At 57.3% G+C, this 56,759-nt stretch carries 54 protein-coding genes (2 of these 54 running past the window's edge); 38 read left to right on the top strand and 16 right to left on the bottom strand.

Annotated elements, in window-relative coordinates; all coding sequences use genetic code 11:
* A protein-coding gene (locus tag DHN55_RS12460; RefSeq protein ID WP_108881579.1) for a creatininase family protein crosses the window boundary here: on the top strand, positions 1-632 show its 3' portion. The gene continues 106 nt to the left of window position 1, outside the view; the window shows 632 of its 738 coding nt (coding positions 107-738); its start codon lies beyond the left edge, outside the window; its stop codon occupies positions 630-632.
* Between the two features lie 5 nt (positions 633-637).
* On the opposite strand, the gene DHN55_RS12455 is transcribed toward DHN55_RS12460, so the two are convergent.
* From DHN55_RS12455 to DHN55_RS12440, 4 genes are read right to left on the bottom strand one after another with little or no spacing between them, the layout of a single operon-like run.
* Positions 638-1,138, bottom strand: coding sequence for a hypothetical protein (locus DHN55_RS12455; RefSeq protein WP_108881578.1), 501 nt, complete (start codon positions 1,136-1,138; stop codon positions 638-640).
* A 33-nt stretch (positions 1,139-1,171) separates the two neighbouring features.
* Positions 1,172-1,789, bottom strand: coding sequence for a hypothetical protein (locus DHN55_RS12450; protein WP_108881577.1), 618 nt, complete (start codon positions 1,787-1,789; stop codon positions 1,172-1,174).
* Positions 1,786-2,493: a MotA/TolQ/ExbB proton channel family protein gene (locus tag DHN55_RS12445; protein WP_108881576.1), complete on the bottom strand. Its 708-nt coding sequence runs from the start codon at positions 2,491-2,493 to the stop codon at positions 1,786-1,788. The genes DHN55_RS12450 and DHN55_RS12445 overlap by 4 nt, the downstream gene beginning before the upstream one ends.
* Before the next feature lie 3 nt (positions 2,494-2,496).
* A complete protein-coding gene (locus DHN55_RS12440) occupies positions 2,497-3,042 on the bottom strand; it encodes an SEL1-like repeat protein (protein ID WP_108881575.1) in 546 nt (181 codons plus the stop codon).
* Between the two features lie 173 nt (positions 3,043-3,215).
* On the opposite strand from DHN55_RS12440, the gene DHN55_RS12435 reads away from it, so the two are divergent.
* Positions 3,216-4,007: a pentapeptide repeat-containing protein gene (locus tag DHN55_RS12435; protein WP_108881574.1), complete on the top strand. Its 792-nt coding sequence runs from the start codon at positions 3,216-3,218 to the stop codon at positions 4,005-4,007.
* Positions 4,008-4,222: 215 nt separating this feature from the next.
* Positions 4,223-4,660 (top strand): GFA family protein, encoded by a 438-nt coding sequence (locus tag DHN55_RS12430; protein WP_108881573.1) that lies wholly within the window; start codon positions 4,223-4,225, stop codon positions 4,658-4,660.
* A 91-nt stretch (positions 4,661-4,751) separates the two neighbouring features.
* Here the strand turns inward: DHN55_RS12430 and DHN55_RS12425 are convergent, their stop codons facing one another.
* Positions 4,752-5,543, bottom strand: a complete 792-nt coding sequence (locus DHN55_RS12425) for a DeoR family transcriptional regulator (RefSeq protein WP_108881572.1) — start codon at positions 5,541-5,543, stop codon at positions 4,752-4,754.
* 222 nt (positions 5,544-5,765) lie between these two features.
* Between DHN55_RS12425 and DHN55_RS12420 the strand changes: the two genes are divergently transcribed.
* From DHN55_RS12420 to DHN55_RS12390, 7 genes are read left to right on the top strand one after another with little or no spacing between them, the layout of a single operon-like run.
* Positions 5,766-7,034: a class-III pyridoxal-phosphate-dependent aminotransferase gene (locus DHN55_RS12420; protein ID WP_337660218.1), complete on the top strand. Its 1,269-nt coding sequence runs from the start codon at positions 5,766-5,768 to the stop codon at positions 7,032-7,034.
* Positions 7,034-8,614 carry an aldehyde dehydrogenase family protein gene (locus tag DHN55_RS12415; RefSeq protein ID WP_108881570.1) on the top strand — a complete coding sequence of 527 codons (1,581 nt, stop codon included), beginning with the start codon at positions 7,034-7,036 and terminating at the stop codon, positions 8,612-8,614. Before DHN55_RS12420 ends, DHN55_RS12415 begins: the two co-directional genes overlap by 1 nt.
* A 3-nt stretch (positions 8,615-8,617) precedes the next feature.
* Complete coding sequence (locus tag DHN55_RS12410) at positions 8,618-9,229, top strand: BMC domain-containing protein (protein ID WP_108881569.1); 612 nt, start codon at positions 8,618-8,620, stop codon at positions 9,227-9,229.
* Positions 9,229-9,666: a hypothetical protein gene (locus DHN55_RS12405; RefSeq protein WP_108881568.1), complete on the top strand. Its 438-nt coding sequence runs from the start codon at positions 9,229-9,231 to the stop codon at positions 9,664-9,666. Before DHN55_RS12410 ends, DHN55_RS12405 begins: the two co-directional genes overlap by 1 nt.
* The gene (locus DHN55_RS12400; RefSeq protein WP_108881567.1) at positions 9,663-9,914 is read left to right on the top strand and encodes a EutN/CcmL family microcompartment protein; all 252 of its coding nucleotides are present in this window, start codon (positions 9,663-9,665) and stop codon (positions 9,912-9,914) included. The genes DHN55_RS12405 and DHN55_RS12400 overlap by 4 nt, the downstream gene beginning before the upstream one ends.
* Before the next feature lie 49 nt (positions 9,915-9,963).
* The gene (locus tag DHN55_RS12395) at positions 9,964-10,248 is read left to right on the top strand and encodes a BMC domain-containing protein (protein ID WP_108881566.1); all 285 of its coding nucleotides are present in this window, start codon (positions 9,964-9,966) and stop codon (positions 10,246-10,248) included.
* Between the two features lie 22 nt (positions 10,249-10,270).
* Positions 10,271-10,900 carry a microcompartment protein gene (locus DHN55_RS12390; protein ID WP_108881565.1) on the top strand — a complete coding sequence of 210 codons (630 nt, stop codon included), beginning with the start codon at positions 10,271-10,273 and terminating at the stop codon, positions 10,898-10,900.
* Positions 10,901-10,924: 24 nt separating this feature from the next.
* Here DHN55_RS12390 and qhpR read toward each other — a convergent pair whose 3' ends face one another.
* Positions 10,925-11,971 (bottom strand): AraC-like transcriptional regulator QhpR, encoded by a 1,047-nt coding sequence (gene qhpR / locus DHN55_RS12385; RefSeq protein WP_337660217.1) that lies wholly within the window; start codon positions 11,969-11,971, stop codon positions 10,925-10,927.
* A 287-nt stretch (positions 11,972-12,258) separates the two neighbouring features.
* On the opposite strand from qhpR, the gene DHN55_RS12380 reads away from it, so the two are divergent.
* From DHN55_RS12380 to DHN55_RS12335, 10 genes are all read left to right on the top strand, one after another.
* The gene (locus tag DHN55_RS12380) at positions 12,259-13,332 is read left to right on the top strand and encodes an ABC transporter substrate-binding protein (protein WP_337660216.1); all 1,074 of its coding nucleotides are present in this window, start codon (positions 12,259-12,261) and stop codon (positions 13,330-13,332) included.
* Positions 13,333-13,438: 106 nt separating this feature from the next.
* Positions 13,439-14,524, top strand: coding sequence for an ATP-binding cassette domain-containing protein (locus DHN55_RS12375; protein WP_108881562.1), 1,086 nt, complete (start codon positions 13,439-13,441; stop codon positions 14,522-14,524).
* Positions 14,521-15,378: an ABC transporter permease gene (locus DHN55_RS12370; protein ID WP_337660215.1), complete on the top strand. Its 858-nt coding sequence runs from the start codon at positions 14,521-14,523 to the stop codon at positions 15,376-15,378. The genes DHN55_RS12375 and DHN55_RS12370 overlap by 4 nt, the downstream gene beginning before the upstream one ends.
* The gene (locus DHN55_RS12365) at positions 15,378-16,184 is read left to right on the top strand and encodes an ABC transporter permease subunit (protein ID WP_108881561.1); all 807 of its coding nucleotides are present in this window, start codon (positions 15,378-15,380) and stop codon (positions 16,182-16,184) included. Before DHN55_RS12370 ends, DHN55_RS12365 begins: the two co-directional genes overlap by 1 nt.
* A 62-nt stretch (positions 16,185-16,246) precedes the next feature.
* Positions 16,247-17,026, top strand: coding sequence for a 3-oxoacyl-ACP reductase FabG (fabG, locus tag DHN55_RS12360; RefSeq protein WP_108881560.1), 780 nt, complete (start codon positions 16,247-16,249; stop codon positions 17,024-17,026).
* Positions 17,027-17,063: 37 nt separating this feature from the next.
* Positions 17,064-18,071 carry a phosphotransferase enzyme family protein gene (locus DHN55_RS12355; RefSeq protein WP_337660214.1) on the top strand — a complete coding sequence of 336 codons (1,008 nt, stop codon included), beginning with the start codon at positions 17,064-17,066 and terminating at the stop codon, positions 18,069-18,071.
* A 28-nt stretch (positions 18,072-18,099) separates the two neighbouring features.
* A complete protein-coding gene (locus tag DHN55_RS12350; RefSeq protein ID WP_337660250.1) occupies positions 18,100-18,777 on the top strand; it encodes a cysteine hydrolase family protein in 678 nt (225 codons plus the stop codon).
* A 52-nt stretch (positions 18,778-18,829) separates the two neighbouring features.
* On the top strand, positions 18,830-21,115 hold the full coding sequence (locus DHN55_RS12345; RefSeq protein ID WP_108881558.1) for a propanediol/glycerol family dehydratase large subunit: 2,286 nt from the start codon (positions 18,830-18,832) through the stop codon (positions 21,113-21,115).
* Positions 21,115-21,537, top strand: coding sequence for a diol dehydratase small subunit (locus tag DHN55_RS12340; RefSeq protein ID WP_108881557.1), 423 nt, complete (start codon positions 21,115-21,117; stop codon positions 21,535-21,537). Before DHN55_RS12345 ends, DHN55_RS12340 begins: the two co-directional genes overlap by 1 nt.
* 162 nt (positions 21,538-21,699) lie before the next feature.
* Positions 21,700-22,941: a threonine synthase gene (locus tag DHN55_RS12335; RefSeq protein WP_108881556.1), complete on the top strand. Its 1,242-nt coding sequence runs from the start codon at positions 21,700-21,702 to the stop codon at positions 22,939-22,941.
* Between the two features lie 60 nt (positions 22,942-23,001).
* Here the strand turns inward: DHN55_RS12335 and DHN55_RS12330 are convergent, their stop codons facing one another.
* Positions 23,002-23,691: a Crp/Fnr family transcriptional regulator gene (locus tag DHN55_RS12330; RefSeq protein ID WP_337660213.1), complete on the bottom strand. Its 690-nt coding sequence runs from the start codon at positions 23,689-23,691 to the stop codon at positions 23,002-23,004.
* A gap of 118 nt (positions 23,692-23,809) precedes the next feature.
* Here DHN55_RS12330 and DHN55_RS12325 point away from each other — a divergent pair, with 118 nt between their 5' ends.
* The 8 genes from DHN55_RS12325 (at position 23,810) to DHN55_RS12290 (ending at position 33,893) form a co-directional block, all read left to right on the top strand.
* Positions 23,810-24,994, top strand: a complete 1,185-nt coding sequence (locus DHN55_RS12325) for an NnrS family protein (protein ID WP_108881555.1) — start codon at positions 23,810-23,812, stop codon at positions 24,992-24,994.
* A gap of 232 nt (positions 24,995-25,226) precedes the next feature.
* Positions 25,227-27,434 carry a 4Fe-4S binding protein gene (locus DHN55_RS12320; RefSeq protein WP_108881554.1) on the top strand — a complete coding sequence of 736 codons (2,208 nt, stop codon included), beginning with the start codon at positions 25,227-25,229 and terminating at the stop codon, positions 27,432-27,434.
* A 35-nt stretch (positions 27,435-27,469) separates the two neighbouring features.
* Complete coding sequence (gene nosZ / locus DHN55_RS12315) at positions 27,470-29,389, top strand: TAT-dependent nitrous-oxide reductase (protein ID WP_108881553.1); 1,920 nt, start codon at positions 27,470-27,472, stop codon at positions 29,387-29,389.
* 11 nt (positions 29,390-29,400) lie between these two features.
* Positions 29,401-30,669, top strand: coding sequence for a nitrous oxide reductase family maturation protein NosD (locus DHN55_RS12310; RefSeq protein WP_108881552.1), 1,269 nt, complete (start codon positions 29,401-29,403; stop codon positions 30,667-30,669).
* Positions 30,666-31,577 carry an ATP-binding cassette domain-containing protein gene (locus DHN55_RS12305; protein WP_108881551.1) on the top strand — a complete coding sequence of 304 codons (912 nt, stop codon included), beginning with the start codon at positions 30,666-30,668 and terminating at the stop codon, positions 31,575-31,577. Before DHN55_RS12310 ends, DHN55_RS12305 begins: the two co-directional genes overlap by 4 nt.
* The gene (locus tag DHN55_RS12300) at positions 31,574-32,404 is read left to right on the top strand and encodes an ABC transporter permease subunit (RefSeq protein WP_108881550.1); all 831 of its coding nucleotides are present in this window, start codon (positions 31,574-31,576) and stop codon (positions 32,402-32,404) included. The genes DHN55_RS12305 and DHN55_RS12300 overlap by 4 nt, the downstream gene beginning before the upstream one ends.
* Positions 32,401-32,952: a nitrous oxide reductase accessory protein NosL gene (locus tag DHN55_RS12295; RefSeq protein WP_108881549.1), complete on the top strand. Its 552-nt coding sequence runs from the start codon at positions 32,401-32,403 to the stop codon at positions 32,950-32,952. Before DHN55_RS12300 ends, DHN55_RS12295 begins: the two co-directional genes overlap by 4 nt.
* Complete coding sequence (locus DHN55_RS12290) at positions 32,949-33,893, top strand: FAD:protein FMN transferase (RefSeq protein ID WP_108881548.1); 945 nt, start codon at positions 32,949-32,951, stop codon at positions 33,891-33,893. Before DHN55_RS12295 ends, DHN55_RS12290 begins: the two co-directional genes overlap by 4 nt.
* A gap of 161 nt (positions 33,894-34,054) precedes the next feature.
* Here the strand turns inward: DHN55_RS12290 and DHN55_RS12285 are convergent, their stop codons facing one another.
* Positions 34,055-34,819, bottom strand: coding sequence for an NYN domain-containing protein (locus tag DHN55_RS12285; protein WP_108881853.1), 765 nt, complete (start codon positions 34,817-34,819; stop codon positions 34,055-34,057).
* A 96-nt stretch (positions 34,820-34,915) separates the two neighbouring features.
* The gene (locus tag DHN55_RS12280; RefSeq protein WP_108881547.1) at positions 34,916-35,638 is read right to left on the bottom strand and encodes a VIT1/CCC1 transporter family protein; all 723 of its coding nucleotides are present in this window, start codon (positions 35,636-35,638) and stop codon (positions 34,916-34,918) included.
* A 284-nt stretch (positions 35,639-35,922) separates the two neighbouring features.
* Here DHN55_RS12280 and DHN55_RS12275 point away from each other — a divergent pair, with 284 nt between their 5' ends.
* From DHN55_RS12275 to DHN55_RS12260, 4 genes are all read left to right on the top strand, one after another.
* Entirely contained in the window at positions 35,923-36,960 is a 1,038-nt protein-coding gene (locus DHN55_RS12275; RefSeq protein WP_108881546.1) for a multiheme c-type cytochrome, read from the top strand.
* 227 nt (positions 36,961-37,187) lie between these two features.
* Positions 37,188-38,789 carry a 4Fe-4S dicluster domain-containing protein gene (locus tag DHN55_RS12270; RefSeq protein WP_108881545.1) on the top strand — a complete coding sequence of 534 codons (1,602 nt, stop codon included), beginning with the start codon at positions 37,188-37,190 and terminating at the stop codon, positions 38,787-38,789.
* A gap of 5 nt (positions 38,790-38,794) precedes the next feature.
* Positions 38,795-39,610, top strand: coding sequence for a hypothetical protein (locus DHN55_RS12265; RefSeq protein ID WP_108881544.1), 816 nt, complete (start codon positions 38,795-38,797; stop codon positions 39,608-39,610).
* Between the two features lies 1 nt (position 39,611).
* The gene (locus DHN55_RS12260) at positions 39,612-41,900 is read left to right on the top strand and encodes a hypothetical protein (RefSeq protein WP_108881543.1); all 2,289 of its coding nucleotides are present in this window, start codon (positions 39,612-39,614) and stop codon (positions 41,898-41,900) included.
* A 125-nt stretch (positions 41,901-42,025) separates the two neighbouring features.
* Here DHN55_RS12260 and DHN55_RS12255 read toward each other — a convergent pair whose 3' ends face one another.
* The 5 genes from DHN55_RS12255 to DHN55_RS12235 all read right to left on the bottom strand — a co-directional run bounded on the left by DHN55_RS12255 (position 42,026) and on the right by DHN55_RS12235 (position 49,523).
* Entirely contained in the window at positions 42,026-43,315 is a 1,290-nt protein-coding gene (locus tag DHN55_RS12255; RefSeq protein ID WP_337660212.1) for a 2Fe-2S iron-sulfur cluster-binding protein, read from the bottom strand.
* A 45-nt stretch (positions 43,316-43,360) separates the two neighbouring features.
* Positions 43,361-44,938, bottom strand: a complete 1,578-nt coding sequence (locus tag DHN55_RS12250; RefSeq protein ID WP_108881541.1) for a hypothetical protein — start codon at positions 44,936-44,938, stop codon at positions 43,361-43,363.
* Between the two features lie 81 nt (positions 44,939-45,019).
* Entirely contained in the window at positions 45,020-47,179 is a 2,160-nt protein-coding gene (locus DHN55_RS12245) for a multiheme c-type cytochrome (RefSeq protein WP_108881540.1), read from the bottom strand.
* Positions 47,180-47,792: 613 nt separating this feature from the next.
* Entirely contained in the window at positions 47,793-48,590 is a 798-nt protein-coding gene (locus DHN55_RS12240; RefSeq protein ID WP_108881539.1) for a fumarylacetoacetate hydrolase family protein, read from the bottom strand.
* 108 nt (positions 48,591-48,698) lie between these two features.
* Entirely contained in the window at positions 48,699-49,523 is an 825-nt protein-coding gene (locus tag DHN55_RS12235) for a class II glutamine amidotransferase (RefSeq protein WP_108881538.1), read from the bottom strand.
* 180 nt (positions 49,524-49,703) lie between these two features.
* Here DHN55_RS12235 and DHN55_RS12230 point away from each other — a divergent pair, with 180 nt between their 5' ends.
* Complete coding sequence (locus tag DHN55_RS12230) at positions 49,704-50,330, top strand: glutaredoxin domain-containing protein (protein ID WP_108881537.1); 627 nt, start codon at positions 49,704-49,706, stop codon at positions 50,328-50,330.
* Positions 50,331-50,392: 62 nt separating this feature from the next.
* On the opposite strand, the gene DHN55_RS12225 is transcribed toward DHN55_RS12230, so the two are convergent.
* Positions 50,393-51,313, bottom strand: a complete 921-nt coding sequence (locus DHN55_RS12225) for a LysR substrate-binding domain-containing protein (RefSeq protein ID WP_108881536.1) — start codon at positions 51,311-51,313, stop codon at positions 50,393-50,395.
* Positions 51,314-51,586: 273 nt separating this feature from the next.
* Here DHN55_RS12225 and DHN55_RS12220 point away from each other — a divergent pair, with 273 nt between their 5' ends.
* From DHN55_RS12220 to DHN55_RS12205, 4 genes are all read left to right on the top strand, one after another.
* Positions 51,587-52,603 (top strand): TRAP transporter substrate-binding protein DctP, encoded by a 1,017-nt coding sequence (locus tag DHN55_RS12220; RefSeq protein WP_108881535.1) that lies wholly within the window; start codon positions 51,587-51,589, stop codon positions 52,601-52,603.
* Positions 52,604-52,666: 63 nt separating this feature from the next.
* The gene (locus DHN55_RS12215; protein ID WP_108881534.1) at positions 52,667-53,212 is read left to right on the top strand and encodes a TRAP transporter small permease subunit; all 546 of its coding nucleotides are present in this window, start codon (positions 52,667-52,669) and stop codon (positions 53,210-53,212) included.
* A 14-nt stretch (positions 53,213-53,226) separates the two neighbouring features.
* The gene (locus DHN55_RS12210) at positions 53,227-54,567 is read left to right on the top strand and encodes a TRAP transporter large permease subunit (protein WP_108881533.1); all 1,341 of its coding nucleotides are present in this window, start codon (positions 53,227-53,229) and stop codon (positions 54,565-54,567) included.
* Between the two features lie 28 nt (positions 54,568-54,595).
* Entirely contained in the window at positions 54,596-55,090 is a 495-nt protein-coding gene (locus tag DHN55_RS12205; RefSeq protein WP_108881532.1) for a universal stress protein, read from the top strand.
* A 30-nt stretch (positions 55,091-55,120) separates the two neighbouring features.
* Here DHN55_RS12205 and DHN55_RS12200 read toward each other — a convergent pair whose 3' ends face one another.
* Positions 55,121-55,633, bottom strand: a complete 513-nt coding sequence (locus DHN55_RS12200; RefSeq protein WP_108881531.1) for a hypothetical protein — start codon at positions 55,631-55,633, stop codon at positions 55,121-55,123.
* Positions 55,634-55,880: 247 nt separating this feature from the next.
* Between DHN55_RS12200 and DHN55_RS12195 the strand changes: the two genes are divergently transcribed.
* A protein-coding gene (locus tag DHN55_RS12195; protein ID WP_108881852.1) for a choline dehydrogenase crosses the window boundary here: on the top strand, positions 55,881-56,759 show its 5' portion. It continues 753 nt past the right edge of the window; 879 of the gene's 1,632 nt are visible here — the first part of the coding sequence; the start codon lies at positions 55,881-55,883; the stop codon falls past the right edge of the window.

Below are 56,759 nucleotides of genomic sequence, written 5' to 3'. Positions count from 1 at the left end.
TGCTGGGGACCGATGCCATGTGCGCTGAAATCATCGCCCGGCGCGCAGGCGAACTTGGAGACTTTCTGGTCGGCCCCACATTGTCGTTGGGGATGGCTCAGTCGCACCTGGCTTTTCCCGGCACGATTTCATTGAAACCATCAACTCTCATGGCGGTCGTGCAGGACGTTGTGGCATCCCTGTCGAATTCAGGCTTCCGGCACATCGTTTTTCTGAATGGCCATGGCGGCAACATCGCCACCGTGACCACGGCTTTCGGCGAAATCCATGCACACCGTTCCCTGCAGCAGGACCCGGAGAATCTGAACCTGGTCCTGAAGAGCTGGTTTGACCTGCCCGGAATTCGCAAACTGCTGGCCGAGATTTATCCCAGTGGTCACGGCTCTCATGCCACACCATCGGAAATCGCGATCACCCAGCACGCGTTTCCTCATGCGGTGAAGCAGGTTGCGCTGGATCCGCAGACAGCGCCTGACGGCGGTTTCAGTGATGCGCATGATTTTCGCAGGCGATATCCGGACGGGCGCAAAGGGGCGAATTCCAGCCTCGCCAAGCCTGAAGACGGCGCCAGGCTGACGGAAGCTGCAGCGCAGGCGCTTGTCCAAGAAATGGCAAAATACGCCAAGGCCTGATCCGGTTACTCCTTGGGTGGCAGCAAGCCCTGTGGCGCATCAAGAAACCGGATGATGTTCTGTTTCACCGGTATGTCGGATGATCCCGGCACCTTCACCGTCTTGCCGGCCGGATCGATCTCGACGATCTGTGCAATGTTGCGCCGAAGCTTTCGTCCTGAGCCAACGGCCTGCTGATGCAGCTTGGACGAATACGGCAACTCATAAGCCCGCGGCCTCTGCAATTCGGTTCCCACATCCAGGTCCCGCGCCCACAGGTAAATATTGTCAGGCTCGGAAATTTCGATCGCCAGCAGGTATAACCGGGATGGCAGCTTGTCTGTCGTCAACGGCCAGCCCTGCAGGCCCGGCAGCGATTTGTAGGTAACCAGCATGAACACGGTGGCCAGTACGGTCACCATAATCTTGATCCAGTGACTCCAGCGCGAGTACAGATGCAGGCTCAACAATATAACGCCGAGCATGACATAGGCTGCCGCGAGCCCGCCCGTACCTAGTTCGAACATATGTCATCCTCCAAAACCGGTGGCCACGGGGCGTTAGAACGTGACCAGTTTCTTTTCCAGCCGGTTTATCCGGCCGATCTTGCCGTCCCGCAAAATGGTGAAACGGACAGCGGTCCGTTCCTCCCCCTTGCGTCTCATGTCGACGGTATCGTTGAAATAAATCTTGTAGACCGGATTGACCTTGGCGACCCTGACGGTCACCGGCACGGTGATCTGTTCGACACTTTCATAGTAATGCAGGTTGACCGTGTACTCGCCCGGTACGGTACCGCGCACGGCAGCGACCTCCTGATTGAGCACGTTCTCGATAACCTTGCCCTCGACCTCAATCTTGTCGTTCAGCATCCCCCGGTCGTCCCGGTCGAGATGAACCAGGCCGGCTGAGCGGTTGCGAAACCAGGTCACGTTGCCTTGAGGATCCTCGATCCAGGTATCGATGTCTTCCTGGCTGCCATCCGGCCAGGTGACGGTCACCAGATACTGCGCATCAAGCACCACTTTGCCGGCGTCCTTGGCCGGGCTGATGAAGATGACCGCAATGAAGAACAGGAACACAAAGCCGATAAGGGTATTGAACAACAGGTCGGTAAAGGCATCGGCCGGTTGGCGACCGTATCCTGAAGATGATGATCCCTTGAGCTGGATTGTCATGATAGGCTTGCCTGATCGCGAATGCGTACCAGCTTTCCGATCAATTCTTCGGTGCCACGGGCAAGCACCATGTATTGCGCGCCCAGCACCATTGCTGTCACCAGGCCGGCAAGGGTTGTGTAAAGCGCGGTCCCCATACCGCCGCTCATGGAGATGAGCAGGGTCTGGATGTTCTCGGGCGTTGGTGAGGGACCCGACGACAGCGCGCCGAGTATCAGGATGAAACCGATGATGGTACCGATAAGTCCAAGCCGGATCAGGATATCGACAAGGTACCAGCCAATCTCCACCGCGGCCCGCAACCGGTCCGCATAAATCTCAAACACCAGTCCGCCGTCCTTGTCTTCGGAGGCGGACAGTTTGCGTGCTTCGATAACCTGGAATACGTAACCGGACACGAACTGCTCCGGTGTCTGGAACGGTGACATTTCCTCGTTGTCCCGATCGCCTGCGATCTCCTGGCTTCCTGCCAACCAGGCATAGGCGGCATCAATTTGCCGGGTCACCCGCATGATGTGCCAGACGGCATGAAAGGTTGCCCCCAGAAACAGCCCGGCTATGAGGATGGATAGCCTGCTCTGGTCTGCTTCGATGATCCGGGCGAAGTAGCCCAGATCGTAGGCCACGTAACAGGCGAAAACCGCGATGCCTGCCAACAACACCCAGATCTGCAGGAAGATGTAACTTCGGTTGTTTTTCGTCATGGTCTATTTGAAGCCCTCGGGCCGGAGAGATTCAAGCGTGCCGTATTTACGTTTTGCCACCTGCATTTGCGACGGCGTCTGTTCCAGGCTTCCGGCGATCCAGGCCAGATAGGGTTCGGCTATTTCCTTGCCGTTGGAACGGGCATGACGCAGCCACGCAAAACCGCGAGCAGGTTCATGCGGCAGCCCGCGGCCATAACGGTACATCAGGGATACATTTATCTGGGCGTCCGGCCAGTCGGCCAAAGCAGACCGCAAGTACCATTCGCTGGCCTTTTTAAGGTCAACAGGGGTTCCCAGTCCCAGGTAGTAAAGATTGCCCAACTGGTTCTGTGACCAGGGGTCACCGGCTGCGGCCTTTTCCTGCAGGCGTTCAAAGGCAACTGCATAGTCACCGTTGCGCAGGTCTGTCGCGATATCGGTTTCCGGTTTGGCAATTTGCCAGATCAACGCAACAACAATGGCGGCCGCCACTGCGACCAGTGCAGCCCGGCGCGAGCCGGCCGGCATGCTGATGGCGTTTTTTGCAGCCTTGGTGGCCTGCTTCATGGGTGGCACTCCATCGGACGCGACTTACGAGCCAGATTATGCGATGGTTTTTTGCGACGTGGCAACAACCCTGACGCAGCTAATTCTCGATTGCGGGCAGTACTGATTGCCGTATTCAAGTCATATCGGCAGTAAATGATATCAACATTGTTTGGATTACGCGGGATAGGGCGATGAAACACCTTGTACTGATTTTCGTTTTACTTTTGGGCTGGCCCGTCCCGGGACTGGCCCAGAGCCCATTGCAGCATGTGGACCTGACCTCGCCGGACATGACGCAGGCCGAGATGACCCGCGAAGACGTCATGGCGGCGCTGGCTAAAGCAAGCCCTGACCAGCCTGCCGACTTCACCAGCCGCAAGCTTTCGGGACTTGATTTGTCCGGGCTTGATTTCAAGCGGGCGGTCCTGCGTTCAGCGCGGCTCAACAAGACCGACCTGAGCAACGCAAACCTGGCCGGAGCGGTTCTGGACCAGGCCTGGATGCTGGAAGCCAACCTGAGCAATGCGAACCTCAAGGACGCCAACCTGTTCCAGGCGCAACTGTTGAAGGCGACGCTTGATGGTGCGGACCTGTCGGGTGCTCTGATTGCCAGTGACCTGACCGGGGCCAGTGTGAAGAACGCGAAATTTATCGGCGCAAACCTGAGTGCTGACATGCGCAATCAGTCCATGGGGCTGATGCGCGGGGTGCTGGTATCCGCCAATCTTGAAGGCGCCGACTTCAGCAATGCCAACCTGTCCAGAACCAAGTTTGAGTTTGCGTCGATGAAGGGCGTCAATCTGGAAGGCGCCAATCTGATGCGCGCCGAACTGGGCGGGGCAGATCTCACCGGCGCCCGCGTCAAGGGTGCGAACTTCACCGATGCCGATGTGGCGTCGGCGAAGCTCAAAGACCTTGTCGATGTCGCAGAGAGCAACCTGGAAGAAGCGGCCAGCAACCTCAACCAGGCCTTTCGCAAATAGGATGCACGCCCTGCCGGGTTAAATCGCCGACCGCAGCAAATGGCGTCCGATATTGCGCAAAACTGCCGAAAACCTTGCAGCTACGTCGTCACGCGTCGGGCCTGAATGATATTATTTCGCCTGAACGCGGATTTTCGGGCTATCGTAACGGTACTTGCCGAAGGCAAGTTTCGAGCCTCGACGGTGGAAGGAAAAAATCAAGCAAGGAGGAAGACATGTCTCATAAGTATGCTGGAGGGTGCGATCATGTACACACCCACTCGGACAAAGATCCGATCGACAACCACACCTGTCATTGTTCGGTCTGCAAAAGTGTCACCGGTCAGGACACGACACACGTGGTATTTTTCAAGCATGGCGACCTGAGCGTTGATGAATCCAACAGCCTGAATCGCCAACCGTTTAATGCACAAAACCCTGACGGTCCGCTGGAGCTGTGCACGTGTGCGACCTGCGGCACACCGATCATGCTGGACGACAAGGAAAGCCGCATACGGGCGATCGTGCCAAATCTCATGGGGTATCAGCCGGACAGTCTGCCGGCGACCTATCATGCCTTCTATGACCCGGCCACCGGTGTTCCGAAACCGGATGATGGCCGTCCCGTATACGAAGGTCTGCGCCCGGAATTTGTCTGGCCGACACCAGGCTGAGGACAAGGCGCCAGTCTCCACATTCAGCGAGACGCCCGACACCCTTCAAAGGGGTGCCGGGCAGTACGGCTGGAAATGTAGGCGGGCCGGGCTATCGCGGCATTGCCGACCCGGTCACTCTTGTCCTTGTGGCAAGCGCGTCCGCGAGCGCACCCGCCGGGCCCTCATCGCTGACCAGTGTGCCAATGCGGTCAATCGGGCAGATGAGCTGGAGTGCCTGTTTGTCAAAACGGTTGTGGTCCATCAACAGCATGTTGGCGTTGCTGTGAGCGATCATTGACCGCACAACTGCGGCTGTGCGCGGGTCCGATTCAAAAACACCGTTCACATTCAGGGCGTCGGCAAAGAATACGGCCAGGTCAGCAGAGTAGCCGCTGAGGAAGGTCGTCGTGTCGTGCCCCCACACAAACCCTTCGCGGCCATCCACGTCGCCCGGAGCCATGATGACCCGGATACTTTCTGCTTCGCTCAGGGTGTGAGCCTCGCGCAGACCATTGGTTATAACCGTAAGCGGTTTATCAGCGGCGGCCAGGGTTTCGGCAAAGATCAGGGCTGTCGTGCCGGGGGCCAGCATGATCACTTGCCCGGCTTCAACCATGTCCACGGTCGCGCGCGCAATCCGTCGCCGTTCAGGAACATGCTGCTGCTGACGCAAGTCAAAGCTTAATGCATTGCCCGGACCGATTGCATTGGCGCCGCCATAGCGTCGTTCCAGAACGCCGGCGTCACACAATTCGTCAAAGTCCCGGCGAATGGTCTCACGCGATACGGCGAGCTGCTTTGCCAGATCCCTGATCAATATGCCGGGGTTTTGCCTGATCACGCTCAACAGTAGTTGCTGGCGATCAAATTTCTTGCCCTGGCCGGAAGCTGTGTTTTCCATATTGGGTCCATTCCTTAGGCGGGCAGCCACGTGGCGTCAACCTTCATGAAAATGTCGTATATAGCATATTCATGATGCCGTTCATAATCTCAGAAATTCAATGATTCACCAAATCTCACAAAGCCATATTGCTAAAAGCCTCATAAAATGTTGCATATACAACATTATACTGATACGGTTTTTTGAATTGCGTGATGTATGGCTTTGAACGGGAAATTTGAAGTGTCACAGGAAAAGCTTCACGTTCTGGAGGCGGCGAAGCGCCACTGGAACCCGAACAAGACCCAATTCTGGCAGGATGCCGGGGTCGACCTCATCATTGATCGGCGCGAGGGCTACTGTTTGTATGACATGGATGGTGCCCGGCTGATTGACGCGCATCTGAACGGGGGCACCTACAATCTGGGCCACCGGAATCCGGAACTCATCGAAGTCCTCAACGCGGGCGCGCGTCGCTTCGATATGGGCAATCACCATTTCCCGGCACTGGCGCGCACCGCATTGGCGGAAGCGCTTGCCGAGTGCACGCCTGAAGGCCTGCAATATACAGCTTACGGGGCAGGCGGGGCCGAGGCGGTCGAACTGGCCATCAAGTCGGCGCGCAACGCCATGCAGAAGCGCAAGATCGTGTCGATCGTCAAAGCCTATCACGGACATTCCGGACTGTCGGTGAAGACCGGTGATGAGCGGTTTTCAAAAACCTTCCTGTCCGAGGATACGCTCGGCGAATTCGTCCAGGTTCCGTTCAACGACCTGGATGCCATGGAGGGCGCGCTGAAAGGCCGTGATGTGGCTGCGGTGATCATGGAAACCATCCCGGCAACCTACGGCTTCCCGATGCCGCATGAAGGCTACCTGCCGGCGGTCAAGCAATTGTGCGAACGCTATGATGCGCTGTACATCGCCGATGAAGTACAGACCGGGTTCATGCGCACCGGCTCGATGTGGGGGATCACCCGGTATGGTGTCACGCCCGACATCATGGTCATCGGCAAGGGGGTCACGGGGGGGATGTATCCGATCTCTTGCTGCGTGCTGAACGAGCAGGCTGCGCAATGGCTGAAGCAGGACGGCTTCGCCCACATGTCGACCGCAGGTGGTGCCGAACTCGGGTGTATTGTGGCGCTGAAAGTTCTGGAAATCACCCAGCGGCCCGAAGTGGCCTCAACGGTGAAGTACGTGTCCGACTATATACGCGCCGGCCTTGAAGACATCCAGGCACTGTATCCGGACTTCTTCATTGGCATTCGCCAGCACGGTGTTGTCATGGGGCTCGAGTTCAATGATCCCGAAGGTGCGAAGCCGGTCATGCGCCACCTGTACGAAAATGGCGTCTGGGCGATCTTCTCAACCCTTGATCCGAGTGTGCTGCAGTTCAAGCCCGGAATTCTGATGAGCCAGGCGCTGTCCGAGGACCTTTTGCGGCGCGTGGAAACCGCCATTGGACTTGCCCGTGATGATGTCATGGGCAGTTCAAGGAGGGCCGGCTGATGGATCCGCAGATCAGGAACCTGGTCGACATTTCGCAAACGCCCGTTGCGCTGCGCGCGCATGCCGACATCGTACTTGAACGCGCCAAGTGGGCAGCGCAGGTGTTTTCGCGTTTTGATCGCGGGCAGACACAAGACATTGCAGATGCAGTTGCCCGGGCGGCGTTTGACAAGGCACGGGACTATGCAGAGTGGGCCGTACGCGAAACCGGATTTGGTGTCGTTGAGCACAAGGTGATCAAGAACGAAAGCACCAGCGTTCCGCTGGTCGAGCATTATCGTGACTGGAACTTTGTCGATCCGCGCCTGGATGAACGTACCGGGCTTGTGGAGATTCCCAGGCCGGCCGGTGTCGTGTTCGCGCTGATACCTTCGACCAATCCGGTGGCAACCGTCTATTTCAAGGTTTTGTCCTGCCTTCTCACTCGCAATGCGATTGTTGTCAGCCCGCATCCCGCTGCGAAGGAATGCTGTATAGACGCGGTAAAGATGATGGCGCAGGCAGCGGTTGAAGCCGGTGCTCCGGACGGCATCATCCAGGTTGTTGAAGAGATCAGCCTGCCGCTGGTCGATGAATTCATGAAATCCGACAAAACCGCAGTGATCCTGGCGACGGGTGGAACCGCAATGGTGCGGGCAGCTTATTCCTCGGCAAACCCTGCAATTGGTGTGGGGCCGGGCAATGCACCTGTGTTTGTAGATGAAACGGCGGACATCAGGCAGGCGGCCGGGCACATTGTGGACAGCAAGTCTTTCGACAACTCGATCCTGTGTACAAACGAGTCCGTCCTGGTTGCCATGTCGGGCATTGCCAGCCGGCTGGAGAGCGAGCTCAAGCGGCACGGCGCTCATGTGTGCAACGAAGAGCAAACAAATGCTGTTCGCAAATACCTGTTTCATGAGCGCGGATTCAATGTTGAAGCAATCGGCCGGGATGCAGTGTGGATCGCTGCCCAGGCCGGTTTCAAGGTTCCGGCAAAAACACGGATTCTGGTTACGCCGATTTCGCAAATCGGTATCGGCGAACGGCTGTCGAGAGAAAAGCTGTGTCCCGTACTGGCAATGTACACCGCACGCTCGCTCGAACAGGCCATCGCCCAGTCGCGTGCCATGTTGCGGTTGAGCGGCGCCGGGCATTCAGCAGCGATACATTCCGACGACACCCAGACCATTACCGATTTTGCTGCGGCGGTGGAGTGCTACCGTGTCGTTGTGAACGGACCCTGCAGCCAGGGGGCAGCGGGCATGGGTACAGGACTTGCTCCGACTTTCACCATAGGCACCGGCTTTTTCGGGCGTTCGTCAATCGGCGAGAATATCGGCCCCCAGCACCTGGTGAACTGGACCCGGATCGCCTGGAACCAGTCCGACGGCAAACCGGACCTGGAGCGGCTCGGTAATCTTCATCACCGCGGGCCGCTTCCTGCCGCGCCTTCTGACGGGGTGCCGGGCAAGAGCCGGGCAATGGCAGGAAATAACGTCCGTGCCGCGAGAAACGACGACACCGGCTCGCCCGACGCCATGCGCAATGAGATTCGCCGGATCATTGCAGAAGAACTCCGCGACCTCCTGAAAGGATAACCCGTGGCAGAATTGCGTTCTTTCATTTTCATCGACCAGTTGCAGCCGCAGACGCTTGCCTACATTGCAACCTGGATGCGCGGGGCATTGCCTCGTCGCAACATGGCCGCGCAGATCATTGAGATAGCGCCCGGCCTCGACATTGAGGCGCTGACCGATGTCGCACTGAAAGGTGCCGACGTGAAATGCGGCCTGCTGGTTGTCGAGCGTCAGTTCGGAACGCTTGAGTTTCATTCGAAGTCGACTTCGGAAGTCAAAGCCGGTGCCGAGGCTGTACTTGATGCGCTTGGAGTTGGTGAGGACGCAGCCGCGCCACCCAAGATCCTGGCATCCAAGATAGTCACCCGGATCGACCCGCAACACGCGTTCCTGATCAACCGCAACAAGCTGGGTTCCATGATCATCGGCGGTGAAAGCCTGTACCTTCTGGAGTGCCAGTCTGCGTCTTATGCCATTCTCGCCTGCAACGAGGCGGAAAAGGCAGCCAACGTCAAGGTGATCGACTATCGCATGATCGGTGCCAATGGGCGTCTATATCTGGCCGGTGACGAGGCGGAAGTGCGCAATGCACGCGATGCCGCTGAACGTGCGCTTCGTTCACTGGGGGCACGCTGATGTCTGACATGAGGGCCATGATAAGGCAGATACTGCGTGAAGAACTGGCGCACCTGCGCGGCCCCGGCGGCCATCAGCCGGTGAGCCAGAAAACCGAAACAGTTTCGATCACCAGTGATGCAGAACTGAACCGGTTTGCACACAGGATGCTGCAGTTGGCGCAAAACCCCGAAACCGGAGCGGCGATCAGGGACGGTCAGCATGTTTTCCGGCTCGCTTCCGGCAGCAGCCGTGCCGGACATGCTGACCCAGCCGCGCCGACCGGTCAGCGGCAGGCGGGCGCTGATGTTGAAAAGGGACTGCTTACCGAAAAGCACGTAACAGCGCTTGCGGATGGCACGAAGGTTCTGCGTCTGGGCAAGTCTGTATGTCTGACACCGCTTGCCAAAGACGAACTGCGTCGCAAGGGCATAAAGATTGAAAGGATCTCGACATGATTTCCGGTCGCGTTACAGGGCGAATATGGTCGTCCAGGCGGGTTGATACCCTGCCCACCGGTGCCCTTCTAAAGGTCACGCTTGATGACGGTGGCAGCCTTATCGCACTTGATCCGCTGGGCTGCGCGGAAGGAGAGGCCGTGCTGATCGTGCAGGGATCCGTGGCGGCGGCATATTTCCCAGACATTCGCGCACCGGTGGATGCGCTTATCATCGGCTCCATCGATGAACAAAGCAGGGCGGACTGAACCGTTTCGAAACAACTATCCATTCATGCATCAGTAAAGGAGATGTCTCATGAGTAACCAGGCAATAGGAATGATTGAAACCCGTGGATACGTGCCGGCACTGGCCGGGGCAGATGCCATGGTCAAGGCAGCCAATGTTGAAATCGTCGCACGCACGGAGGTAGGCGGTGGCCTGGTTTCCGTGGTGGTTCGCGGCGATGTCGGCGCGGTCAAGGCCGCCACCGAAGCCGGTGCGGAAGCTGCATCGGGCGTCGGTGAAGTTGTGGCAACCCATGTAATTCCGCGCCCACATGTGGAGCTGGACAAACACTTCTCGGTTCCGGGTTCCAAGTAACGGCGATCGAAGGGTTTATCCGATGACTGAACTGAGAGTCTATCTGCCAATTCGCGATCTGCAGCCGCAGTTCGCGGCCTGGCTGTCGACGCCGACACGGGCACGTGGTTATCCGCCGCTGGCGGGTCAGCACAGCCTGATAATCGAAGTGGCGCCGGCCCTGTCCATTCATCGGATTGCAGATCTGGCGCTCAAGGTGGCGCCTGACCTGGAGCCCGGGTTGCTGTTCACAGAGCGGCAGTTCGGGTTGCTGGAACTTCATTCAGACGACATGGACGAGGTTGAAAGCGCCGGCAAAGCCATCCTGGACGGCATCAGTGCCAAGGCCGGCGACCAGCTCGCTCCCGCCATTCTCTACCAGGACATCATTGATGACCTGAGTGACCAGCATGCGATCATTCTCAACCGGACCCGTGATGCCTCAATTCTGGTGCCGGGGGTGTCCTTGCTGATCCTTGAAATGGCGCCGGCGCTGTTTGCCTGTGTCGCGGCTAACGAAGCTGAACGAGCCGCACCCGGCGCCACCATCAATGATGTGCAGATGATGGGGGCGTCAGGCCGGATTTTCATGTCCGGCAGCCGTTCAGACATGGAAAAGGCGCAAGCTGCTATCGTGAAGACACTCGGTGCCGTGAAGGGGCGCAAGAGCTGATCGGATCAGGTCAGACCAGATGTCTCACTGCAGGTGCGGGTTGGTCCGGCGGTAGCGTTGCGGGCTCATGCCCGTCCAGGATCTGAAAGCTCTCGAGAAAGCTGACAGTTCCGAATACCCCAGCAGGAATGCAATCTCGGTAAGCTGTACATTCGGGCCGTTCAGATAGTGCAGGGCAAGTTCCTTGCGCGCTGCGGTTACGAGTTCCTGGAACGTCACATTGTTCTCGCGCAACTTGCGTTGCATGTGCTGGTCCGACATGCCGAATATGCGGGCGATCTCATTGAGTGTTGGCGGTGTATCGCCCAGGTTCAACTTGATCTGGTTCCTGATCGCGGTTGCGAAAACTTCCGGGTTGCGCTGGATTTCACAGCGCGATTTCAGGAACGGTTCAATGATGGAATAGAGGTAGGGGTCCTGGCTCGGCATGCGCGCGTCCAGGTCACTGCGCCGGAACGCGAATGCATTTGTGCGACGCCCGAAACGGATCGGCGCGCCAAAAACATTTTCGTGCTTGTAGCTGTCGCCATGCGCTTCGTGCTCGAACCGGACCTCAAGCGGTGACCAGTTCTGGCCAAGCGCATGCCGGAATATGTTGAGAAACATGCCCATGGACAGCTCCGCATCCTGGCGGCGATGGGCAATTCGCGGATCGGATATCTGGTAACTCAGCCACAGCACTTCGCTGTCGTGAAACAATCCGAATGACGAGTGACCCTGATGCGCCGGAAAATAGGTTTCCATGTTCTTGAGCGCGGCGGCAAGTGTGGGGGAACTGATCGCTGCATAGCCAATTGCGCCGAGCTGGCACGGCTGGAAGTCCTTGCCGAATGTCAGTCCGAACCGGTCATTGCCGGTCTGGTGCGCTGCTTCTTCAAACAGATTGCAGAAATCACCAAGCAGCAGTTCACGATAGGGGTCATCCAGATCAGTGGGCCGCAGGCAGGCATTGCCCAGAATACTATCCGGGTCACCCTTCATCTGCTCGATCAAACCAACGACACCCGTTGCGGCAGATGCCAGAACGGTTGGCGGCGGGCTGATCATGTCGGCGTGTGATGCATCACCCATTCCGATAAGAGCCCAATTCAACATGACGTGCCCATCCGGTCATGCGTTCAATCGCTGGCCGTGGACGCTGTCTGGCAGGAATGCTTGCATGAAATACGCCATGAATCAAATGGCTTGACCGATGCGATGTCAAATTCTTGTCGCCTGATGTCAAGCGCCAGACGACCTCCGTTCTAACCTGCTGGACACGATCAAGACTTTGATCTCAGCCAGGGAGGACGAAAATAATGAGACTTTCACGCAGACAATTTTCCATTGGGGCAGCCAGCGCAGCAGGCCTTGCGTCAATGACAACAATGAACCCGGCATATGCGGCCCGCGACAAGGAAATGAATATTCTTTGCTGGGAAGGCTACAACTCGGACGAGGTGCTGCAGCCGTTCCGCAAGGCGAATGCGGGGGCATCGGTCAAGGCGGAGAGCGGCACGTCCGATCCCGACATGATCAACAAGCTGCGCGCCGGCGAGGTCAATGTCTGGGATCTGATAAACGTCAACCAGCCGTGGGCTCGCGAGCAGCTGTATCCGGAAAAGCTGATCAAGGCGCTCAATAAAGAACGCTTCATGCCGTACTTTGAAAAAATGCTGCCGGAATTCAAGAAACCATACCCTCTTGCATTTGCGGAAGACGGCAACCTGATCGGCATGCCGCAACGCTATGGCCCGTTCTCCTTCGTTGTGAACACGGACAAGATCAGCCGCAAGACGGCCGAAGACGAGGGTTGGAAACTGTTCCTGGATCCGAAGATGAACCAGCGTTACGGCGTCCTGACGTATGACAACTGGAACATCATGCATATGTGCCTGACGGGAGACATAAACCCGTTCAAACCGATTGACGGTGCCGGTGAAGCCACATTCAAGAAAACCGCAGAGACCATTTTTGGCGGCGCAAAGCTGCTTACCGATGACCTGGTCGCGATGAACCTTGCCCTGATCAACGGCGAAATCGACGCCTATTTCACAGGCGGAACCTATACCGCTTCTCCGGCCCGTTTCGACGGTGCCAAGAATGTCCGGGGCATCACGCCGAATTCCGGTCCGGTTGACGGAAAGGGCGGAGTGGTCTGGATTGAATTGACCTCTGCCGTCAACAATCCCAACCCGTCCGGTCTTGCAGAGGACTTCCTTGAGTTTGTCCAGGGTCCGGATATCTCCAAGGCTGTGGCTTTTGCCGAGGGTACTTACAATCCAGTGAGCCAGATGGGCGACAAGGCCGTCATGAGCAAGTTCAACAAGGAAGAACTTGATGCCATCCAGTGGGACTCTGTCGATGCTGAAATGGCCCGCTCGCTCGATTACCAGGTTGTCGCCTCCTACGACAAGCTGAGCGAGATCTACAACGCCGCAAAACGGAGCTAGTCTCTGTCCAGGAGCGCCCCCCGGGCGCTCCGACTCCCGCCCGGTGCGAATGTTATCCAAGGTGACATTCGCACCGACCCGGTGCCTTAAATTGCAAAGTGGCGTTATGCAATCAGAACCCATCCTGCACCTGTCCGGTGTTACCAAGCAGTTCGGAACCTTTACCGCTCTCCACAGCATTGACATGGAGATCACCGAAGGCGAGTTCCTGACCATTGTCGGCCCGTCAGGAAGCGGGAAGACAACTCTCATCCGCCTGCTTGTGGGCATGGATTCTCCGACTTCGGGGGAGATATGGCTGCGCGACAGCCGTATCGACATGATGCCGGCCAATGAACGCCCGACCTGCATGGTGTTTCAGTCGCTGGCGTTGTTTCCCCATCGCTCAGTGGGCGAGAATATCGAATTTCCGCTCAAGATACGCGGCGAGCCTGCGGACAAGCGCCGCCAGCGTGCGCTTGAACTGCTGGACCTGCTGCAACTGCCGCAGGACTATTATGACAAACGCATTCATCAGTGTTCAGGTGGCGAGCGCCAGAGAGTTGCACTGGCTCGCGCACTGGCCTTCGATCCGGAGATTCTGTTTTTCGACGAGCCTTTGTCGGCGCTCGATTACCGGTTGCGCAAGACACTGGAGAAGGAACTGAAGGATCTTCATACCCGCACGGGGAAGACATTCGTTTACATTACGCACTCACTTGAAGAGGCGATGGTCATGTCTGACCGGATTGCGATTATGCGGGCCGGTCGAATAGAACAGGTGGCAGATGCCGATGGCATTTATGCCAGGCCGATCAGTCGTTTTGTCGCGGAGTTCATGGGCGAGGTAAACCTGTTCAGCGTTGAAGGCACCACCAAGGGTGGCCTGCACGGCCGGGGTGTCGAGATACACGTGAACGGACAGGTCGAAAATGTCGGTGTCGGACTGGACAAGGGCGAGCTTGGCACGTTGATGGTGCGGCCCGAATTCGTCAAATTTCTCAATGGCTCCCAGACAAACGATTTCATTGTGAAGGGGATACTGCGTGGCGAATACGCCCTGGGGTCGCGCATCCAGTATGAGGTTGAAGCGTCCGACGGATCCAATCTCACAGTCGAGAAGTTGCGCGAGGATCGCTATACGGGCGAGATCGGCGATGAGGTGATCCTGGGCTGGGACATTGACCACACACATCTGATCCGGGGGGAATGATGGAGCGCCTGGACCGAAAGCTCGGGTTCTTGTGTGCGTTGCCGATTCTTGTCGTGCTGGTGTTGAGTTTTGTTGCGCCGCTTATCGTCGTCGCGGCATTTTCGATCATGCCGCAAAAAGTATTTTCCCTGTTCAATGTGCCCGATTTTTCTTCTTACGCGACCGTGCTGACCCACGGATACTGGAAGTCACTGGCCTGGTCGCTTGGAATGGCGCTGATTTCCACCTTGCTGCTCATCGTCCTGTGCTGGCCGCTGGCGTATGCGATGGCCAAGGTGTTCGGACGTTTCACCCTCGTGCTCACGATCGCTGTTGTCGTAAGTCTGTTTGTGTCGGAGAACATCCGTTTGTTCGGCTGGATACTGACATTGATGAAAGGCGGACTGATCACCGGCTACGCACAAGCCTGGTTTGGCCTGGAGCTGGGGGGAAGCCTCTACAATGTACCGGTGATCGTGTTCGGACTGATCTATGTCTACTTCCCGTTCATGCTGTTCCCGCTTGCCCAGGGCATATCCATGGTGCCCGACGATGCGCGCCAGGCGGCGGCCGATCTTGGCGCATCGCGGTGGCGCATACTCTGGGAGATTGACCTGCCATTGGCAGCGCCGGGGATTGTTGTCGGCTCGCTTTTGAGCTTCGTGCTCGCAGCCGGCGCACTGGCGGAATCGAAATTGCTCGGCGGGCAAACGGTTGTCGTCATGGCGGACGAGGTTGAGACCGCGTTCACCTATGGGCAGAACTGGCCACTGGGATCAGCGCTGTCCATGGTGCTTATCGCCATCATCGGGTCGCTGGCGATCTTTGGCGTCAACAAGGTTGACCTGGATGCGATCATGGGACGGAAGCGCTGATGGAACCAAGCCGTTCAACGCGTCTCGTTCTTTATGCATATGGCATTTTTGTCATTGCAATCCTGTATCTGCCCTTGCTGTCGGTGGGGTTTGCATCGGTTGCCAGGGCGCGCTATCTGCGGTTTCCGATCAGGACATATTCGTCGAAATGGTATGAAAAGGTTATGGACAGTTCGACGGTGGCTGACCTTCTGACCACCTCGCTGTACATCGCAATCATCGTGACGGTCGTCTCCATGGTTGTCGGCTTCTTCGGCGCGCTGGCTTTTGCCCGTTACCAATGGCGCTACCGCACCTTGTTTCAGAAATTCATCCTGATCCCGATTTTCTTTCCGCAAACGGTTCTGGGCCTGGCGCTGCTCATGTGGTTCAACGCCATAGGCATCATCCCGACGTGGAAGACGGCGGTGGTGGCCCACCTGGTCTGGATCTCGCCAATTGCAACACTGGTGATCGCCATTCGCGCCTATTCATTTGATCCCGCACTTGAAGAAGCCGCCAGAGACATGGGGGCGTCCACCTGGGTTATCCTGAAGGAAGTGACGTTCCCGCTGCTGCTGCCGGGCGTCATTTCGGCAGGCCTGTTTTCGTTCCTGCTGAGTTGGGGGAATTTCCCGTTATCGCTGTTTACGACCGGTGCGGACCTGACGTTGCCGGAGTGGCTCTATGCCAAAATGGTGTCGGGATACTCGCCGCTTGTGCCGGCACTCGGCATGCTGTCGGTGTTCGGTTCGGCAACCATATTATTGACGGCTCTGGCCCTGCCACACCTGTGGCGGGCCCTGCGTTCATCCGGTGAGAATTGACATGGCACAGGCCGGACACCGCACAGACAGGAAAATGACATCTAAACTTTGGAGGTTTCACAATGCTCACATCAATCAAAGGTAAAAGCGTGATCGTCACCGGCGGTTCCAAGGGGATCGGCCGCGGTATTGCCAGTGTGTTCGCGAAGCAGGGGGCCAATGTGATGATCGCCGCACGTGGCGCTGAAGCTGCTGAAGCCGCCTGCGATGCAATGAATGCCGAAGGATGCTCGACCAAGTGGACCAGTTGCGATGTGTCCGACTGGGGGTCGGTTCAGGCCATGGTGCAGGCGACAGCAGATGCATTCGGCGGCGTTGATATCATGTGCGCCAATGCAGGCGCCTTTCCGCAAACCAAGATTGCGGAGATGGATCCTGAAGAGTGGGATCAGGTCATGGCCACCAATTTGCGCAGTGCATTCTTGTGTGTCAAAGCCTGCATTCCGCACTTTGAGAAGTCCGGCAAGGGGCGCGTGGTCCTGACATCATCGATCACCGGGCCTGTAACGGGTTTTCCGGGATGGTCACACTACGGTGCGTCAAAGGCGGGCCAGCTTGGCTTCCTGAAAACCGCCGCAATGGAGCTATCGCGCTACAACACCACCATCAATGCAGTCATGCCCGGCAACATCTATACCGAGGGGTTGCAGGACCTGGGGCAGGAATACCTCGAAACCATGGCGGCTTCCATTCCGCTCAAGCGGTTGGGCGCTGTCGAGGATATTGGCAATGCCGCTCTCTTCTTCGCGTCGGACGAGGCTGCTTACATCACCGGTCAGCAGATTGTTGTGGACGGCGGTCAGATCATTCCCGAAAGCCTTGAGGCGTTAGAGGAAATTTGACATTCGGGACCAACCGACATGCCAGGCAGGAGGGGATATGATGGCACAGACAGAACTTGATCATGACGAACTGCTTTCTCGCCTGCACGAACTGGCCAACCAGTCGCTTGGCTTGTGGGACGTGCCTGCTGATGCCAGGGCACGGCTTATCAATGTGTCGGAAAATGCCACCTATCTGGTGGAGACGGAGAACGGCTACAAATCCATATTGCGGGTTCATCGTGAGGGTTATCACACCCGCCGTGCGATTGAATGCGAACTGTGCTGGACCGAAGCGCTCAACAGTTCCGGTTGCGTGACCACGCCGGGTATCATCCAGGGTCGTGACGGCGAGATTGTTCAAAGTGCCGAACTGCCGGGCAAGCTGGGCGCGCGCATGATGGTGATGTTCGAGTTTGTTGAAGGCGAACAGCCTGACGAAACCCAGGATCTTGCCGGCCCGTTTGAGGAACTGGGTGAGATCGCAGCCACGACCCATGAGCACACCATAGCCTGGAAGAAACCGGAACCTTTCGAGCGACTGGTATGGGACCTGGACGCCTTTTACGGACCCCGGGCAACATGGGGAAACTGGCGGGACGGCCCCAATGTCGAAGCGCAGATACGTGCCGTGCTTGAACGCGTGGAAGCCACGGTCAGAATACGGGTGAGTGCGTTCGGGCAATCCGAACAGCGTTATGGCCTTATCCACGCCGACATGCGCCTGGCCAATCTGCTGATCGACAATGGCAACACGCGGCTGATCGATTTTGATGACTGCGGCTTTGGCTGGTTCATGTACGACTTTGCAGCCGGCATCAGTTTCATCGAAGACGACCCGCAAATTCCCGCCATGCGCGAGGCATGGGTGGCCGGTTATCGCAAGGTGCGGCCGCTTTCCGATGACGAGGAAAAAGAAATAGACAGCTTCATCATGCTGCGGCGCATGGCACTTCTGGCCTGGATCGGTTCGCACATAGATGTGCCGGAAGCCCAGGCGCTGGCAAAGAATTTTGCCGCCGTTTCAGCAGAACTGGGTGAAGGCTACCTGTCACGCATGTCTTGATGCAACCAGCAAGGAATGGATCGAACAATTGAGCAACTGGAAGAATGCCCACAGATCGTTTTACTACGAGTACGCCGACGAACCCGAGGACCTGGTTCTGCCGGCAGCGGAGACCGCCCTTCTGGTCATAGATATCCAGAATACCTATGTGGAAGTCCAGGACGATCCGCGCGAGGCCAAGCGCTGGGAGCCGTTTCGCAAACGGATGAATGAAACGGTGATTCCCAATACCCGGAATCTGATCAGGCAATGCCGCGACAGGGGCGTTGAAGTCATTTTTGCGCGCATTGCATGTCTGAAACAGGATGGCCGTGACAGGTCGCTGAGCCAGAAGAAGCCCGGCTTCAATTACCTGTTGATGCCCAAGGACCGGCAGGACAGTCAGGTCGTTCCGGAGCTGACGCCGGATGCAGATGACATTGTGATAACCAAGACCACGGACAGTGCGCTGACCGGCACCAACCTGCGGATGATATTGCACAATATGGGCATCAGGCACGTCATTGCGGCTGGTATTTTTACAGACCAGTGCGTCAGTTCCACAGTGCGCAGCCTTGCTGATGAGAGTTTCAATGTTGTCGTGGTTGACGACTGCTGCGCGGCAGCGACCGACCAGCTCCACATCAATGAGCTTGAAACGATCAACATGATCTATTGCCACGTGGTCCAGCTGGAAGACATCAGCGGGTTCATGGACGCGGAATAGTCCGGGCCGCATAAGCACGGCGCATGCAACCTTTTCGCCGGGAGAGACAGTCATGACCAGTGATGAAGCCCCGATGAATGCAAATCGCTGGCGGCGGTTTGATGATTGGGACAGCCGGCCCCTGCGCTCGGACCTGTTTGCCTGCGACGATCCTGAAAACGGTTTTGCCGCGTTTGCGGGTGCCGCGGATCCTGTCCCCGGTGCAGTGTTGAAAGACGGCCGTATCGTCGAAATGGATGGCGTTCCGATGGACGATTTCGACATGATCGATGCGTTCATTGCCAGCCATCACCTCGATCCGGAACTTGTCCCGGAGGCCATGGCGATTCCATCGACAGATCTGGCCCGCATGCTGGTTGACATAAATGTTCCCAGAACTGACCTGACGCGACTGGCGCAAGGGCTGACACCAGCACGGCTTGCTGAAACCGTGGCTCAGTTGAACGCCATGGAACTCGGGTTTGCCTATTCCAAGATGCGCGCCCGGCAGACGCCCGGCAACCAGGCTCATGTGACCAATGCCAAGGATGATCCCCTGCAATTGGCCGCAGATGCCGCCTTTGCCGTGGCGCTGGGCTTCGACGAGATTGAAACCACCATGAGAGTGGCGCGCAACTCCTGGTCAAATGCACTGGCTTGTTGCGTGGGATCGGCTGTTGGCCGCGCCGGCACGCTGTTTCAGTGTTCCAGCGAGGAGGCGGAAGAGCTTGAGATCGGCATGGCGGGTTTTACCTCCTACGCCGAAACCGTGTCGGTCTATGGCACTGAAAGCGCATTTGTGGACGGGGACGATACGCCCTGGTCCAAAATGTGGCTGACGGCTGCCTATGCGTCGCGCGGCATCAAGATGCGGTGCACGTCAGGGGCAGCGGCAGAACTGCTGATGGGGTTTCATGAGGCCAAGTCACTGCTCTACCTGGAGGCGCGTTGTCTGTGTCTGCAACGGGCGATGGGTGCACAGGGAACTCAAAACGGCGGGATCGACGGCGCACCACTGGCGTCATCCATCCCGGGCGGTGTGCGCGAGATCCTTGCCGAAAACCTGATAGCCGTGTGGCTCGATCTCGAGTGCGCCTCAGGTAACGACGCCCGTCATTCTGAGTCTGAAATGCGGGTGGGAGCCAAGATCGTGCCTTACCTGACAGGCGGGTCCGACCTGATTTGTTCCGGCTTCGGCACCATTCTCAAGTACGACAACTCGTTCAACCCGTCATCGTTCAATGGTGAAGAGCTGGAAGAATTCCTCGTGCTGCAACGCGACCTTGAAGCAGATGGCGGACTGACCTCGGTGGGTGAAAGCGAAGCCCTCGCACTGCGTCAGCGTGCGCTTGCGGCGCTTTCCCACGTTCTGGCGGACCTTGACCTGGCGCAACCGACGCCGGCGATGCAACAATCCGTGGCTGCCGCGTCCGGATCAAATGAAACCGACACATTTCCGGCCGACGAAGTTGCCCGCATCAGTCAGAAGATCGCGGAGCGCGGCATCAATATGCTGGATGTGGTGCGTTCCCTGCACAATGGCGGTTTTACAGAGGAGGCTGACAATCTCCTGTTCCTGATCAGGTTGCGGTTGTCGGGTGATTATCTGCAAACCTCTGCGGTGGTGCGGGACGGCAAGGTCATCAGCGCCGTCAATGACCCGAATGATTATCAGGGGCCCGGCACCGGATACAGGCTCACCGAAGCCCGGCGCGAGGAAATTGCCCACATCCGGGACGAGTTGGGCCAAAAAGAGGTTCTGCGTCTGGAAGCGGCGGCAGGGAAAGGCGAGAACCGCCGGATCGTCTATCGCACCATGGGAGCGGCCGCGCCGGGAACAGACCCAAGGGAAATCGTTGTCGGCATCAGCCCGGGATTTGGTGTCAAACTGTTCCGGACACTGGCCGGGCATCCGTTGAGCAGTGTCCTGGAATGCATCGCGAAAGGCATACGGGCCGAAGGCGGGACGATGCGGATCGTAAGGTTGCGCCACACTGCTGATACGTCATTTCTGGGCCTGAGTGCCGCGCGCCTGTCAGGATCGGGTGTCGGCATTGGCCTGCAGGCAAAAGGGACGGCCGTCATTCACCAAAAGGACCGCTTGCCACACAACAACCTGGAACTGTTTTCCAATGCGCCCATCACGGGGCTCGATCACTATGAGCAGTTCGGGCGCAATGCGGTGGTCTATGCACGCCAGGAGGATCCGGTGCCGGTGATCGTGAAGACCAGGGGCGAGGCCCTGGGGGCAAGGTTTCATGCCCGGGTGGCCCTGATCTACGCAATCGAGACTGACATGAGCGAGAACAATGCGGAGCCGGAAGACGTTGAAGTCCGGTTTCTGGGAGGACAAGGCTGATGAAATCCTCTGACAAGACAGGTTATCCGCTGGCCGAGACGCATCCGGAAGAGGTTGCGGGTGCCCGCGGGCTGAAGCTTGGGCAGATCACCATGGACGCGGTTTTGTCCGGACAGGTCACCATGGAGGATCTGCGCATCACTCCACAGTCGCTTCGCGCGCAAGCCACCATTGCCGGCGCTGCCGGGCGCACGATGCTGGCATCAAACTTCGAGCGAGCCGCGGAGATGACGCGCCTCAGCAACGCGCAGATCCTGGAAGTGTACGAATTGTTGCGCCCGGGCCGTGCAGGTTCAAAAGACCCGTTGCTGAGAAAGGCGGAAGAGTTGCGATCGGAATTCGACGCACCGCTGCTTGCATCCATGCTGGAAGAGGCAGCGGAAGTCTACGAGCGCCGCGGACTGTTCAGCAAACGATTTTAGGGTACGGGCGTGATCCTAATCATGCCGTGGGTGGGGGAACACAGACTGGCCTCAAATATTCTGCCGTTGGTCGTATCATTGGTGAACAATTCATCCTAATGCTGGGCCATCGTTGCGCTGCGGTGCTTCCATTTCACCTCACACAGGACCAGTTGCTCTCCCATGGATCAAAACGCTCAAACATTCGTCAGCCATCTTGAATGCTCGCTGACCGGCAAAACCTACAAGTCCGGTGAAGTGCACGGACTGTCGGAGGCGGGCCGGCCGCTTCTGGTACGTTATGACCTGGAAGCAATGGGCAAGGCTGTTGCCAGGGCTGATATCGAGACGTCGAGTGAAGCGGGTTTCTGGCGCTATGCCCCGATGCTGCCGGTTGCCAGGGCGGAAAACAGGGTCTCACTCGGTGAAGTGGTCACACCGCTGATCGGACTGGAACAGTCTGCCGGCGGGCTCGGCGCCAGGCCCGGCAAGGTCATCGTCAAGGATGAAGGCCGGTTGCCGACCGGATCATTCAAGGCTCGCGGCCTGTGCCTGGCGGTATCCATGGCGAAGGAACTCGGCGTTGAGCACCTGGCGATCCCGACCAACGGCAATGCCGGCGCTGCCATGGCCGCCTATGCGCGGCGCGCCGGGCAGCGGGCCACCGTGTTCTGTCCGGCGGACACGCCTGACATAAACATCCGCGAAATTCAGCAGCAGGGCGCTGAAACCTACATGGTCAACGGGCTGATCAATGATTGCGGCAAGATTGTCGGTGAAGGCAAGAGGCCGGTCGGCTGGTACGACGTCTCCACACTGAAAGAGCCCTATCGGATCGAGGGCAAGAAAACCATGGGCCTGGAACTGGCCGAACAGTTCGGCTGGAAACTTCCGGACGTGATCTTCTACCCGACCGGCGGCGGCACCGGCCTGATCGGGATGTGGAAGGCGTTTCACGAACTCAGGGAACTGGGCTGGATCGACGGGCCGCTGCCGCGCATGGTGGCGGTGCAGGCAGAAGGGTGCGCACCGATTGTGCGGGCCTGGGAAAACGGCGATGAGCATGCGCCGTTGTGGCAGGACGCCCATACGGTGGCTGCCGGCATCCGGGTGCCTGTCGCGGTTGGAGATTTCCTGATCATTCGCGGTGTCAATGAGTCCGGTGGATTCGCCATGGCGCTGCCTGACGACGAGATCATGGCGACGCGAGATGCCATAGCAAGAGAAGAAGGCCTGTTGCTGTGTCCGGAAGGTGCAGCGACGGCGGCGGCCTACAAACGGGCCTTGGCTGAAGGCAAGATCTCGGCGGACGATACCGCTGTGCTGTTCAACTGTGCTACCGGCCTTAAGTATCCCATGGCGCCCGTCGACAATCACCTCAACAAGGACGAAGCGGTGGACTACGGCCAATTCGGCCAGAAGTGACCTGACAGTATTGCTGTCGGCAGGCCAATCCGGTCAGGTGACGGAGCAGTGTTGCGTCGCCTATTTCTGCCCGTGGGCGATCCGCATCACCTTGTGATCTTCGACGACCGTAATACGTTGCCGGCCGCTTTTTATGAGACCTTCGATTTCCCAGGAACTCAAAAGGCGCGACACCGTGTGAAGTGTCGTGCCCGTCATTTCCGACAGGTCCTGGCGGGAGATCGGGAAATCGATCAATACCCCGTCGTCGGTTTTCCTGCCGGTTTGCCTGACAAGCTTCAGCAGGGCACTGGCGACACGTTGCTCAACGCGTTCCGTCGAAAGTTCAACCAGTCGCTCCTGCGTCTCCTGTAGACGGTCACCGATTGTCCGGTAGGTGTTGGTCGAGAATGACGGGTTTTCATTGATTGTCGGCTGCCAGACGCTGTTGGGCCAAACCAGGGCGACACAGTCGACAGCGGCAATTGCGTTGGCCGGATAGGTGTCCTGGCTGATGGCCACGGCAATGCCGAACAGTTCGCCGGTTGAGATGTAGCGTGCGATCACCTGCTCGCCATGCGCCGTGACCTTGACGACCCGCAAATACCCATCAAGCAGAAGGTAGAAATGTTCAGCGTCTGCTCCCTGCGTGAAGATATGTGTGTTCTTTGAATAGCGCTGCGCCTGCGCCGCAGAGATGAGCTTCTCCAGGCTGTCATTGTCCATCCCGGCGAACGGTGGAAGATCGGCAATAAGAGATTTATCCAGCATGTCGATGTTCTTTTTGTTTGTCGGCGCGCAAACCAGGCCTGTTGGCATGGCAGTAAACTCTCCCCGCGAACACTTAATCGTAGTGCGCCTGCATCCGCAACAATTGCAGTGAGGAAACATGTCATCAGCGCGACGCAGCTATCAAGGGGCCGCCTTTCTGAGCGGCGGGTTTCGCCCGTTCTTCTTTTTTGGTTCGCTGTATGCCGGTCTAACCATTCTGCTTTGGTTGCCGCAGTTCTATGATGAACTTGAACTTGCCAGCCGGTTCGCACCGGTCGACTGGCATGTCCACGAACTGTATTTCGGGTTCCTGCCCGCAATCATCACGGGTTTCCTGTTCACTGCGGTTCCAAACTGGACCGGACGAATGCCCGTTCGCGGAATGCCTCTGCTGCTGCTCCTGCTGGTCTGGATTGCCGGCAGACTGGCAGTGAGTTTCTCGAACCTGCTGGACTGGCGAGTCGTGATGATGATCGATGTCAGTTTCCTGGCTCTGGTCGCAGCGGTTATCGCGAATGAAATCACTGCAGGGAAGAACTGGCGCAACCTGAAGGTACTGATGCCCGTCATTCTCCTGATCGGCGCCAATATTGGTTTTCACATGGAGGTGCAGTTTGACGGGGCCAGTGACTACAGCCGCAGGGCGGCGGCGAGCGCGGTGATCCTATTGATCATGATTATTGGCGGACGGGTCATCCCGAGCTTTACCCGCAATTGGCTGAACCGGGAAAATCCGGGGCGGCTGCCAGTGCCGTTTTCACGGTTTGACGCGGTTGCGATCCTGATCGGGTTTGTCGCCATGACAAGCTGGGTGATTGCGCCGGAGGCAAGGGCAACCGGGGGCGGAATGGTGATCGCAAGCGCGGCACATTTTGCAAGACTGGCACGTTGGGCCGGTGACCGGACGCTCAGGGACAGCCTCGTGTTCATACTGCACGTGAGTTACTTCTATGTACCGCTTGGCTTCGCGCTGATTGCCGCCGCGGTTTGGCTCGGCGATGCCATTCCGCAGGCAGCCGGCATACACGCCCTTGGTGTGGGCGCCGTTGGCGGCATGACATTATCCGTGATGGCGCGTGCGAGCCTCGGTCATACCGAGCGGCCGCTGCATGCCGGCGGAGCGGCCAAATTGTTGTTTCTGGCGGTGAATGGTGCAGCAGCAGCGCGAATTCTCGCCGGGCTGGACATTGGTCCCCAGGACATGTTGATCCATGCCGCTGGACTTTTCTGGATGGTTGCCTTTATTGGTTTCGGGGTCTTGTTTTCTCGCGCCTTGCTGCTTCCGCAGAGCCGCACGGCTTAGGGCCCGCCACCCGTCGGCAGTGTCCGGAATTACACGCAACTGCCTTGATCCGGTTTCTCTGAAAACCAAAATTTTATCCTTAGAACAACGACTTATTCCCAGTTTTGAGTTGGCTGTAAAAGCCTGCCTGTTTGCGGTAGCGCAACGTTGAATTTTGCCTGACCGCTAAATTGGCGGTGCAAATGAAAGAAGACGGGTTGGCATGCGATTGAACAGGCAATGCGATCGCAACATGCTCACAGCAATACTGGTCATGGTCACCTGGGTAATGATTGGTGTTCACACCGGTCACAGTGAGCCTCTTGTTGCTAAATTTCTGGATGACGTTGATGTCTCGGTGCTGGTGCCGGGCGCCGACAGCTTTGGCGAGTTGCGTTCAGACATTCCTGTCGTCCCGGCTCTAAAGAGCGGCAAGCCGGTTGGCCATGTCTTTCTGACCTCGGACTTCGTCACGACAACCGGTTACTCCGGCAAGCCGATCCATGTGGTGATGGGTGTTGATGACAATGCCAAAGTGACAGGCGTGAAGCTCGTCAAGCACTCTGAGCCGATTGTGCTGATCGGTATTCCTGAATCCAAAATCCGGGCAGTGACGGAAAAATATGCCGGGCTTGACCTGATCAGGGAAGCCGAAGCAGGCGGGTCTGCACATGATCTGGACATCGTTTCCGGCGCGACCGTAACCATCATGGTCATCGATGACTCGATTGTCAGGGCCGGATTAAAGGTTGCCCGGTCGCTTGGCCTTGGCGGATTGAAAGCCGAATTGCCGAACCAGGGTCCGGAGAAGAAGCTGCTGCGGCCTGCGGGCGATGACATACCGATATCAAACTGGCAGACCCTGGCAGGTGACGGATCCGTACGGTCGTTGCGCCTGGATGTGGGTCAGGTCAACCAGGCCTTCATCGACAGCGGTGATGCGCGCGCGACACAGCGGCCGGAAAAAGGCGACCCTGAAGACACGTTTATTGACATGCAGATGGCCCTCGTCAGCGCACCCGAAATCGGCCGTACCCTGTTGGGTGATGATGAATTTGAAAACCTGACTGAATGGCTGGACGAGGGTGAAGAGGCCATACTGGTGCTCGGGCGCGGCAAGTACTCTTTCAAGGGGTCGGGTTATGTGCGCGGCGGCATTTTCGATCGCATCCAGCTTATTCAGGGTGACTCATCTGCGAGATTCTTTGACAAGCAGCACCGGCGCCTGGGGCGGTTGGTACCAGCTGATGCGCCTTCGTTCACCGAACTTGACCTGTTCAAGGTTCCCGCCGACATGGGTTTCAACCCGGCCGAACCTTTCCGCCTGCAATTGCTGGTGCAGCGGGCGGTCGGCGCCATCGACAAGTCATTCATCACCTTTGATCTCGGCTATCGTATTCCGGATCGCCATGCTGGACTGGTCGCTGCAGCGACCGGGCCGACCGCAGCAGTTCAAATTTCCGGCGATCTGGCTGCCTCCGATCCGGATGAACTGAGCCATTTGTGGCAACGCATCTGGGGCCAGAAGCGTGTCGAGGTTGGATTGCTGGTCGCTGCCATTGTAGTGCTGACGGGGGTGTTTTTCTTCCAGATGCAGGTGACCAGGCATGAGCGCTTCACCTACTGGTTCCGGATCGTGTTTCTGGCCTTCACCCTGTTCGTGCTGGGCTGGTACGCCAATGCGCAACTGTCGGTCGTCAACATTCTGGCCTTCTTCTCAGCGGTAACGAAGAATTTCTCCTGGTCCGCCTTCCTGATGGACCCGCTGATCTTCATCCTGTGGTTTTCGGTTGCCGCCTCACTGCTGTTCTGGGGGCGCGGGGTGTTCTGCGGTTGGTTGTGCCCGTTTGGTGCCCTGCAGGAACTGACCAACAAGATCGCGCGGTTCTGCAAGGTGCCGCAGTTCCAGGTGCCATGGAGCGTGCATGAGCGTCTTTGGCCTATCAAGTATATGATTTTCCTGGGCCTTTTCGGTCTGTCCCTGTACTCGCTTGAGCTCGCGGAACGCTATGCCGAGGTCGAGCCGTTCAAGACCGCGATCATTTTGAAATTCGATCGCACGTGGCCCTATGTGCTGTTTGTGGTCGCCTTGCTCGCGGCCGGATTGTTCGTGGAACGGTTTTACTGCCGCTATCTCTGTCCGCTGGGCGCTGCCCTCGCGATCCCCGCGCGCATGCGGATGTTCGACTGGCTCAAGCGCTACAGGCAATGCGGTGATCCGTGCCTGCGTTGCGCCAATGAGTGCATGGTCCAGGCCATTCATCCGGAAGGCCACATCAATCCGAACGAGTGTCATCAGTGCCTGCATTGCCAGGTGCTCTACCAGAGCACGTCCAAGTGCCCGGTATGCATCAAGAAGGCGGCGTCGCGCGCCCGTGGCGGCGCGCCCAGGCCCAAGCAGGTCAAACCAATTCTACCGACGGACGAGCAAACGGGAAATGTCCAAGTGCCGGCAGAATGAATTCTGCTTCCATCAACGTGAAAGGAGTTAGCGATATGTCAGCTGAAGAAACCAGAAAGAAGGGGTTCTCGCGCCGTGCCGTGATGACCGCAAGTGCCGCGGGTGCCGTTGTTGCGGGGACCGGTGCCGCAACGGGCCTGTTCTCCAATGGAATCACAAAGGCCCGCGCGGCCGGTTCTGCAAAGGCCAGTCTCGCGCCGGGTGAGCTTGACCCCTATTACGGCTTCTGGTCCTCGGGACAAACCGGTGAGGTCCGCATTCTGGGCTTTCCGTCGATGCGCGAACTGATGCGCATTCCAGTGTTCAACCGCTGCTCCGCAACCGGTTGGGGCCAGACCAATGAGAGCCTGAAAGTGCTCACCGAAGGCCTGACAGAAAAGACCAAGAACTTTCTGGCGGCCAAGGGCATGAAGACCTACGACAACGGGGACCTTCACCATCCGCATATGTCCTTCACCGAGGGCACCTATGACGGGCGCTATATTTTTGCCAATGACAAGGCGAATACCCGGGTTGCCCGCATCCGCTGTGACGTGATGAAGTGCGACAAGATCATCGAGATCCCCAACGCGCATGACATTCACGGCATGCGCCCGCAGAAATTTCCGCGTACCGGTTATGTGTTTGCGAACGGCGAGCACGAGGCGCCATTGGTCAATGATGGCGAAATCCTTGATGACCCGTCGAAATACGTGAACATTTTCTCAGCCATCGATGGCGATGAAATGAAGGTCGCATGGCAGGTCAAGGTCAGCGGCAACCTCGACAACACCGACTGCGACTACCAGGGCAAGTATGCTTTCTCGACGAGCTACAACTCGGAAATGGGCATGAACCTTGCCGAGATGACTGAAAGCGAGCTCGACCATGTTGTGGTCTTCAACATCAAGGCCATCGAAGACGGCGTGAAGGCCGGTGATGTCGAGATGCTGAACGGCGTGCCGGTTATCAACGGGTTGAAGGGCGAGAACAAGAACTACACGCGTTACATCCCGATCCCGAACAGCCCGCACGGTGTCAATGCCGCGCCGGACAAGAAGCACATTGTCATCAATGGCAAACTGTCTCCCACGGTCTCCATTATCGACGTGGAAAAAGTGGATGCGTTGTTTGCAGACAATGCTGACCCACGGTCCTGCATCGTCGGTGAGCCGGAACTCGGCCTCGGACCGCTTCACACGGCGTTTGATGGCAAGGGCAACTGTTTTACAACGCTGTTCCTGGACAGTCAGGTGGTGAAGTGGAACATGGACAAGGCGATCAAGGCGTTCGCGGGAGAGAAGGTCGACCCGATCATCTCCAAGGTCGATGTGCATTATCAGCCTGGTCACAACTCAACATCGATGGGCGAGACTGCCGAGGCCGACGGTGAATGGCTGATCTCGATGAACAAGTTCTCAAAGGACCGGTTCATCAATGTCGGTCCCCTGAAGCCTGAAAACGAGCAGCTGATCGATATTTCCAGCGATGAAATGAAGGTTGTCCACGATGGCCCGACGTTTGCGGAGCCGCATGACAGTATCATCGTGCGATCAGATATCGTGAAGCCGGTCAATGTGTGGAAGCGCGATGATCCGATCTTTGCCGATGCCGTCAAACAGGCAAAAGCCGACGGTGTGGATATCGAGAGTGACGACACCGTCATTCGCGACGGCAACAAGGTCCGCGTCTACATGACGTCGATCGCACCGCAGTTCGGACTGGAGAAGTTCACGGTCAAACAGGGCGATGAAGTAACCGTCTACGTGACCAACCTGGATGATATCGATGATGTCACCCACGGTTTCTGCATCTCCAACTACGGTGTCGCGATGGAGGTTGCGCCACAGGCGACGGCGTCGATCACCTTCACCGCAGACCGGCCCGGCGTGCACTGGTTCTATTGCCAGTGGTTCTGCCATGCGCTGCACATGGAAATGCGCGGCCGCATGTTCGTTGAACCGCGTGCGTCATAGGACAGCGTGACATGAACCGGATGGTCCGAACCGTACAAGGTGTGTTGCTGCCGGTATTGCTTGCGACATCGGCACCGGCTGCCGATATCAAAGTGGTGCCCGGCGAGGATGCACTGGTGCGGGCCATCCAATCTGCCCGGCCTGGGGACCGGCTGATGCTGGCGGCAGGCAGGTATGCCGGCGGTGTGTTCATCACCAAGCCACTTGAGATTTTAGGCGACGGACAGGTTCACGTCCGGGGTCCGGGGCAGGGGTCGGTTATCAGGATCGATGCGCCGGATGTCGTTGTGTCCGGTTTGAGGCTGACCGGTTCAGGTTCCGACCACCAGACGATTGACAGCGGTGTGCAACTGACAAAGAAGGCCACCAATGCAGTCGTTCGTGACAACCTGATCGAGGGCAACCTTTATGGCGTGGACATTCACGGTGCACGCAACGCACTGGTTGCAGGCAATACCATCATTGGCCGCCGGGACCGACTGATGAACCGGCGCGGTAATGGTGTCTATGTCTGGAATGCTCCCGGCGCGCAGGTTCGCGACAACAAGGTGCGTTATGGCCGCGACGGGATCTTTGTCAATTCCAGCAAGAAAAACTCGTTCAGGAACAACAGGTTTGAAAGCTTACGGTTTGCGGTTCACTACATGTATGCCGATGACAGCGAGGTCTCGGGCAATGTGTCGATAGGCAATCACCTTGGCTATGCGATCATGTTCACCAGCCGCATCAAGATCAGCAACAACACGTCCATCGGTGATCGCGACCACGGCATCATGCTGAACTACGCCAACAGCGCGGTTCTGGAAGGAAATGTTGTCCGTGACGGAGGCAAAAAGTGCCTCTTCATGTACAACGCCAACAAGAACGTGATGCGCGACAATCATTTTGAAGGATGCCCGATCGGCATCCATTTTACCGCCGGTTCGGAACGCAACAAGATTGTCGGCAACTCGTTTGTCGGCAATCAGAGGCAGGTGAAATTTGTCGGGTCAAAGGACCATATCTGGTCGGGCAATTACTGGAGTGATCACAGCGCCTATGATGTGAACGGCGACGGTGTTGCCGACCAGGCCTTTCGGCCCAATGACACCATGGACCAGATCTTGTGGACACAACCGTCAGCGAAGCTGCTGCTGGGCAGTCCGGCAGTGCAACTCATCCGCTGGGCGCAGAAGGAGTTTCCTGCCCTGTTGCCGGGCGGCGTGGTGGACGACAGGCCGCTGATGACACCGACGCTCGCGCCGGAGGCGAACTTTACTGCGGAGGTACAAGAGCAATGAGCATGGTCTTGCATACACTCGATGTCTCACGGCGCTTCAGGGAGGTTGAAGCACTGAAAGGTGTGTCACTGGATGTTGCTTCCGGCGAAAAGGTAGCACTGCTTGGCCATAACGGTGCCGGCAAAACCACATTATTCCGGGTCATTCTGGGATTCCTGCGTACGCATGGCGGCCGTGTCTCCATCAACGGGCAGGCGCCGGGGAGCCGGCTGGCCAGACGCGATGTGTCCTATCTGCCTGAAAGCGTAGCGTTTCCGAAGATGCTGACCGGCCGCGAAATTGTGACTTTCTATGCAAAGCTCAAATCTGCCGATGCAGGACAGGTTGAGAGCGCTCTCGAAAAAGTCGACCTTGCCGACGCTGCTGACAGGCCGTGTGACGGGTACTCAAAGGGCATGCGGCAGCGGCTGGGTCTGGCGCAGGCGATTGTCGGCAACCCCAAACTAATGTTGCTCGACGAGCCGACGTCCGGGCTGGATCCCATCTCGCGGCAACGGTTCTATAGCCTGATTGGTGAAATTGCAGGCAAGGGTACGGCTGTTCTGCTGTCATCGCATGGCTTGAGCGAGCTTGAGCTGAAAACCGACCGGGTGGCGATTCTGCGCAAGGGCGAACTGGTCGCCAACGGATCGCTGGCCGAACTGCAACGATCGGCAAACCTGCCGATCCGTATTCGGGTGCGGTCAAATTCCGCTGATGTTGAAAGCGTGCACAAGCAGTTCGGCGGTGAGCGGATCAATGGAGAGTCGGTTGAATTTGACTGCGCCCGGCCGGACAAGATGGATCGCCTGTCTGCGATTTCAAAACTGGGGGCTGCGGTGAATGACGTGGAAATCTCATCGCCGAGCCTTGATGAGGTGTATCGCTATTTTTCCCGTGAAGGTGACGAGGGAGGCGATGAGGCATGAGTGCAATTCTCACAATCGCGCAGGCTGAAATCCGTATCGGGATCCGTAACCGATGGGTGCTTCTCGCCTCGATCATTCTGCTGGTGTTTGCGCTGCTGCTGGCCTTGCTTGGCAGTGCACCGTCCGGTGCCACCAAAGCAGATGGTCTGAGTGTCGTGGTAGCCAGCCTTTCCACGCTGTCGGTTTACCTGGTGCCGCTGATTGCACTCTTGTTGTCATTTGATGCGATTGCCGGCGAGATTGATCGCGGAACGCTGCAGCTGACACTGGCCACCCCGGTTTCGCGAGGGCAGGTCCTGTTTGGCAAGTTCTGTGGCCATGTCATTGTGTTGTCCCTGGCCGTTGTGCTCGGCTACGGAGTTGCCGGTACGCTCGTGTTTGCTGCGGGACAGAATACCGGTATGGGTGGCATTGTTGACCTGGCTCGCGTGATAGCTACCAGCCTGGCGCTGGGCGCCACCTTCATTGCCATTGGATATGTGGCAAGCGTCAGCGTACGCCAGACCGGGACTGCAGCAGCGCTGGCCGTGGCCATCTGGCTTTTTGCAGTGGTGCTTTACGACCTGGCGCTGCTCGGCGGATTGCTCGCCAGTCCAGACGGGTTTTTTGCCAAGGTTCTGTTTCCCTATTTGCTCTTGCTCAACCCGGCCGATGCATTCCGGGTATTTAATATGGCGGCAATAGACGCTGCGACTGCGTCAACAGGACTTGCGGCGGGTGGCAGCGCAATGCCGTTCCTGCCACAACTGGCCATCATCAGCCCGTTTGTGTGGATGGTGATTGCGCTCGGCCTGTCGACGGCAATTCTCGGGAGGGTTCAACCATGATCAGCAGATCCGCCAGCACCTCACTTTGTCTGGCCTGCCTGTTGCTTTTGTCGGCCTGCAATGAACAAAGCGCAAAACAGGAGGTGCCGGCCCCTGTTGCGATGACCGAAGAGGCTGTGGGTCATTATTGCAATATGAACATTCTGGAGCACACCGGGCCGAAAGCGCAGGTGCACGTTGAGCGGCTGTTGTTTCCGATTTTTTTCTCCCAGGTGCGCGACGCAATTGCCTTCATGCGCCTGCCGGAAGAAACCCAGGAGGCTGTTGTCGTCTATGTCAACGATATGGGCAAATCCGAGCAATGGGATTTTCCCGGCGATGACACCTGGATTGATATTCAAGAGGCCTTCTTCGTCATCAACAGCGCCAGGGCAGGGGGCATGGGCGCTCCGGAAGCCATTCCGTTTGGCAGCGAAGCCGCAGCAAAAGGCTTTTCCGTCAAACACGGAGGGAAGGTTGTGCGCCTGGCGGAAATCCCGGATGCCTATGTGCTTGGTCCGGTTGATCTGAAGCAGCAAGGCCAGTTAACCACGGGCTCGGTCAAATGAAGCTGTCCCGCCGCCGGTTCATGACTATCTCGGCCTGCCTGGCCGTGGCGGGCGCAGCCTGTCCCACCAACGCGAAGACCGTCTCATGGCGGGGTGTTGCGCTGGGCGCTGAAGCAAAGCTGATCATAACCGGCATGCCGGAAACTGAAGCCAGGCGCCTCATCAGACTGGCGTTGGGAGAAATAGACCGCTTGGAAGATATTTTCAGCCTGTATCGCGCCGACAGCAGGTTGTGCCTACTCAACTCAAAGGGTGTTCTGCAATCGCCGCCTCCGGAGCTGCTGTCCACGCTGTCTCAGGTAGATGCCGTTCACACTGCAACGGGTGGTCTCTTTGACCCGACAGTGCAACCGCTGTGGCGGGCCTTTGCCGAGTGCGGCGGCAGACCCGATCCAAAGCATGTCCGCAGTGCTCGCGGAAAAATTGGCTGGTGCCATGTACGCTACGGCATGAGAGAAATTGAGTTCGACAGACCCGGCATGCAACTGACTCTCAACGGCATTGCCCAGGGTTTTGTTACCGACCGAATATCCGCGTTGCTTCGCTCCGAAGGCCTTGAGAATGCTGTTGTCAATATGGGTGAAATTTCCACCCTGGGTCACAGGCCGGGCGGTGCCGGATGGCGGGTCGGATTGACAGTGAACGGCGATGAGGCACCAACGGACTTCGTTGAAATGAAGAACAGGTGTGTGGCGACATCCGCGCCGCTTGCAACCACATTTGATGGTACCAACAGTCACATTCTCAGCCCGATAACAGGGCGTCCGGTCGGCTCCAGATGGCGACGGGTGAGTGTTGTCCATCGCTCGGCTGCAATAGCCGACGGGCTTTCAACCGCCGCCGTCATGATGGATGAACAACAACTGGCTGAGTGTATGGAAAAGGTCGCTCAGGTGACCGTGAATGCCAGGCGCTGTGATGGAACTTTATTGGCAATCTGACCGCACAGGCATCTGCGTCTTTCGTCCGGTTTTTGCTGATCCGGCATTGCGCGTGCCTGTTCAGAAATCGAGTCATCTTTATCGTGAAGTTGATTTGGTTCAATGAGTTGCGTGTGCGTACTCGAACGTTGAATCAAGCTGTTGAGGCCGGTATGGCATGATCAGTTCTGCTTCTCGGCGCCTTTGCTCTTTGTGTTGCGAGCTTTTTTCGCTGCCGGACGGATGCGCATGGCTCCACCTTGCGGAAGGTCTATCACGAAGGCGTTGGTTTTGCGGATGAGATCGCTCAACTTACGCGAGCCGAATGTTCTGGGGTCGAAGTCGGGTGACAGGTTGGGAAGCTGCTTTCCGACCTCACCAAGCGGGACCCAGCCGTCCTCGGTTTCGATCTGATCGATGGCCTTCCTGATGATTGGCGTTGCTGCACTTGGCGGTTGCAGTGATCTGGTATCCGATTGCTGCTCGTCTTCGCCCGCAGATGCACCGGGCAACAGGTTTTCCGTGTAGATGAACCTGCGGCATGCCTGGCGAAAACTCTCCGGCGTTTTCTGTTCGCCGAAGCCGAACACGTCAACGCCCTGTTCCCTTATCCGGGCGGCCAGGCGGGTGAAATCGCTGTCGGAGGACACCAGGCAGAAGCCGGCAAACCTGCCGCTGTGCAGCAGGTCCATAGCATCTATGACCAGTGTGATGTCGGACGCGTTCTTGCCGGTCGTATAGGCAAACTGCTGGTGTGGAATAATGGCGTGCTTTGACAGTTGGTCTGCCCAGCCTTTCGAGCGGCCGCTCGAGAAATCCCCGTAAATGCGCCTGACGCTGGCTTCCCCAATCTTGGCAATTTCCTCAAACAGGCCGTCAGCGATTCTCGCCGACGCATTGTCGGCATCTATCAGAACAGCAAGACGGGGGGACTGTGGTTCAATCAACTTCACACCTCAGGCTCAGATTCCAGTTGAATGGATATTGCGGGAAGCGGGAGGCTAGCACAACCACGGGGCACGCTGTTTGAGCTGGTCCCCTGACTAGGCGGCCAGATCTTTCACCAGGTATCCGACACCGTAGGCAAGAGCGGATGCCGCCAGTCCGATTGCCAGTGTCTCAAGGCCGGACTGCCACCATGTTGCCAGGGACCATCTGCTCTTGATGGTGCCGATCAGGAAAAACGCCGCCAGCGTCATGGCGAGTGCGACTGTGACGGCATCGGCAAGCCCGAGCAGAAATGGCGCCAGCGGAATGGCGCCAAACAGGACAAATGACGCCATGGTGGCGAGGCCTGATTTCAGGGGCGAGCGCAAATTGGTGGCCAGGCCGTATTCGTCAACCAGCATGGTGTTGATCCAGGTTTCCTCGCTGGACGTCACCGCCTTGACGGCATCGTCCAGTGCCGGCCCTTCAAGACCCTTGCCCTGCAGGATCTGCCTGACCTCTTCGCGTTCACCTTCGGGGTCCTGCCGGATGTGCCGTTTCTCGATTTCGCGATATCGGTCAAGTTCATCAACCTCCGTCTTGGTGCCGGTGTAGTTGCTTGCCGCCATCGAAAAACCGTCAGCCAGCAGGTTGGCAAGGCCGAGGATCAAGATGATGTTGGCCGACAGGCCGGCACCCAGGACGCCTGCCACAATGGCAAATGTCGTGATGGCTCCGTCAATACCGCCATAGACCCAGTCGCGCAGGTAGTTGGGACTGTTGCCGCTGGCCAGCCTCGTCCTGATACCTTCAATGCTGTGATCGTGTTCAAGCTGCATGACCGTGACCCCGGGCGTTGAGTGTTTCTCCTGTTCCCAACACTGCGGCACTGGACTGCGACGCTTCTTGATCCACATCAAGAGGGCGCGCAGAGGAAGGCTGCTCGTGAATCTACACGGGTGCGCGGACTCAAGCGTCGGTTTGATCGCTCTGTCGTCTGAGAGTCAATTTGACGCCATAATACGTGAATAGCCTGAAACGGGTCGCGGTGGTCCGGGGCGCGGTTTTGATCTTCTCAAAACACAAGGCGCGCTGGCGGGAATAAGTTTCGGGGTTTCATTACATGGACACATGCCATGACCGGACACGGTACCATGTCGTGAAGATTGTCGTTCTGGCTGCGGTTTTTCTGCTGGCTGCAATCGCATCGGCAACGTCGCAATCTGTCAAGAAACCGCTGAACCACAAAAAGATCGTGGGGCCGAATGCCTGTGCAGAGTGTCACAAGGAAACCACCGAGATATGGAAGAAGACGCACCATTCCACGACTTTCAAGAAAATGCCGCGCAGCAAGGAAGCCCGCAAGATTGCCAACAAGATGAAGATCAAGCGGATCAAGTCGGAAAGCTTGTGCCTGACCTGCCATTTCACCACTAAGATCAAGAGGAAGAAAAAGAAGCCGATTGCCGGAATTTCCTGTGAATCCTGTCACTCTGCAGGCAAGGACTGGGAGAAAGTGCACAGCGAGTTTTCCGGCAAAACCGAAAAGACGGAATCGAAGGCCGAAGAGGCAAAAAGATGGAAAAAGGCGGAAAAACTGGGCATGATCCGGCCTGCGGCAATCTACAAGCTGGCCAAGAATTGTTACAGTTGCCACGTGGTTCCCCAGGAAAAACTGGTCAATGTCGGGGGACATCCGGCGGGCAGTTCGTTCGAGCTGGTTTCCTGGTCGCAAGGCGAGGTGCGCCACAATGTGTGGTATTCGAAAGGCAAGACGAACAAAACGGCCAGCGCCGGGCGAAAGCGTATTCTGTATATAACCGGTCTGGCGGTCGAACTTGAAACCGCGCTGCGCGCTGTGGCGGTCGCAACCAAGAGCAAGGCTTATGCGTTCAGGATGGCACGGCGTGCTGATGCTGCACGCAAGAAAATGAAAAAAGTGGCCGCGGCAGTTCCGAAAGCGGGCGAAGTCGACAAGATCGTCAAGCTGGGGTATTCGGCCGGCCTGAAACTCAATAACAAGAAGGCGCTTTTGAAGGCTGCCAAGGGCATCGCGAGTACGTCGCTTGCCCTGATCGCAAAGTATGACGGCAGCACATTCGGCGCTGTTGATCCGTTGATTCCCAATGAAAGCAAGTACAAGGGAAAGCCTCCCGAGTAACGGGTTTCCAGGGCTGTTCCGGCCGGGTCGGGGCAGCCGCACAATTTCGCCAAATTATGGCCTTTCCATAGCACCTTAGCGCCCAAAATTAACCATACGAAAAGCTACACTCGAAAGTTGTAGGGCGTTGAAAAGACTAAGTTCGCAAAAGAACCAAAAAGTTTCCCAAAAGGGGAGCATCCAGTTTGTGCTGTCGCCCGGCATGACAATCGCAGGGGACAAAGCTATTGGCGCAGGGAAATCTGGTCAGACGACCGCAACGTTGGGATGAGGCATTTGGCCGAGAGCGTATCCATGCTGACTGGGTCAATCTGATTCTGTCTTCCCAGATTCTGGGAGAGATCAACCCGGCAGACTTTCCCGACGATTTGTCGCTTGCAGACATCATTACCCATGATTGCGCAATCAAATGGTGCGAGCGCGGTGAGATTGTCTACGCTGCAGGCAGCTATCAGACATCGATATTCGTGGTGCTCAACGGTGGTGTCCGGGTATCGGACGAAGCTGGCCCGGAGCATGCCGCCGGGTCATCGGCCATGCCGCAGCTGAACGCCTGGCTCAGCCCGCTGCTGAAGGGAAAGTTCGGGCGTGCTGAAAGCAACGTGACACGGTTTCCGACGGTTCGCCTCGGACGTTATGAAATGTTCGGCGAAGTCGAGGCCATGACGCGCACACCGCGCAGCAACACAGCTGTTGCCGATGTCGACAGGACGGCGCTGCTGGAGATCACGTGGCCGGGCGCCCGTGAACTGCTGCACTGGTCAGACGCCTTTCGTTTCCGGGTTGAAGAACTGTATCGCGCCCGCAGTGTCGAAGTGGGGCTGAAAGAAAGCGGGCTGTTTTCCCACGTTGACCCTGACACACTGGTGGCGATTGCGCAGCAATGCAGCTTCGAACGCCATGGCAGTTTTGACTGGTCTCATGTTTATCAGCGCGAAAACGCCACCGGGCAAAAAAGTGCCCAGATGATCGAGCAGGAACCTGTGATCATCGAACAGGGCCACTACCTGGAAGACATGTTTCTCATTCGCGCAGGCTTCGCGCGTGTCACCGAAAAAACCCATGACAAGGAGTTTTCGGTCGGGTTCCTGGAAAGCGGCAGTGTCTTCGGCCTTACCGAGCTGGAAGAAGGTCTTCATTTCGGCAGCCATCCGCATGCCGAGCGAGGCTTGCGTTCTGTCGGTTATACCGACCTGATCCGGATACCGGAACATATCGTCGGCAAGTTCATGCTGCCCGGATTGAAGCGCCGAGGCATGGGGGTGGCGCCGGTACCCGGACAAATCTCACACGCTGACCTGTCGCTGCTGGATTTTGTCGTCGACAATCGCTTCATCAATGCGACCAATGCCATGGTTATCGATACTACAAGGTGCGTTGGGTGTGACGACTGCGTCAGGGCGTGTGCTGCGGCTCATGACGGGATTCCGAGGTTTGTCAGAACCGGGCGTACCCATGCCAACCTTATGGTCACCAGTGCCTGCATGCACTGCACTGATCCGGTCTGCCTCATCGATTGCCCGACCGGCGCCATTCACCGCGACGCAGTCAGCGGGTCGGTTGTTATCAACGACGACACATGCATCGGATGTGCGACCTGCTCCAGCGCCTGCCCGTACAACAACATCCAGATGAGGGAAGTAACGGGGCCGGACGGCGCCATCCTGATCGACGAGGATGGCAGTACACACCTGAAAGCGACAAAATGCGACCTATGCGCCGGGCACAGTGGTGGCCCGGCATGCCAGCGGGCGTGTCCGCATGATGCACTGACGCGCATCGACATACGCGATATGGATATACTGTCTGACCGGCAGCCACGCGTGTAACCAACATGTTTGGGATTGCTCGGAATACGTTGATCACCCTGATTGCGATTGTGGCTGTTTACTGGCTGATCAGTTTCTACAGTACCGCATTGCGCGATCCCAGATTTCTCGATGGCTGGATTCTGTCTGCCGCGATGCTTGTGCAGGTGCTGTTTCATGTCAGAAAAAAGTTTCCCGCAAGCCCGCTTGGCAGGGCAGCCAGCTGGCTGAAGATGCATGTGTACCTCGGGTACTTGGTCGTGGCCGTGTTTCTGTTTCACACCAGTTTCTCATTTCCCGAAACCACGCTTGAATGGTGCTTGTGGGTCCTGTTCGTGCTGGTGGTCGGCAGCGGGCTTGTCGGACTGTATCTGACCAACTCGATCCCCGGCAAATTGCAGCAACAGCATGGCGAGCAAATTACCTTCGAGCAAATTCCGACGGCGCGGCTGAACCTGTTCCGGGAAGTCAATGCCCTGGTTCTGGACACCGTCACCCCGGAAGGGTCGTCGGAAGTTTCAGATTTCTATGTCAACCGGCTGCGGAATTATTTCAGACGGCCGCAGAACCTGAGAGCGCACCTGCGTGGGTCGCGGCGTCCCCTGGAGCGGATAAGCAGCGAGATAGCCGACCTGGAACGACGGGCCAACGCTCCGGACAGAAAAACACTGTCTTCAATCAGAGAACTTGTAACGGCCAAGTATGACCTCGACCACCAGTACACGGTTCAGGGTTTGCTGCACTCTTGGTTGTTCGTGCACATACCGGCAACCTATTCCCTGATCGTCTTGTCAATTCTGCATGTCGCGGTTGCATACGCTTATTCGTCAGGAGTTCAGTGACATGAAACTCCTGCAGCATTTCAAAAACCTGCGAGGCTTCAGCCGTCGATCCGCGAAGACGCCGAGCCCCAAACGAGAGATCGTGTCGTGGTGGCTCGCGGCTTTCACGGCAGGCGTCCTGATGCTGGCGGTTGGTTATGCGGCGGACACAAAACTGTTCATGCCTGGTCCGCTGACGTCCTCGCACAGCACGCTTGAACAATGCTCTGACTGCCACTCGAATGTTTCGAAGGGGCAGTTCGGCTGGGTGCACGCGGTCTTTGCAACCGCGGATCCGCGTAAAGACAGCTCTTCCTGCCTGACCTGTCACAAAATGGGGGAGGAGGTTGCCCACAATCCGCATGGTCTCGAAATGTCGAAGCTTGACGCCTATGTGCGCGAGATCAAGGCACAGGCGACAGCAACGACACTGCCGGTCAAATCCCGGGTTCGCAAGGCCGTGTTTCCGGTCGACAGCACGTTCAAAGACGGTGTGTTCTGCGCCACCTGCCACAAGGAACACCAGGGGGGAGACATCAAGCTGAGAGACATGGCGGATGCGCAATGTCACACCTGCCACCAGGTTCAGTTCGAAAGCTTCAACACCGACCATCCGGATTTTGATAAATATCCGTTCAGGCGAAGGACCCGCGTCAACTTCGATCATACAGGCCATTTCGGGAAACATTTCCCCGAATGGAAGGCCAAGAAAGAGAACGCCGGCACGACGCCTGAATCATGCTCCGGTTGCCATACGGTGAGCGCCCAGGAAGGACATATGAACGTCAAGCCGTTTGCGGAGAGCTGCGCGGCCTGCCATCTCGGGCAGATTGTCGGTGCTGAGCGGGCAACAGGGCCGAAGGGCATCGCCATGCTCATGGTGCCCGGTGTTGATGTCGCCACCTTCAGGGAGAAGAAAATTGACATCGGCAACTGGCCTGACGAGTCCGAAGCCGAACTGAGCTCCCTCATGAAACTGCTGATCGGGCGTACCGAGGAAGGCCGCAAGATACTGGCGGCCACGGATGGTCTTGACCTGCTTGACCTGACCCAGGCAACCCCCGAGCAGATCTCCCAGGTCGAGAACCTGGTATGGGAGGTGAAACACCTGTTCCATGGCCTCGCAAACTCCGGAACCTCGGATATCCTGAAGCAGCTGGGGTCCGACAAGCAGGCGCCTGTCGACCAGCAACTGCTTATAAATCTTACGGCCAGCATGCCGCGGGATGTTCTCGTCGGCGCCCTGCGAGATTGGCTGCCAAAGCTTGGCGAGGAAATTGCTCAGCGCGGTGACGGCAAACGGGCAGATGTGCCGGCTGCGACAACCACGTCGGACGCGTCTGGCACTGTGACAGTCGATGGAGCCAATGCTGAGCAGGCGGAGAATGCCACAATGGGACCAACACGGAATATCGTGCTTGAGAAACCGGCCGGTGAACAAAAACCGTCCGGACCGATTGTGCTCGTACAACAGACCGAAAGATGGCGCGTCGATCCATTTGGCAGGTTGCTCAAAGGCAATCAACCGCCGGAGGAAGACGAGGAAGAAGATACGGCAGACGAGCCGGATGCGGCCGACGAACCGGAGGACCAGGCGGCCGATGATACAGACGGGTCGGACGACCAGGACGCCAGCGAACCGGAAGACTCTACGGCAGATGCAGAAACCGATACGGAGGCTGACACAGACGCCGACAGTGATCTGGAAGTGGTGGAGGAAGACAATGAAACCGAACCACTTGAACTGGATACCGATGCAGAAAGCTGGGCGCAACTGGGCGGCTGGTACCGTCAGGATTATTCCATCCTGTACAAGCCGACCGGGCATGCCGACACCTTCATGAAGAGTTGGCTCGACTTTACCGCAGTCAGGTTCAGCAAAGCCGAAAGCAACCTGGCGGCAGGGGTATTCACGGAACTCACCGGAAAGGATGCGCAAGGCCAGTGCACCAAGTGTCATAGCGTTGATGCGGCGAAGGACCAGGCGCGGACCATGCAGTGGGCCCCGTCATCGAACGAGACCAGCGAAAGCCTGTTCACGTCATTCAACCATCAACCGCATCTGGGGGTTGTAAGTGCAGAAAAGGGCTGCCTGACCTGTCACGAAACCAGCAGCGCCAAAGGGTATCTGGAAACCTACAAGGCGAATGACCCGAAAAAATTCGTATCGAACTTCGCGCCGGTGAAAAAGGAAACGTGCGCGTCCTGCCATGGCAAAAAGGAAGTCCGCCAGGATTGCCTGCTGTGCCACAAATACCACGTGAACGACATCATCACCCCGATCACGCAGACAAAGATTCCGGAAAAATAGATCAAGAGCAAAGATCAATCTTTACTCGGGGTGCCTGCTGGAATCCGGCACGAGCTTCGAGCCGTGTGAATTCCAGAAGGTTCCACAAATGGAGATCAGCAGGTTGTCCCGTGAGATACGGCGGATCACATATCCAGCACAAGATTGCTTTGCGGCCGTGCTACGCACGGCAGGCACTTGCCCGGTGCCGGTGTTTTTTCAGGCGTGCGTTCATAGTCCACTTCGCCATCTTTCAGGGCAATTGCACAAGTGCCGCAAACTCCCTGCCGGCAACCGCAACGCGCCTTGATGCCGTTGGCCATGGCCAGTTCGAGAAGCGAGCCGTCGCCCGGCGACCATTCCACCTTCTTTCCCGATCGGGCAAACTCGATCTGAAAGGCCTGTTCGGCCTCAGGTTCGGGTTTTTGCACTTCGGCTGTATCTGCGACAACAAGCGAGGCCGCTCCGAATGACTCGGACCTGACATTTTCGGCAGGGACACCGATGTTCTGAAAAGCCCTGCCGAGAGCACTCATCATGGGGGCTGGACCGCACACATATACATCACAATCGCGCGCTTCCAGTACGGGCCGCAGAATCTCTTCGGTGATATTGCCCCTGAGATGGAAATCGACGTTGTGCCGGCACATGTTGGTGGGCTCACTGTAGGCGACGACCATGCGCAGGTTGCGCATATGGCCGGCTAATTTCTGCAGGTACTCATACATGGCATGTTCGCCGCGGTTGCGGACACCGTAGAAAAACCAGATTTCGCGGTTTGACCGGGTGGCGGCCAGCCAGTTCAACATTGAAAGGATTGGCGTAATCCCAACGCCGCCGGCGATCAGGACAATCGGTTTTTCGGTGTTTTCCTCGAGGCAGAATGACCCCGACGGCGGATAGACATCGATGATCGAGCCTGTCTGCAGATGGTTGTGGAAATAGTCCGAAACCTGTCCCGGGGGCGTGCCTTCCGGCGCGTCGGGCGGAGCGCCAATTCTCTTGACCGTCACACGGTAGTAGTTTCTGACGGCAGGGCTTTCCGACAGTGAATAGCAACGGGTCTCCGGTTCTGCCTGGCCAGGCACAGGTACGGAGAAAGTGAGAAACTGGCCGGGGCGGAATGACGGTATTGATCTGCCGTCAAAAGGCTCCAGGTAAAACGAGCAGACGTCCTGATTGTAGTTTTCGTACACCCGGTTGACGACGCGGAATTTTCTCTTGCCCTGCCACAGCAGCTCCGTTTTCTGCCGCTGGACCGGAGCGTCTTCAAAGACACGGGCTGTTACATGGCGAAACTGCGCAATGTACTTTTTCTCCTGCCGTGCGTACTGGTACCTGCGGCCGGCAAAGGATGCCACGCTGATTGCCGCACGCATCGAGGCGGCGCCTGCCACCATGATACCGGCGAGTTGTGTGAGTTCCGTCAACTCCATCTGCATTCCCTCTTCGTAGTATCGGCCTCTGGTGCTTGCGCGACGTCAGTAAACGAACTGAAACTCTGCCCGACCACCGAAACCATCGTCGCCTTCCTCGTTGATCGTGTAAAAAGTCTCGAACGTCAGCTGAATGTGCTGGCCCACCGCCTGCTGCAATTGAGCTCCAAAGCCGAGGCTGTCAGAACCGTTACCGCTGAGGTCGTGGCGTCCGGCAATTTCGAGGATCAGGTTTCGGCGCTTGTCATCCCAGAATGCCTGGTAGCCGATAGCTCCGCCAATAACGCTGTCAGATGTGAACGGGTCGATTTCAGCGAGATAGTTGCCCAGGTTCGGAGACGCAAACAGGATGCCGGTATTGGCCAATGGTCCACCGACGATGGCTTCCCGGCCTGCCTGGGTGAAGTTGCCAAGTCCGAGGAAGGAATTGAAATAGACGATATCGTCGGAGCCGGTAACGGTTTTGGACAATTCGGAGGTAAGAAGCGTGCCCGTGCCGACGACATTGCCCTCAATCTCTTCATCAAGCGCAATTGACGTGTTGGCCCGAAACGCCGTGCTGATGCCCCAGAGCCAGGGCAGGCGCTGGATTGCCGACACCCCGAAATAAAGGCCATCGCCGCCATCGGAATCGTTGACGTAAATCATGTCGTAGTTGAGCGTGCTGAGATGCGTATCAGCGGCAATGAACAAGCCGAACATGTGTTCGTCGGCGTCGCGGTCGGGGTCGTTGCGGTCAAGGCGGTTCCAGCCATACATTGCCGAGATGCGAAGGTTGGATGTGCCGGGGAACGGGATATTGTTGCGGACGAACCCGACAGCATCAATCGTGTCGTTTATCAGGATGCCTTCCTGAAATATGACCGGTTGACGCCCGACGGTGAAACCCAGGTCGATCGGAAGTTGTCCTTTCTGGTCCAGGACCGGAAACAGGCTGCCCAGATCACCTTCGAAAAACAAGGTTTCCACATTCAGTTCAAACTCTTCGTTGAACCCCCGGTTGTCGCCGTCGAACGTGAAACGCGTGAACTCCGTCGGGCGATTATTGTCGGTGGTGCGCAGTCCGAGCAGGATCTTTTCGGTTCCGGTGAGCTGAAGGTTCGCGAACAGGTCAAGCCGATTGGCGATCTCGGTTTCGCGTCCGTTGGGTCCGCCATTATCAAATGACTGAAAAGCGGTCCGGTTGATCATGTACGCCCACAGTCGCGGTTGCCAGACGGCACCTATGTAGGGAATTTCGAACCCGGGATGCAGGTTGCCGGTGTCGAGAAAGCCATTGCCAAGCTCATACAAAAGCGGTGGCCGGGACGGCAACTGGCCTTTGCCTTCGGTTTTCTCCGTCCTGAACTCGACGTAATCGTCTCTCAGGCTGGCGACCTCGCTCCGGTCACCCAGCGGCCAGAAGGCACTGTACCAGTGCTCGCCTGTACGTTCCGCCGGTTCGCCGGCCGCCGGCTCTATCAGTGGATCGCCCTTGTTTTCCACCTGCACGTTGTGCTGGTAGTTTTTCCTGCTCAATTCGGCCGCCGTCGCCGAAATTGAGTATAGAATTCCTGGGGTCAAGACGGTCAGCATAGCCAGTGTGCTGCGCGAAAATCCCTTGAAATGGTTTACATCCTTCATTGATGTTGCCAGCTCCCTCTCAGTCTTTTTCTGGTTTGGCAGGCACGGGAGGCCTCCGCTGATTGACACTCAATTAAGTTGCTACTTGACCGGGTCTGTTAACCGCTGGCGGCGGGCCGGTTTGGCGGGCGCCACGTTTCGCGGTGCCGCATTACCACGGGGAACCACGGCTCCGAAGGAGGCAGCCGGAGCCAGCAGGATGGGTCCGGATCCCGTATTCGCAACCCCTTCTGCACCCAAGGTCACTTCTTTCTTCCAGAGCATCTGGGCACCGGCTATCAGCTCATCGCCGACCTCGCGCGGTGTCATGTGGAAGTCGAAGCCAACACTCTGGATGCTGGTGATGAGGTTGATCGGCACGGCCTGCGCCATCAGCTTGACGGTTGCCTTGTACGGTGCGTTGCCGGTCAGCTTGCTGCCGTCCACGCTGTAAGAAGCCCAGCGATGGCCGTTTGGCTCAATGCCCTTCTTGTGGTTGCGTTCCGTTGCCGGTTCGCCGCTGAACACGAGTGATGTCGTAGACGGCAACACGCGGGGCAGGGCAAATGTCGGGAACGGTATCGGGATGACGTGTTCGATTTCGCCGCCGCGTCCGTTCTGGGTGACGAAGATGGACTGCAGGCTGAACAGCTGGCTGTCGAGCTTGGCCTTGCCTGCATGGACGTAAGACGAGTGCCCATCTCTCAGGTCGCCATTGGCGTCCCTGTCGCCGGACAGGAAGACAACCTTGCCGTCACGGTCGGTGACGGTGACCTGGAGCCATACCAGGCGCTCGCCGGTGAAGCCGGTCGGCACGTTGTGGCCGTCGGTGCCATTGCGAACCTTGACCCGGAAGGCGAGGCCGCCCACGTCAGCGCGCTCCACAACCACGTCGTCGAGCTTGTATCCGTTGCGCAGGACCTCAAGACGTGCCCGCTTGGCAAACTCAAGCAGCTCAAACTGTTCCTTGAGAATCTCGCGCGCATCGTAGCGGTCATCGACTGACTGCCATGTTTTAGGGAACTTGTATCCGGCGGGAACCGCGTCTTCGAACTTGTCGGTGCCCCAGCCTTCCTTGTGCTTGAACTGCAGCCATTCGCGCAGGGTCTTGAATTCGGCCGCTTTCTGGTTATGCGGGAAGATACCGGGATGAACGATCGGATAGTCCGGGCCGGAGAACAGGTGACGCGTCAGCTTGCGTGACTTGGTCGGAACATCGCCGATGACAGCGGCAGGTCCTTCGGCGTAACCCGAGGGCTTGCCCTCGATCTTGCCCATATGACAATCCTGGCAGGTGACGCCGCGCGCCGCGGCGGGTGACAGGCGGTATTCGCTGAAGGCTTCTTCCAGCCGGAACCCGTTGAACAGGGTCACATCATGGCAGCTGCCGCAGAAGGTGGATGTCTTGATCGGTGCAAACACCTTGGCTTTATTATGGATTTTGCGCCCCGGTTCTTTTTCTTCGGTGACGACGCGGAACTTTTCGGGCTTGTCGAGCACGTCCTTGACACCAGCGTTACCCTCGGGCCCAAACACCGGTGCGGTCAACCCGCCCTCGACCAGTGCCAGGCGGCCACTGACCTTGTTGTAGGCCCTGTCGATGCGGTGGCACACGACGCAGGTAATGCCTTCACGCGAGGTGGGGTGACGGTCAAGGTTGGATTCAAATGTGCTTTCACCGAGATTGGCGCCAACGGGGCTGTGGCAGCGCAGGCAGAAGTCGCCATTTGAGCCATTGCTCAGTTCATTGATCTTGTTGTTGAGAGACAGATAGATCGGGCTGATCTGCGCGTAGGCATGCTGGGAGACCGACCATTCCTTGTAGTGCTTGGGATGGCAAATTCCACAGGTCGCGGCTGCAGGATACTTGTTCTCGACGAACAACTGCAGGTGTTCTTCCGCGGCTGTAAGGGTCTTCTTGTCCTTGCCGTCCTTGCTGGCGGTTTTCTTGTAGTCCGACGGTTTTTCCTCAGGCTCGGCAACTTCGCGATCCGGCTCGGACTTGTTGTTCTGTTTGACACTGTCCTGCTTTGCTTTGCTGCCCTTTTTGCCAAGCGCCTTGTCAGCCTCGATCAGCAGGTCGTCGGTCTGATCCGATTTGCCAGACGTATCGGCCTGGGCCACCTGAATCTTGCCATGCGGCGACTTCATGTTCAGCTCAGACAGGTAGTTTTGCAGTTCGGTCGTGGCAGGCGATGCGCTGCCGGTAACCGGAGGATGATTGGGGGCGATTTGCTTCAGTTCCGCAAGGTAGTTCTGCAACTGCGCCGAGACCGGCGATATGTTGACCGCAGATGGGGCACTGTTGGCGGATGGGGCACTGTTAAGGGGAGGATGGCCGGTTGGTAGTGACGATCCGCGCGCATCTGCTTGGGCATCACTGACAAATGGAAGTAAACCTAAATCGTGAACGGCTCCAACACCAGGTACAACTAGACATGCCGCAACAAGGGCACCTACCAACTTCCTCACTTTTGATTCCCCTTTTCCCGCCGGTTATCAACACCCCAATTTTCGCCGCCGGTAGTCTGGGATCTGGTTAACAGATAGTTAATGTTGGCAGTTGTTGCGGTCGAGAGTTTGACAGGGAACAGGCGCAAATGCGGCTATTCCGTGCGAATTGTGGCGAGTCGAAAAATTGAGAATGAATCCGGCTCTTTTGACCCGCTACCGTCGCTCCTCAGGGGGAGAATTGAGGCATATTCTATCGTTCGTATACAGCGAAACAGAATCAGTCATTGGTCCGCACCATCCAGGTGGCGCGCTTCGAAGAATATTTGCCAGTGCCCGCGCGGCTATGAGTGGCGTCGTGGCAGATGCCGGAAATAGGCGGCAGCATTCTGCCTCGCTGTGCTGGCCATCAGACCATGTTTCGTCATTTGATCTGCAGTGCCACCGCGCCCAAATTGTCGACGGTGTAAGTATAGCTGTCGCCCCGATCCGGAAACCGGGTTTTCAGTGCGCTGCCGGTCATGACTATTTCTCCGGCCTGCAACAGGCCTCCGCGACCGGCCAGATGGTTCGCAATCCAGGCAAGACCGTTGAGCGGATGACCGAGGGCATTGCCGGTGTTGCCGCTTTCGAGCGGCTCGCCGTTCAATGTCACGTCGCCCGCAAGATTGCCAAGATCAATGCGCTGCCAGTTGTAAATCGGTTCGCCCAATACCACGCCGCCGCACCAGCACCTGTCGGTCAGGATCGACTTGGCGTCAAGGTCGCTGTAATCCGCGTTGCGATCCTCAATCAGCTCAAAGGCCGGCATCGCCGATTTTACGAATCTTGAAATGGCCGCCGCATCGAAAGGCGCAGCACTCATGGGCACGTCTTCGCCGAATTCCAATGCAATCTCGAATTCAACTCCAAGACGGATGAAGTCTGCCCGGTTTGCGACATGCGGCGTGCGATGAATTGTACCTGCAAATATGCTGCCGTAGACAGGCTGGTCCACGCCACACAATTTCTGGATATCAGGCGAGGTGGCTGCAATTTTGTGACCCGCAAGCGGGCCGCTGTTACCTTCTGTCTGCATGATGCGGTAAAGCGCGTCCTGGATATCATAAGCTTCGCCAAGCGAACCCGGCTCATCGTCACCGCGCAGGGGCTTGAAGCGATCGCGACGAGCGTTTGCCTGATAGATTTTTCGCGCAACGGCTTCTGTGTGTTTCTGGTCCACGTGCCTGTCCTGAGATTGCACATACGTCTTGGCGCATGCGTAGGTGTGTTGACGCCGGTATTGTTGCTGGTCGGCTGTGGCAGGGTGTTTGCTGCACCAAACCCTGTGCTAGGACGTGATGCGGGCGACCTCCTCGCCATTACGGATGGCAAGTGTAACGCCTTCAGGCAACGGGCTCCAGCCCGTATCATCCAGAGGTACGCTGGCCACCAGTGTCGTATGATGATCAGTCATCTCCACGCGCAAGCCGTCGCAGGAGTAATCGGGGCCCGGTTCACACACAACGCAGTTCTTGATGCTCAGGCCCGGCGCACGCGGTTCGCTGAAGCCGCCGTTTTCTTCGTAGATGCGCTTGTGGGCGTGTACGAACAGCACGTCGCCGTCGCCATACAGGAAATTGGCCGAACCGCGCGGGCGCATGCTGGCGGCAAAATCTGCAAACACTGCCAGCCTGTCGCGCAGCTGCGGGACGGTATCACGATGCTCCATCCACAATGGACGCATGCGGTCCAGCAGCAGACAAAATGCCAACTCCGAATCTGTATCGCCGATCGGGTCATAGTGAAGGACCTGTTCGGCATAATCGTCCTTCAGTCCCTTGAGTGTGCCGTTGTGGGCAAACACATGCATCTGGCCGGCAAGGGCAAACCGGAACGGGTGGGTGTTCTTCAGTGAAGGCTCGCCAACGGTTGCCAGTCTGACATGCGCAATGACGCAATTGCTCACCCGGCTGTCGGCGGCAATGTAGCTTGCCAGCGGACTGTCGCTGGCGGGCAGGGGTTCTTTGACCAGGAACACGTCACGGTCGTAGAAGTAGGCGATACCCCATCCCGACTTGTTTTTATGGGTAAGCCCGCCGCGGCGCGAGAATTCGTTCAGCGAGTAATTCAGCGCTGACGGCTTGCGCGACGACATGGCAAACAGTTCACACATTCTCAGGTGCCTTTCGGCTTGCAGGTTTTCACAAAGTCAGCTGACTTGCCAAATTCTAGAAGAACCGGCTGCTGATATCGAAATGACAATAGCTTGAGATGAGTTGATGGCCTGTGTTCACGGCAGGTTGTAAGAGTTTCGCATGATGACGACACGCAACGAATTGAGCGGAGAACTGATATGTCGAAGCAGCCGGTACATTTGATCCTCTACCGCTGGGCCGGCAGCTGGGGACCGTTCAAGGTGAGTATACCGTGTGGCGAATGCTCGCTTACGGTTGACGTGATCAATGACACGCTCAGCACCGAGTTGAAAGGAATTCCGGTCGAACTTGAAATCCGCGAGTGGCTGAGCGAGTGGTGGCGGCCGCTGACGAAAGGCGGATGGCATGCGCCGATCACGATTGTCGGCGGCAAGGTTGTCAGCCAGGGCCACGCACTGAACCGGGGCGTTCTGACGGAAGCCATCATCGGCGAGTACGTAAAGACTGCCGGTGTTGAGGGCAATCACCTTTATGGCAAGGAAACCTGCCCGCATTGCCAGCGCGCCAAGCAATACCTCAAGCAGGCGGGAATTGAATATACTTATCATGACGTGGTCAGGCAGCCGCGCGACCTGTATGAGATGCTGGGCCGGGTCAAGCCGATTGTCGGACCAAAAACCCCGATAACCGTGCCGCAGATCTGGATAGACGGGAATTATGTAGGCGGTGCCGACCAGCTCAGTGACCTGCTTGGCATCACGGTCGAGCCGAATACCGACCGGGGACAGAATTCGATGACAGACAGTCCCGCGCAACTGCGCTGACCGGGAACGACCAGGCGCGCTCGGATACTGACGGCATTGCCGGCTTTACGCGCCCGACGGCTTTAGCGTTGATGCGCGGCTCGCAGGCAATCTAGAAACTTCTCCACCCGTTTTGGCATTTTGGGCGTCTTGCGCACGATTGCAGAATGGTCGCTGGGGTAATTGTAGACTTCGGGGCGCAGTGCCCGCATGTCGCCTGCATCGGTAAACCGCTTGGCCACATGATCGGGCAGAAATCCAATATAGCAACCCGACAGGATAAGCGTCGCCAGGGCTTCTTCATTGTTGACGATGGCGCGGCGCTTGAGCTTCCAGTCGTGACTTGCCATCATGTTTGGAGAGTGAAACGGAAAGCCGGCATACTTTTGTTTTTGCACGTCTTCACGCGCTACGTCCTGGTCGGGCAGGGCGAACAGGGGATGATGCTTGCCACAGTACAGATACATGGCCTCGCTATATAAGTCGTAATACTCAAGGTTGTCGGACGTCTTGTGCATGGGGACAATGCCGACCTGATGGCGGCCGTTCAAAACGCCTGTTTCCACGATATTGACCGGTTCGACATAGACCTCGATCCTGACTTTCGGTGCGATGCGTTCAAAAGCGCGGATGGCCTCGGGCAGTTTCACACTCGGATTTGTGGCGTTTTTGTCGAAAAACGCGACGGACAACTGGCCGGCCAGGTCTTTGTTGGTTTCATCCACTTCGGCTTGAAATTCATGGATAGCGGAGAACAGCTGCAGGGCCGCGGCATGGATGCGTTCGCCTTCCTCGGTCAGCGAAAACCCGGCTGGCCCGCGGTGGCAAAGCCTGCTGCCCAGCCGGAATTCCAGGTCGGTCAGGTGCCGGCTGATGGTTGATCTGCTGATGTTCAATTCGAGCTCGGCGGCCGAAACACCACCGCAGGCGACAACCGCACGGAAGACCCGAAGCAATCTGAAGTCGACATCACTGAGGCGGCGAAGAAGAGCTGTTTTTGCCATGAAACAATGTTGCACTAACATGCAAGCTTTTCAACAAACCTTCTTATATCTGAAACATTTTCCGGCTGCTAGGCTGTCGTTCAAGCCGCAGTTTTACTTACCGCTGCCCTGATATCCAGGGTGCCGGATTTTGCATTACCCCGGCTGTGGGGGAATAGGGCAAATTGGCACGCATTTGCTAATTCGACCTGTTCAAAATAGGCTCAGAGCACTGATTAGGTCTCTTTTTGCCATGCAGCTTTTGATCGTCCCTTTAATGAAGAGGAATATTACATGAAACTTTTAAGCAAACTTTCCTACGCGCTGGCACTCACCGCAGCGATATCTCTTGCAGGTATATCTGGTGCGTCAGCCAAGAAATTCAAGATCGCTGTTGGCGACAGCGGCGGCAGCAGCCAGGAAGCAACCGGGCTGGGCTTCGTCAAGGCGCTTGAAGAGCTCTCCGGCGGCAAACACACCGCAAAACTGTTTCTGAACGGCCAGCTCGGTTCGGAACAGGACACGGTGAACGAAGCCGCGATCGGCACGCTCGACATGTCCCTGTTGGCGATCAACAACATCACGCCGTTCTCACCGACAGTTGGCGTGTTTACACTGCCATATGTCATTTTGAGCCTGGAAGATGCGGAAAAGCTGACCCAGGGCCCGATCGGTCAGGAACTGACCCAGAACACAATCAATGACGCCGGTGTCAGGATCATTGCCTGGACCTACACGGGTTTCCGGGTGCTGACCAACTCGAAAAAGCCGGTGAAATCCGTAGCTGACCTGAAAGGCCTGGTGATCCGCGTTCCCAAGAACGAGATCATGATCGACACCTACAAGTCCTGGGGCATCAGCCCGACGCCGATGGCCTGGTCGGAAACCTTTGCGGGCCTGCAGACCAAGGTGGTTGACGGTCAGGACAATCCTTACACCACCATCAATGCGATGAAGTTCTATGAAGTGCAGAAATATGTCACCAACATCCGGTATATTTTCTCCATTGAGCCTCTCATCATTTCCGAGCAGGTGTTCCAGGGCCTGAATGCGGGCGATCAGGAAATCATCCTGAAGGCCGGTCAGGCCGCCACCGCAGCGTCGGCAAAGTTCCTGCGCGACAAGGAAGCCGAGATCAAGCAGATCCTGCTCGACAAGGGCATGGAAATTTCCGACCCGGAAAACGATGAGGCCGAATTCATCGATCTGGCGACCAAGGCAGTGTGGCCAAAATTCTACAAGAGCATTGGCGGTATTGAAAAACTGAATGCCGTGCTTGCCGAGATTGGCCGCGACCCTGTGTCTGAATAATCTCCACGTGACAACAACAGGGGGCGCCAACCGGCGCCCCCTAGCAAAGGGGAAGAGGGTCAGATGAGCAAATTCTGGAAAATAGCGGATAATATCGAGAGTTACATTTGCCGAACCTTGCTGGCGATTTTTGTTTGCCTGCTGTTTCTGCAAGTCGTGGTGCGGACACTGTTTTCGTTCTCGTTCTCGTGGATTGAAGAGCTTTCGGTCTACATGTTCGTCTGGTTCGTTTTCTTCGGGGCCAGTTATGCGGCCAAAATGGGCGCCCACAACCGGGTGACATTTCAGTTCAAGTTCCTGCGGCCAGCAGCCATCAAATATATTGAAGCCTTCGCCGATCTGTTCTGGCTGGCGTTTAATGTTATTTTTGTCTACCTCGCGATCGATTTCATTTTCAACAAGATGAACAAATTCCAGTCCTCTCAGACTTTGGGTTTCCATCTGAGCTGGGTCTACATCGTGCTTCCGATAGCCTTCACCCTGATGACGATACGCATCCTGCAGGTGAACTATAAAAAGATAGTTCTCAAGGAGGACATGCGAGACCCCGATGCGATCGACCTTGATGCCATCAAGGCCGAAACCGAAGCCACAAAAGCTGATCATTAAGAGGGGCAAGTACAATGGAAGCTCAAATCATTTTCATCCTGTTCGGGTCGTTCCTGCTGCTGCTGTTCATCGGTGCGCCGATTACTGTTGCGCTGGGTGTCTCGACGCTGATTTCGTTCATCGTGCTCGAGGACAACCCGATCAAGTTCGTGCAGATCGCGTTTACCTCGGTCGGCTCCTTCCCGCTGATGGCGTTACCCGCCTTCATTCTGGCCGGGGCGTTAATGGAATCTGCCGGATTGTCCCGGCGACTGATCAATGTAGCTGAAAGCTTTGCCGGTCCGTTCACCGGAGGCATGTCGGCGGCAGCCGTCGTCGCGTGCCTGTTTTTCGGCGCTATCTCCGGCTCCGGGCCGGCTACAACCGCTGCCGTGGGCATGTTGATGATCCCGGCGATGATCGATCGCGGCTACAGCAAGGGATACTCATCCGCCATCACCGCGTCTGCGGGCGGCCTCGGTATCGTGATTCCGCCGTCCATTCCGTTGATCATATTCGGTATTGCCGCGCTGGGCATGCCACCGCCACCGGCCGCGGTTGAAGCACACGGCACCTTCCAGACCGTGTCTATCCCCAAACTGTTCATCGCCGGTTTCGTACCAGCGTTCGTGATCGCCGGAAGCCTGCTCATCATGAACTACATCCTGGCGAAGAAGAACAACTACAAGGGAACTACCGAGGGTTGGTCGGCGCGTCACATCTGGTGCGAACTGTATCGCGGCTTCTGGGCCCTGATGGCGCCAGTGGTGATCCTGGGGGGTATCTATTCCGGGTTCTTCACACCGACTGAGGCGGCAATCGTAGCCATTTTCTACACGCTGATTGTCGGCACCTTCATTTACAGGGAGATGTCCTGGGAAAAGCTGTTTACCGCACTTGAGACGACCACCTGGCTTACTGGCCGCGTGCTGTTGATCATGTTTACCGCAACAGTGTTCGGCAGGCTTCTGGTGGAGAATGAAATCCCTGCGGTGATTGCTTCAGGCATGCTGTCGTTCACAGACAATATCTATGTGATCTGGACGCTGGTCATTTTCTTCCTGCTGTTCGTCGGCATGTTCATGGAAACCCTGGCCACGATCCTTATCCTGGTGCCGGTCATGCTTCCCGTGGCCTACAGCATGGGCATAGACCCGATCCACTTCGGCGTGGTGATGGTCTGTACGCTTGGCATCGGCTTCCAGACGCCGCCATTGGGGGAAAACCTGTTCATCGCATCGGGTATTTCCAAGATTTCCATCGAGGAGATATCCCTGAAGGCCCTGCCATTTGCGCTCATCAACACGGTTGCGATTTTCGTGATTGCGTTCTTCCCGGAAATCTCGCTGTGGCTGCCACGCTTCTTCGGCTATTGATCGGGTCACCCAGAAAAGGTCTCTGACTATGAAACCAACAGTAACCCATATCCTGTTCACGACGGATCTGTCGAAAAACTCGACCTATGCGCTGACCCATGCCGCCAGCATGGCTCAGGCGACCGGTGCCAAGCTGCATGTTCTGCATGTGGCTGAGCCGCTCAGCGACGATGCGCGCATCACCATGCAGATGTTCATGCAGGACGACGAGTCCCGCAAAAAAGCGATGAGCACAAGACATGACCACGTCAAGGCGGTTCTGGCAGAGCGGCAGAAGAACTTCTGGGCTGCGCTGCCGAAAGAAGACCAGGGTATTCGAGACCAGGTCGAGTCCATCGAGATCGTCGACGGGTATCCTGCCGAAGTGATCCTGCGCCGGGCCAAGGAGTTGAAATGTGACCTCATTATCCTGGGGGCACATGACCACGGTTTCTCGCATACGTTCCTTGGAACAGTGGCGAAGCGGGTGTTGCGGCGGGCTGATATTCCAACGCTGGTGGTGCCCTACAAGGCCGATGCGTAAATGGCTGTTATCGAAAGTCGGATGCCCCGGTTAGTTTCTGTCCAGCAGGGCGGACGCGTAACCGGGTTTCCCGTCGGCATGTAGTGCCGACCACAGCATGCGCTTTTTGGTTTTGGCCTCGTTCATCTTGGTGAAGTAATGGGCCGGAGCCGATTTTGTCGGCACGGCCCAGCCGGCATGGATCTGGCCCAGAGCGAGATCGTAGCCGTCTTCGGTCCTGCAGTTGTAGGTCGGTTGTTTTGTTTTCCGGCATTCGATGGTGGCCGCAACAACCAGCTCTGTCAGGCCCAGCCGGGCAAACTTGCCGCAATCACGCAGTTTGCCGCGCAGCAGGCATTTGGCGCCCGGTTCAGGTACGATGATGTCGGCCAGTATCAGTTCTTTGCCATCCATGCTGACAATACGCCCGTCAACGGCAATCGCCGAACCGCGCAGGGTTTCAGTCTCGGTCTGGGCCTGGGCAGGCAGCATCGTCGCCCAGCAAAGCAGGGCGACCAATGAATTGACGGCAACTTGCAGGGTGAGGTTTTGCTGTTCAGCCATGCGTAGCTCTCCTGATTTGGCGACCGCCGGGTCCGGGCTGCGGCAGTGCTATGTTAGCGGGCAGGTCCGGCAGGTGAAAGAAACATGCGCGTGATGTAGCCACGATCTCAGCTGCTGCTGCTGATTGATCACCTGGAATGCCATGTCGCCAGATCGTTCCAGTGTGGACATGAGCGAACGGACGCAGGCATAGTTGCCCTGGGTGATCGGCGATCCGGTATTGCGGGGGACTGCCTGGGGCATTGGCATGAATACGTTTGACTACATTATCGTGGGCGCGGGATCGGCTGGCTGTGTTCTGGCCAACAAGCTGGGGGCGGACGGGCGCAAGACAATCCTCATCCTGGAAGCCGGCCCCATGGATTATGACCCGATGATCCATGTGCCTGCCGGCGTTTACCGAACCTGGCATGAGCCCAAACTCAACTGGAACTACCACACCGAACCCGAACCGGAACTGCATGACCGCAGCGTGTTCATGCCGAGAGGCAAGGTGGTCGGCGGTTCGTCATCCATCAACTCCATGGTCTATATGCGCGGGCACCCGCTGGACTACGACCGCTGGGCCAATGAGCACGGCCTGACCCGGTGGAGCTATGAGCATTGTCTGCCCTATTTCAAGGCGGGCGAGACATCGGATCGCGGCGCGGATGAATGGCGCGGAGACAGTGGTCCGCTCGGTGTGTCAAAGGGCAGTTTCGACAACCCCCTGTACAATGCATTCATTGCGGCAGGTGAGCAGGCGGGCCAGGGCAGGTCGGATGACCTGAACGGGTTCAACCCGGAAGGGGTCGCGCGCCTGGATGCCACCAGGAAGAACGGCAGACGGTGCAGCGCCGCGGTAGCGCATCTCAGGCCGGCATTGAAACGCGGCAACGTAACCCTGCTGGTGCGGGCCATGGTCAAGCGGGTGTTGTTTACCGGCAATCGCGCCTACGGCATAGCGTTCGACCACAAGGGTTCCGAACGCATTGTACATGCCGGTACGCAAGTCATCCTGGCCGGTGGGGCGATCAACTCGCCGCAACTGTTGATGTTATCCGGCATCGGTCCGGCCGACCATCTGAACGACCGGGGCATAAGGCCGTTGATCGATTTACCGGGTGTCGGCCGGAACCTGCAGGAT

The sequence above is a fragment of the Anderseniella sp. Alg231-50 genome (assembly GCF_900149695.1).
Classification (GTDB): domain Bacteria; phylum Pseudomonadota; class Alphaproteobacteria; order Rhizobiales; family Aestuariivirgaceae; genus Anderseniella.
This window is presented reverse-complemented; position numbering and strand designations above follow the sequence as displayed.

Excerpts from the sequence above, each read along its gene's own strand:
- DHN55_RS12325 (WP_108881555.1), top strand. The coding sequence starts at position 23,810 with ATGTCATCAGCGCGACGCAGCTATCAAGGGGCCGCCTTTCTGAGCGGC.
- DHN55_RS12405 (WP_108881568.1), top strand. The coding sequence starts at position 9,229 with ATGTCTGACATGAGGGCCATGATAAGGCAGATACTGCGTGAAGAACTG.
- DHN55_RS12435 (WP_108881574.1), top strand. The coding sequence starts at position 3,216 with ATGAAACACCTTGTACTGATTTTCGTTTTACTTTTGGGCTGGCCCGTC.
- qhpR (WP_337660217.1), bottom strand. The coding sequence starts at position 11,971 with ATGGGTGATGCATCACACGCCGACATGATCAGCCCGCCGCCAACCGTT.
- DHN55_RS12205 (WP_108881532.1), top strand. The coding sequence starts at position 54,596 with ATGAAACCAACAGTAACCCATATCCTGTTCACGACGGATCTGTCGAAA.
- DHN55_RS12455 (WP_108881578.1), bottom strand. The coding sequence starts at position 1,138 with ATGTTCGAACTAGGTACGGGCGGGCTCGCGGCAGCCTATGTCATGCTC.
- DHN55_RS12260 (WP_108881543.1), top strand. The coding sequence starts at position 39,612 with ATGAAACTCCTGCAGCATTTCAAAAACCTGCGAGGCTTCAGCCGTCGA.
- DHN55_RS12230 (WP_108881537.1), top strand. The coding sequence starts at position 49,704 with ATGTCGAAGCAGCCGGTACATTTGATCCTCTACCGCTGGGCCGGCAGC.
- DHN55_RS12450 (WP_108881577.1), bottom strand. The coding sequence starts at position 1,789 with ATGACAATCCAGCTCAAGGGATCATCATCTTCAGGATACGGTCGCCAA.
- DHN55_RS12440 (WP_108881575.1), bottom strand. The coding sequence starts at position 3,042 with ATGAAGCAGGCCACCAAGGCTGCAAAAAACGCCATCAGCATGCCGGCC.
- DHN55_RS12305 (WP_108881551.1), top strand. The coding sequence starts at position 30,666 with ATGAGCATGGTCTTGCATACACTCGATGTCTCACGGCGCTTCAGGGAG.
- DHN55_RS12225 (WP_108881536.1), bottom strand. The coding sequence starts at position 51,313 with ATGGCAAAAACAGCTCTTCTTCGCCGCCTCAGTGATGTCGACTTCAGA.
- DHN55_RS12210 (WP_108881533.1), top strand. The coding sequence starts at position 53,227 with ATGGAAGCTCAAATCATTTTCATCCTGTTCGGGTCGTTCCTGCTGCTG.
- DHN55_RS12375 (WP_108881562.1), top strand. The coding sequence starts at position 13,439 with ATGCAATCAGAACCCATCCTGCACCTGTCCGGTGTTACCAAGCAGTTC.
- DHN55_RS12215 (WP_108881534.1), top strand. The coding sequence starts at position 52,667 with ATGAGCAAATTCTGGAAAATAGCGGATAATATCGAGAGTTACATTTGC.
- DHN55_RS12395 (WP_108881566.1), top strand. The coding sequence starts at position 9,964 with ATGAGTAACCAGGCAATAGGAATGATTGAAACCCGTGGATACGTGCCG.
- DHN55_RS12345 (WP_108881558.1), top strand. The coding sequence starts at position 18,830 with ATGACCAGTGATGAAGCCCCGATGAATGCAAATCGCTGGCGGCGGTTT.
- DHN55_RS12200 (WP_108881531.1), bottom strand. The coding sequence starts at position 55,633 with ATGGCTGAACAGCAAAACCTCACCCTGCAAGTTGCCGTCAATTCATTG.
- DHN55_RS12300 (WP_108881550.1), top strand. The coding sequence starts at position 31,574 with ATGAGTGCAATTCTCACAATCGCGCAGGCTGAAATCCGTATCGGGATC.
- DHN55_RS12235 (WP_108881538.1), bottom strand. The coding sequence starts at position 49,523 with ATGTGTGAACTGTTTGCCATGTCGTCGCGCAAGCCGTCAGCGCTGAAT.
- DHN55_RS12430 (WP_108881573.1), top strand. The coding sequence starts at position 4,223 with ATGTCTCATAAGTATGCTGGAGGGTGCGATCATGTACACACCCACTCG.
- DHN55_RS12365 (WP_108881561.1), top strand. The coding sequence starts at position 15,378 with ATGGAACCAAGCCGTTCAACGCGTCTCGTTCTTTATGCATATGGCATT.
- DHN55_RS12265 (WP_108881544.1), top strand. The coding sequence starts at position 38,795 with ATGTTTGGGATTGCTCGGAATACGTTGATCACCCTGATTGCGATTGTG.
- DHN55_RS12295 (WP_108881549.1), top strand. The coding sequence starts at position 32,401 with ATGATCAGCAGATCCGCCAGCACCTCACTTTGTCTGGCCTGCCTGTTG.
- DHN55_RS12290 (WP_108881548.1), top strand. The coding sequence starts at position 32,949 with ATGAAGCTGTCCCGCCGCCGGTTCATGACTATCTCGGCCTGCCTGGCC.
- DHN55_RS12425 (WP_108881572.1), bottom strand. The coding sequence starts at position 5,543 with ATGGAAAACACAGCTTCCGGCCAGGGCAAGAAATTTGATCGCCAGCAA.
- DHN55_RS12255 (WP_337660212.1), bottom strand. The coding sequence starts at position 43,315 with ATGGAGTTGACGGAACTCACACAACTCGCCGGTATCATGGTGGCAGGC.
- DHN55_RS12355 (WP_337660214.1), top strand. The coding sequence starts at position 17,064 with ATGATGGCACAGACAGAACTTGATCATGACGAACTGCTTTCTCGCCTG.
- DHN55_RS12370 (WP_337660215.1), top strand. The coding sequence starts at position 14,521 with ATGATGGAGCGCCTGGACCGAAAGCTCGGGTTCTTGTGTGCGTTGCCG.
- fabG (WP_108881560.1), top strand. The coding sequence starts at position 16,247 with ATGCTCACATCAATCAAAGGTAAAAGCGTGATCGTCACCGGCGGTTCC.
- DHN55_RS12340 (WP_108881557.1), top strand. The coding sequence starts at position 21,115 with ATGAAATCCTCTGACAAGACAGGTTATCCGCTGGCCGAGACGCATCCG.
- DHN55_RS12320 (WP_108881554.1), top strand. The coding sequence starts at position 25,227 with ATGCTCACAGCAATACTGGTCATGGTCACCTGGGTAATGATTGGTGTT.
- DHN55_RS12220 (WP_108881535.1), top strand. The coding sequence starts at position 51,587 with ATGAAACTTTTAAGCAAACTTTCCTACGCGCTGGCACTCACCGCAGCG.
- DHN55_RS12280 (WP_108881547.1), bottom strand. The coding sequence starts at position 35,638 with ATGCAGCTTGAACACGATCACAGCATTGAAGGTATCAGGACGAGGCTG.
- DHN55_RS12445 (WP_108881576.1), bottom strand. The coding sequence starts at position 2,493 with ATGACGAAAAACAACCGAAGTTACATCTTCCTGCAGATCTGGGTGTTG.
- nosZ (WP_108881553.1), top strand. The coding sequence starts at position 27,470 with ATGTCAGCTGAAGAAACCAGAAAGAAGGGGTTCTCGCGCCGTGCCGTG.
- DHN55_RS12275 (WP_108881546.1), top strand. The coding sequence starts at position 35,923 with ATGGACACATGCCATGACCGGACACGGTACCATGTCGTGAAGATTGTC.
- DHN55_RS12390 (WP_108881565.1), top strand. The coding sequence starts at position 10,271 with ATGACTGAACTGAGAGTCTATCTGCCAATTCGCGATCTGCAGCCGCAG.
- DHN55_RS12415 (WP_108881570.1), top strand. The coding sequence starts at position 7,034 with ATGGATCCGCAGATCAGGAACCTGGTCGACATTTCGCAAACGCCCGTT.
- DHN55_RS12250 (WP_108881541.1), bottom strand. The coding sequence starts at position 44,938 with ATGAAGGATGTAAACCATTTCAAGGGATTTTCGCGCAGCACACTGGCT.
- DHN55_RS12400 (WP_108881567.1), top strand. The coding sequence starts at position 9,663 with ATGATTTCCGGTCGCGTTACAGGGCGAATATGGTCGTCCAGGCGGGTT.
- DHN55_RS12330 (WP_337660213.1), bottom strand. The coding sequence starts at position 23,691 with ATGCTGGATAAATCTCTTATTGCCGATCTTCCACCGTTCGCCGGGATG.
- DHN55_RS12310 (WP_108881552.1), top strand. The coding sequence starts at position 29,401 with ATGAACCGGATGGTCCGAACCGTACAAGGTGTGTTGCTGCCGGTATTG.
- DHN55_RS12380 (WP_337660216.1), top strand. The coding sequence starts at position 12,259 with ATGACAACAATGAACCCGGCATATGCGGCCCGCGACAAGGAAATGAAT.
- DHN55_RS12335 (WP_108881556.1), top strand. The coding sequence starts at position 21,700 with ATGGATCAAAACGCTCAAACATTCGTCAGCCATCTTGAATGCTCGCTG.